Below are 44,546 nucleotides of genomic sequence, written 5' to 3'. Positions count from 1 at the left end.
CCACCGAGCCGACTGCCCCCACCGCTCCCACTACGCCCCCTACCTCTCCTGCCAATGGTATTTTGGATGGCACCAGCGGCGCCGATGTGTTCCACGGGGATGGTGGTCACACGATGACCGGCCATGACGGTAACGACGAATATTACGTCGAACACGTCGCCGACAAGGTGGTCGAGGCCGCTGGCGAGGGTCAAGACAGGGTGTGGACCTCTGTGAACTATGCGCTGGATGCTGGCTCGTCGACTGAAGTCCTTGGCACTACGAATGACGCCGGCACCACCGCAATCAACCTGACCGGGAACGAATTGGCTCAAACCATCCAGGGCAATGCCGGTAACAATATCATCAACGGCGGCGGCGGTGCCGACAAGATGAGCGGCCTCGGCGGCAATGACGATTACTATGTCGACCATGCCGGTGACAGGGTGATCGAGTCCGCTGGCCAGGGTCAAGACAGGATATGGACCTCTGTGAGCTATGCCCTCGATGCCGGCTTGTCGATCGAAGTCCTTGGCACCACGAAGGACGCCGGCACCACGGCAATCAACCTGACCGGCAACGAGTTGGCCCAGACCATCCAGGGCAATGCCGGCGCCAACGTCATCAACGGCGGCGGCGGTGCCGACAAGTTGAGCGGCTTTGGTGGCAACGACACCTTCGTTTTCAATAGTGCCCTTGGTAACGGCAATGTCGACAGGATCACCGACTTCAACGCGTCCCAGAACAAGATCCACCTCGACCACGCCATCTTTACCGGGCTGAATCTGGGCGCGCTCACATCCGCCAATTTCTTTGAGGGCGCTGCCGCACACGACAGCTCCGACCACATCATCTACAATAGTTCAACCGGGGCGCTCTCCTTCGACAGCGACGGCAGCGGCGATGCATCTCAAATACGGTTCGCTACCCTTTCTCCACATCTCTCGCTTACGGCAAGCTCATTCCTTGTGACTTGAAAAAGCGGAACGCCTGTCTCTTCCCTGTTGGCACCCGCGGGTGCCAACAGAAAATTGGCTCAGTTTGAGTTTTGATTGAGATAGCTATAGACACCCGCACCGATGGCGACGGCTCCTATCGTGATCAAAATGGATGGAGCTCCCATCAAGGTGGCGCCAATTCCCCAAACGAGGGCGACGGCTATGGCACCGGCCGTCCCCAAAACCATTCTTGGCCATTTCGACATTATCTGGCGTCTATCGCCTCAGCGCGTATAAGCGATCGGTGGTTCCGCCTTCAATCGGCACCGCCACGTCATCTTCCAGCAGACGGGTGATCCGGGCAAAGCCGGTAAAAGCCTTCCTTGCTTCCTCAGCCGACATTTTGCCCGCCAGAGCTGCCGCGCAGCAGTTCAACGCGCATTGATAGACAGGGCCGCGTCGCCCCGTTGGCCATTTCCGCAAGAAGGCCATCGCCTCGCTAACGCTGTCGATTTCTTCCACAGGCTGCCCCTGCCCGCGCGAAATTCGCACTGGCGAGAAGAATTGCAAGCGATCCATCGTTCCTCCCCGTCGATCGCGATGCGTTCGATCGAACCCTACTAAATTCACGGCCAGTCATTTGGTTCCAAACAAAAATGTCCAGCTGATAAAAGAATTCGTGATGGAGGCATGCAGCGAGGCAGTGCTCCGAGCCACACCGCCGCAGCTTTTTGCCGTAGTGGGGAACGTTCGGGCGGTTGATGCATTTCGACCTCAGCGATGATCTTGAGGGAAATGCCAAGAATGAGAATAGCCCATGTGGCGCCGTTGCATGAATCCGTGCCGCCCCGGCTCTATGGAGGGACCGAGCGCATCGTCTCCTATCTGACAGACGGATTGGTCGAGCTTGGCCACGACGTCACCTTATTCGCCAGCGGCGATACAAACACGTCGGCTAGACTGGTGCCGTGCCGCGAACGTGCGCTTCGCCTCGATCCCCGTCCGCTGAAATCCGAAACGGCCGCGCATCTCTCAATGCTTGCAGAAGTGAGAAAGCGCGCTCGGGAATTCGATGTCATTCATTTCCATCTCAGCCATTTCCTGCATTTTCCCTTCTTCGAGCACATGCCCGAGCGGACGGTGACGACACCGCATGGCAGGCTCGACTATGTCGATCTGGCGCCGGCCTATGAGCGCTTCCCACGCTTTCCAATGATCTCGATTTCCCGCAACCAAAGGGCGGGGCTTGCCAACGCCAACTGGTTGGCGACCATCCATCACGGGCTGCCGACCGGCATTTACGAACCGGCTTTCGAGGCAAACCGAACCGAACCCTATCTTGCCTTCCTTGGCCGCATGTCGCGCGACAAGCGCCCGGACCGCGCCATCGAGATCGCGCTGCGCTCGGGACTGAAACTGAAGCTTGCCGCCAAGATCGGCGATGACGACCGCGCCTATTTCCACGAGGTGGTCGAGCCGTTGATAGACGGCAACCGCATCGACTATGTCGGCGAGATCATGGAAGACGATAAGGCGGAGTTCCTCGGCAAGGCGGCCGGCCTCGTATTTCCAATCGATTGGCCCGAGCCCTTCGGCCTTGCCGTGATCGAGGCGATGGCCTGCGGCACGCCGGTGATCGTCTGGAATTGCGGCGCCATGCCGGAGATCGTCGATCAGGGCGTGACCGGCTTCATCGTGGATTCGATAGAGGACGCAGTCGCATCGGTGCCGGCCTTGCTGCGGCTCGACAGGCGAAAGGTGAGAGCCGTCTTCGAAAAACGGTTTTCCGCCAGTAGAATGGCCCGCGACTATGTAGCTGCCTATGCGCGTCTGATCGGATCTCCGACGGAAGCAAGAGCTTCGTGATCGACGTCTCGCGGACCAGGAACGAAACAAAGAGTTTTGCAACAAATGACCCAACTCGACGAGCGTAAGCTCGATCCAGCCGTGGCGCTTGCCTCTCTGGACGCTACTGCGCCGCGGGAGCCGCACCGGTTGTTTGCACTCAAACAAGGCGACTGTTTCGCCGTCGCCGATGCCTATGGCGATATACGCGGCGCTGGCGACGGTTTCTTCCGTGACGACACACGCGTACTTTCTGAATTCCGGCTGACTGTCGGCGGCCGGCAGACCTCTTTGCTTGGCACGTCGCTCAGCCAGGACAATGTGCTGTTTACCGCCAACCTCACCAATTTGCCGATCCAGACCGCGGGTGGCCGGGATATTCCGCAGGGCGCGATCCACATCGAGCGTGCCAGGCTGCTTTGGCAGGATCGATTGTTCGAACGCATCACTCTTTCCAACTACAGCCGGGAACATTCAACCATCGGCGTTTCGTTGCATTTCGCTGCTGATTTTCGCGACATGTTTGAAGTGCGCGGCTCGACTAGGCCGAAGCGCGGCATGGCCCATGCGGCCGAGATGGATGCGGCTTCCGTACTGTTGCGATACGACGGATTGGATGGGCTGGCGCGCATGTCGGCGATATCGTTCTCGCAAGCGCCCGACCATCTGACGGCCGACCGTGCGGATTTTCTGGTTGCCGTGACCAAGCGCAGTAGCAAGGTGCTGTATGTCGAGGTCGGTCCCGAGGTGGTCAGGGCGCCAGACCGCGACCGTTTCCGCACCGCCGCGGCCCGCGCCCGCTTCGGCATGCGGGCCAAACGCCGCCATGGCGCAACGGTGCACAGTTCAGGTCGCGTCTTCAACGACTGGGTCGAGCGCGCGCGCGCCGACGTGGCGCTTTTGACCACCGAGCTTGCCACCGGGCCCTATCCCTATGCGGGCATCCCCTGGTTCTCGACGGCGTTCGGCCGCGATGGCGTGATCTCCGCACTGCAGATGCTTTGGCTCAACCCTGGCCTTGCGCGAGGTGTGCTGGCCTTCCTTGCCCAGCACCAGGCGACCGAGACGTTGCCATTCAGCGATTCGCAGCCGGGCAAGATCATGCACGAGACCCGTAAGGGTGAAATGGCAGCGCTGAGCGAGCTTCCTTTCGGCCGCTATTATGGCGGCGTCGATACGACGCCGCTCTATATTCACCTTGCCTGCACCTATGCGGACCGAACCGGCGACATGGCGTTCATCGACAGCCTTTGGCCGTCGCTCTGCGCCGCAGCCGAGTGGACGGAAGAGGCAAGCCGGGCGACCGGGTTCGTCACCTACCAGCGTGCTGCCGAGTCCGGCCTCGCCAACCAGGGATGGAAGGACAGTTTCGATTCCGTCTTCCATGCCGACGGCCGCATCCCCAAGGGTCCTATCGCCTTGGTGGAGGTGCAAGGCTATGTCTTCGCAGCATTCCGGGGGCTGGCGGCACTCGCCCGTCGCCGTGGCGAGGATGACAAGGCAGACCATTGGGATAGCCGTGCCGAGGCCATGCGCATTGCCGTGGAACGCCGCTTCTGGCAGGACGATCTCGATTTCTATGCCTTGGCGATAGACGGCAATGGCGAGCCCTGCAAGGTGCGGACGTCTAATGTAGGGCATCTTCTCTATGTCGGGCTTCCCGAGCCCGCACGGGCGCAGCTGGTCGCCGATCAGCTCTTGTCGGCGTCCTTCCATTCGGGCTGGGGGGTAAGGACGCTTGCCGACGATGCCGTGCTGTTCAATCCGATGTCCTACCACAACGGTTCGATCTGGCCGCATGACACCGCCATGTGCGGCGCCGGCCTGGCGCGCTATGGCGAGCGCGAAAGCGTGGTCCGGCTGATGAGCGGCACGTTCGAATCCGCGGTGCATTTCAACATGCGACTGCCGGAACTGTTCTGCGGTTTCACCCGCGCACCGGGCGAAGCACCGATCGCTTATCCCGTCGCTTGCCTGCCGCAGGCGTGGTCGGCCGGATCCGCCTTCATGCTGATGCAGGCCTGCCTTGGCCTCGAAATCGACGGTTGGGACGGTGAGATCCGTGTCACCCGTCCCAGGCTGCCGATTGGTATCGACATGCTCACGCTTAGGCATCTGGGCGTTGGTGCGACAGCGGTCGACCTGACATTCCAGCGCGTCGGCGACCGGGTGGTTGCCTTCCTCGCCGATCGGCACGAAGGCCTGGTTCCGCTCATTGTCCGAACCTAGCTCAAGTCTTTTTCCAAATTGCACAGGCAGTGTTCAAATCGTCGGAACCGATGGCCCGTTTGTGCGTTGCAAAATCATGCCGGCATGGCGGCCTGCCGCCACCAGCCGGATGTGAATTCGAAAAACCAAGAAGAAAAAGCGGTCATCAAACGACCGGAGGACAGCGACTTTCCAATGACAGACTACGGCATAGAGGTACTCTGGGTTCTCATCCTTGCAAGCTTAGGCCTTTCCGCGATTGCGGTTTTATTCTCGATATCCCGTCGCCGCCACCAGCCACCGGCCATTGCATATAGTCCCGGAGAGGACGTGGCGTCGGAAGCGGCGCGCAAGGTTCTGCGCGAGTTCGAGAAAAATGGCCAATCCGTCGATGCGGCATTGGTCACCTGGTCGCCCGATACATTGCGCAAGATCCTGGCTGACGATTTGCCGGACGCACAGGTCATCGTCGTGTCCAACCGCGAACCCTACATCCATAACATCAAGGGAAATGGCGTCGAACTGCTGGTGCCTGCCAGCGGGCTGGTTTCAGCGCTCGAGCCGATCACGCGCGCGTGCTCCGGCACCTGGATCGCCTATGGCGGCGGCACGGCCGACCGTCTCATGGTCGACGAGAACGACCGTGTGCAGGTGCCGCCGGGCAATCCCTCCTACACACTGCGCAGGGTCTGGCTGACGGAGGAGGAGCATCAGGGCTATTATCTGGGTTTCGCCAATGAGGGTCTGTGGCCGCTTTGCCATATCGCCTTCACCCGGCCGGTTTTTCGCGCCTCTGACTGGGAGGCCTATGAGACCGTCAACAGGAAATTCGCCGACACCGTGGTCGCCGAGGCGCGCAATGAGCGACCGATCGTGCTGGTCCAGGATTACCATTTCGCGCTCTTGCCGCGCATGATCCGTGAGCGCTTGCCCGAGGCGATCGTCATCACCTTCTGGCATATTCCATGGCCCAACTCCGAGGTTTACAGCATCTGTCCGTGGCGGGAGCGGATCCTGGAGGGGCTGCTTGGCAGCTCGATCATTGGCTTCCATACCCAGTTCCATGCCAACAATTTCACCGAAAGCGTTGATCGGTTCCTGGAAAGCCGCATAGAGCGGGCCGATGCGGCGATCTCCTACGGCGGGCAGACAACGCTGGTCCATGCCTACCCCATCTCCATCGAATGGCCGGCCGAGCTTCTGTCGAGACTTCCCGATGTCGACCAATGCCGTGCCCGGATCCGCGACAAATTCGGGCTGCCGGCGGATGTCAAACTCTGCGTCGGTGTCGAGCGTCTCGACTACACCAAGGGCATTCTTGACCGCTTCCATGCCCTGGACGAATTGTTCACGAGGCATCCCGAATGGATCGGAAAACTGGTCTTCCTGCAGGTGGCAGCACCCAGTCGCGGCACGCTCCCGGCGTACAAGCAACTGCACGATGAATGCCATCGCTATGCGGAAGACCTCAACCGGCGCTTCGGCAACGACGGCTACAAGCCGGTCATCATGGTTGCCGAGCATCATTCGCAGGAGCAGATCTACGAGATCTATCGCGCTGCCGATATCGGCATGGTCACCAGCCTGCATGACGGCATGAATCTGGTTGCCAAGGAATTCGTTGCCGCGCGCGATGACGAACAGGGCGTGCTTCTGCTCAGCACCTTCGCCGGCGCTTCGCGCGAACTGCTGGAGGCGCTGATCGTCAATCCCTACGATGCGGCCATGATGAGCGAAGCGCTGCAGCAGGCGCTGACCATGACACCGGAAGAGCAGCGCGAGCGTATGCGGCCCATGCGCGAGATGGTCCGCAACAACAATGTCTATCGCTGGGCCGGCAGCATGCTTCTGGACGCGGCGCGTCTGCGCAAGCGCGGCGACCTCGACCGGGTGACGGGTACCGGCGACCGGTCGCCGTCAGATGCCAACAATGTCATCTCGATGTTCGAGCGGATGCGGAAGGCTGCATCATGAGGGGCGTTCAAAAGCCGCCAGTGCTCGATCTGCCGGCAGAGCAATGGGCGCTCTTCCTCGATATCGACGGCACCTTGCTCGAACACGCGTCTCATCCCGACGCAGTTTTCGTCAGTGCAGAGCTGCGCGGGCTTCTCGGCAATATCGAGCAGAGGCTGGGCGGCGCCCTCGCCTTCATCACAGGACGGTCGGTCGCCGCCGTGGACAGGCTGTTTCACCCCCTGAAACTGCGCGCCGCCGGACTTTATGGATTGGAGCACCGGCTGACGCCCGACGGGCCGGTCGGCGTTGCGGACACGCCGGCCGACATCGCCGCCCTCGCCGACGCGATCGAAGCCGAACTGGATGACCGCCAGGTCTATATCGAGCGCAAGGGTCCGATCCTTGCCATCCATACCCGGGCGGCACCGCATCTGCTTGCCCGGGCAACCGAACTTGTCGAACGGGCATTGGCCCAGCTTCCGCAGGGCTACCGGGTGATCCCGGGAAATGCCGGCGTTGAGCTCATGCCGCTGGAGGCGGTCAAAGGTGGCGCCATCCGGCGTTTCATGGAAATTCCACCCTTTGCCGGTCGGCGGCCGGTATTTCTCGGAGATGACACGTCTGACGAAAACGGCTTCGAGGCGATAAACGAAGCCAGGGGCATCTCCATCCGCGTCAAGCCGAACGGACCGACGGCCGCAACCTATGCGCTTGAGAATGTGATTGAGACAATAGCCTGGCTTGATGTCAATTTCGAAGTGTCGCGCGTGTCTTGATCGCAATCTTCGGATTGTCGGTGCATCCAGGAATGTCGATTGGATTCAACCGATCTTACCATCGACGATGTGAAGACGGCGGTCCATTCGCGCCGCCATGTCGAGGTCATGCGTAACCGCCACGACCGTCTTGCCATGTTCGCGCACCAGGTTCTGCAGGATCGTGAAGACCTGCTCGGAGCTCGTGCTGTCGAGGCTTCCGGTCGGCTCGTCAGCCAGGATGAGCGGCGGGTCGTTTGCGAGCGAGCGCGCCACCGCAACACGCTGGCGCTGGCCGCCAGAGAGTTGGTCGGGCCGCTTGTCGAGATGGTCGCCTAGCCCCAGGGATGAAAGCAGCTCACCGGCGCGCTCACGCATCTCGGAGCGCGCCAGTCGGCCTAGCTTGCGCATTGGTATTTCGACATTTTCGCGCGCCGTGAATTCCGGCAGCAGGAAATGAAACTGGAACACGAAGCCGAGCATCGAAAGCCTTGTTCGAGCCCGTTCCCTTTCATCCATTGGCTCGGTGTCGCGGCCGCCTATTCTCAACGTTCCGCCGGTTGGCCGGTCGAGCAGCCCGAGCAAATAGAGCAGCGAGGACTTGCCGGAACCGGACGGACCGGTGACGGCGACGAATTCGTTCGCGTCGATCGTCAGCGTGATGTCCCTGATCAGCGTGACTGGAACTGTCTCCGGCAATATGCGCGTCAGCCCCTCGGTCTCGATGAGTGCGCTCATGTCGCGCCTCTGATGATGTCGACGGGATTGAGGCGCGCTGCACGACGCGCCGGCAGGTAGCCCGCGACTGCCGCCGAGCCCAACGCAAAGGCCGAGGCTATGATATAATGGTTCAGGCTCCATGCAATCGGCAGCCGGGTCATCTCCTGACCGGTCGCGGCGATCTCGAAACGCACCAGCGACAGCGCATAAATCATGGAGAAGCCGAGCAGCCAGCCGAGCGCCGAACCGGCCGCGCCGATCGCCACACCTTCCAGCAGGAATAGTCGGCGCATATCGGACTCGGGGAAGCCAAGCGACTTCATGATGGCGATGTCGCGCGCCTTCTCGTGCGTGATGGTCGAGATGATGTTGTAGATGCCGAAGCCGGCAACAAGCATGATCGCGCCGACGACTGTGTACATGATGACATTGCGCACGACGAGCGCCTGGAGAATCGATTCGTTTGCCTCCTGCCAGGCCACGGCCTTGTAGCCGAGCTCGGCCTCAGCGCGTTGCGCCACCGCCGGAGCGCGGTTCGGGTCGTCAAGCTTGATGCGAATCTCGTTGATAGCGTTTGGCCGCGCCGAGAGTATCTGCGCGTTCTTCAGCAGCACATAGGCCTCGCCCTCGTCGCGCGCGGTGGTGCCGGTGTGGAAAAGGCCGACGATCTTGAAATTGCGCGTCAGCCCTTCGGAGGAGACTGCCGTTATCGTGTCGCCGAAGCCGGCGCCAAGCCGGCTTGCCATGGTGTCTCCGACAACCACGTTGTTGCCGCCGGCGGCGAGCGCCGAAAAACTGCCTTCGACGAAGTCTCCGACGATCGGCGAAACGCCTGGCTCACGCTGGGGATCGATGCCGATGATCGAAGCGCCGACCTCGCGGCTGGAGTAGCGGATCACCCCTTGCGTCTTGAGGCTTGCCGCGAACCTGCCGGGAATCCAGTTCTCCAGCCACGATGTCGCGGCCGTCGGATTGATGATGCCGCGGCGGTCATCGCGCGGTCGCAGCCCCGAGATGGCCACAGTCGTGAAGACATTTTCGGCCGGCTGACGGCGGGCGGTGCGCTGTTCATCCGTGATGTCGACATGTGGCATCGTATCGACGAGCTGCTTGACGAAATCGTCCTGTCCGCCCTGCATCAGCGCCGCCATGGCGATGGAGAAGCCGACACCGACGGCTACACCTATCACGGCAACGAGCGTCTGCCTGCCGCGGCCGGCGATATGTGTGACGGCGATGTCGAGGATAAGCGGCATCGTCATTGCTCCTGCGCGACGGCGACACTCTTCCCGTCGGCAAGATCGGCCGGATAAGGCGATATTACGAGCGCCTTCGCGTCGACGCCCGACAGAACCTCGAAGCCGTTGGTGCCGCGGATACCCGTGCGGATCTCGCGTCGCACGGCCTTGCCATCTTCGACTACGAACACATTGTTTCTTTCGACGGCGGCGGACGGGATAAGTAGCGCATTTTTCGCGACGCGGATGACAATGTTCACATCGGTCGACATGCCGATCCTAAGCGGGGTATCGTCAGGCAGGCGAAAGCGAACGCGATAGGTCTTTGTTACCGGATCGCCTTTGGGCGTGATGCTGTCGACCACCGCCTCCAGATTCTGACGGGGGAATGCATCGGATTTGAGCAGCGCGCGCTGGCCGACCTCGACCCTTGGAATATCCTCCTCGTTAACCTCGGCGACGACGAGCAGCGGCTTTGGCTCACCGACCCAGAACAGTACCGTGCCGAGTTCGGCGACCTCGCCCACCTCGCCATCCTGCCTCAGCACGACACCGGCGCTCGGCGCACGCATGATGTAGGTCTCGAGCCGCGCTTTCTGTCCGGCAACCAGCGCTTCGATCTGGCCAAGCGCGCTCTGCGCCTGATCGAGCGCCTGCTGGCTCGCCGCGCGCTTCTCGGCAAGCACGGTCAACCGCCGGAACTCTTCCTGGGCCAGCGCCTGACGCGCTTCCAGCTCACCAAGTGCGGCGCGGCCCTCGCTGTCGTCGAGCTTGGCGAGCACGTCGCCTTGGGTGACCCTCGCGCCCTCGCAATTGCATTGCTCGACGATCCTTTCGCGTACCACGGGAGCCACCTTGGCCCAGGTTCGCGGCTCGACCGAGCCACTGGCGTAGACGATCTCAGCAGCGTCACCACGTGTCGGCGTCGCGACCATGACGCTGGCCGGCCGCCAAAAATACCAGGCGACGAGCGCGGCCATAGCCGCGACAACGACGATGGCCGCAGTCCAGCGTATCAGGCGCATTCGTATCGGCCGCATTGTCCCTCCATATCGAATCCGAATTGTCGGGCTGGCAGACATAACACCGGACCGACCGTCGGTCTATAAAAGTTGCATAAAGAAATGGTTCGTGCTCCTCTTGCCAGTCTGTAGCAGCGAGGACCGACTTTTGCCCCGAGTGATCAAGCTTCCGAAGATACGATCAGCCGAGCTCCTGGACTGCGCCCAGCGGCTGTTCTTCGAACATGGCTACGATAAAACGACGGTGAACGACATCATTCGCGAAGCAGGTCTGTCAAAGGGTGCATTCTACCACTACTTCGCCTCGAAGGAGGCCCTGCTGGAGGCGCTCGCCATACGTCTGGCGCGTGATAGCCTCACCGAGTTGGAGCCCACGCTCAACGATCCGTCACTCGATGGAATTGGCCGGCTCAATGCGCTCTTCGCAGGCTCGCGTCGGCTGAATGTCGAGCTTGCCCCGCAACTGCGCAGGACGTTCTTCGTCGTTTTCCGACCGGAGAATCTTGCACTCTTCCATCGGGTTGACCAGGCGGCCAAGGAACTGGCCAAGCCGATGATCGCCGATCTCCTCAGGAAGGGAAGCGAGGAAGGTAAGTTCGATGTGCCCGACCCTGAAGCTTTTGCCGAAATGCTTCTGCAACTTCGATTGATCTTTCGGAACGTGATGCACCAAGCGCTGCTCCAGGCCGAACGAGGCGATGTCGACGAAGCAGCACGGCTGCTCGACGACCGGCTGCGGCTCTACGGCGTCGCAATCGACCGGCTCTTGAAGTTACCCGATGGAACGATAGAAGCGGCACAGCCCGGGTTTGCCCGGGCGTTCCTCGAAGAAGACCCTTCGTACCGCTGACAGGCGATGAATATCACCGTTCGAATCGTCAACACGGCAAGATTCAGCGAGGAACCGCTTCGCCTCGCTGATAAGCGCGATTCTCATTGAATATCTTTAAGGCCAAAGCCGGCAAATCAATCGGTTGCCGGTTCCCTTGCGGCAGGCTTAACCTGCGCAGCCAACGCGTGAGGGCGCGTGCGGCAAACAAGGGGACATCGCAATGACAATACAAGGCGCATCACCTGATCTATACAATGAGGATCTTGCTCCGGCGAAGGTCCGAAACTGGGGGCCATTCTCGATCTTCAACGTCTGGACGTCGGACGTTCACAGCCTCTGGGGCTACTATCTGGCGGCCAGCCTGTTCCTGTTTTGCGGTGGCTTCGTCAATTTCATCATCGCCATCGGCATCGGCTCGCTGATCATCTACGCATTGATGAACATGGTCGGCTATGCCGGCGTGAAAACCGGCGTGCCCTACCCCGTGCTTGCCCGCGCTTCCTTCGGCATCTGGGGCGCCAACATACCGGCGCTGGTACGCGCCATCGTCGCCTGCTTCTGGTACGGCGCGCAAACGGCGGCTGCCTCCGGCGCGATCGTGGCGCTGCTGATCCGCTCGCAATGGTTCGCCGACTTCAACGCCAACACGCATTTCCTCGGTCATACCGGGCTGGAGGTGATCTGCTTCGTGGTCATCTGGGCGCTGCAACTGCTGATCATCCAGAATGGCATGGACACCGTGCGTCGCTTCCAGGATTGGGCCGGACCGGCGGTATGGGTGATGATGCTGATCCTGGCCATCTATCTCTGCGTCAAATCGGGAAGATTTGCCTTCACCAGCGACATCCCGATGGATGTGCTGCTCGACAAGACCAAGGATGCGGGCGTGCCCGGCACGCCGGGTTCGTGGACCTCGCTGTTTGCGGTGGCGGCGATCTGGGTGACCTATTTCTCGGCGCTCTATCTCAATTTCTGCGATTTCGCCCGCTATGCACCGGACAAGGCATCGCTGCGCAAGGGCAACATCTGGGGCCTGCCGGTCAACCTCATCCTGTTCTCGCTGGTCGCCGGCGTCACCACCATTGCCGCTTTCGACGTCTATGGCGAGGTGCTGCTGCATCCCGACCAGATCTCGGCCAAGTTCGACAGCTGGTTCCTGGCCGCACTTGCAGCCCTGACCTTTGCCGTGGCGACGCTCGGCATCAACGTCGTGGCGAACTTCGTCTCGCCGGCCTTCGACTTCTCCAACGTCTTTCCCCGGCAGATCGACTTCAAGAAGGGCGGCTATATCGCGGCCGTGATCGCCCTGGTGCTCTATCCGTTCGCGCCATGGGAAGGCAGTGCCGCCTCATTCGTCAATATCATTGGCGCGACGATGGGGCCGATCTTCGGCGTGATGATGGTCGACTATTACCTGATCCGGAAGGGCGAGGTCGACGTCGAGGCGCTCTATAGGGAAGACGGCGAGTTCCGCTTCCAGAACGGCTGGCATGTCAACGCCTTCATCGCCGCCGGCATCGGCGCGATCTTCTCCTCGATCCTGCCGAACTTTACCAACTGGCTGCCGTCCTGGTGGGGCGTCTATGGCTGGTTCTTCGGCGTCGCCATCGCCGGCGCCATCTACTACGTGCTGCGCACGATGGCGCTGGGCGCCGGAGCACGGATGGCGAAGGCTTGACGGAAACAAATGGGGCGGAGCAAATGCCGCCCCAACCTATTTGGCGACCATCTCGGCCAATCTGCGCACCGTGTTCCAGTTGCGCGAGGTGCCGATGCCGAGTCGTTTGTGGCTCACCGCCGCGAGCAGCCGCGAACTCGGCGCTTCGCGCGAAAAGACGATCCAGAGATCGCCGCCAACCGCCTGCAGCTTTTCGTCCTTGCCAACATGGGCTCTCAGCGCAGGGACCGCGTCAGGGAAAACAGGCGCCCGCATCACGCGCACCGCCACCTGGTCGGCAGCCGCGGCCGATTCGACTGGAAACGGATTGCCGGCAGCAAGCCTCAGCCAGTCGTCCGCGCTCCTTACGATGATATCGACATGGCGGCCGAAGGTTTTTGCGAACGCCGTCTCCAGCCGGCTTTCCAGCGCGGCAATTTCCGTCTCCTTCGTTTCGAAGACCAGATTGCCGGTCGCCACCAGCGTGCGCGGGTTCTTCAGCCCAAGGCCTTCCGCCATCACCTTGAGGTCGGCCATGACGACCCGTCGCCCCTCGCCCAGGATGATGCTGTAGAGCAGCGCGACATAGGTCCGCATGAGTGATCTCCCGGACGCTAGAGCATGATCCCGAAAAGTGGGAACCGGTTTTCGGGAAAGATCATGCTCAAACAAAAGGATAGAACCCCTCCCGGTTCCATCGGGATGAAACAGGCTCTAGACGAGCCGGCTCTGCTCCACCGCCGCGCCGATAAAGCTGGCGAACAGTGGATGCGGATCGAGCGGCCGGCTTTTCAGCTCCGGGTGATACTGCACGCCGATGAACCAGGGATGGTCGGGATACTCGACCGTTTCCGGCAGCACGCCGTCCGGCGACATGCCTGCAAACACCAGGCCGCAATCCTCGAGCCGCTCCTTGTAGTCGACATTGACCTCGTAGCGATGGCGGTGGCGCTCGGAAATCTGCGTGTCGCCATAGATGTCGGCGATTTTCGAACCCTTGGAGAGTTCGGCCTGATAGGCGCCGAGCCGCATGGTGCCGCCGAGATCGCCGGTCTCCTTGCGCTTCTCCAGCATGTTGCCTTTCAGCCATTCGGTCATCAGGCCGACGACCGGCTCGTCGGTGGGGCCGAATTCCGTCGACGAAGCGTTCTCGACGCCGGCCAGGGAACGTGCCGCCTCGATGCAGGCCATCTGCATGCCGAAGCAGATGCCGAAATACGGCACCTTTCGCTCGCGGGCGAATTTTGCCGCCAGGATCTTGCCTTCAGAGCCGCGTTCGCCGAAGCCGCCGGGGACCAGGATGCCATGCACCTTTTCCAGCCATGGCGTTGGATCTTCCTTCTCGAAGATTTCGCTTTCGATCCAGTCGAGCCTGACCTTGACGCGGTTGGCGAGGCCGCCATGCGACAGCGCCTCGATCAGCGATTTATAGGCGTCCTTCAGGCCGGTATATTTGCCGACGACGGCGATCGTCACTTCGCCTTCCGGGTTGTGGATGCGGCTGGACACCGCCTGCCAGGGCTCCATGCGCGGCTTCGGCGCCGGATCGATGCCGAAGGCAGCCAGCACTTCCGAATCCAGACCCTCATTGTGATAGGCGATCGGCACGTCGTAGATATGCGGCACGTCGAGCGCCTGGATGACGGCGCTCTCGCGCACATTGCAGAACAGCGACAGTTTGCGGCGCTCTTCTTTCGGGATGGGACGGTCGGCGCGGACCAAAAGGATGTCGGGCGCGATGCCAATGCCGCGCAATTCCTTGACCGAATGCTGGGTCGGCTTGGTCTTCAATTCGCCCGCCGTCGGAATATAGGGCATCAGCGTCAGATGGACGTAGACGGCGTTGTTGCGCGGCAGATCGTTGCCGAGCTGGCGGATTGCCTCGAGGAACGGCATCGCCTCGATGTCGCCGACGGTGCCGCCGATCTCGCAGAGCACGAAATCATAGTCGTCATTGCCGTCGAGGACGAAATGCTTGATCTCGTCGGTGACGTGCGGAATGACCTGCACGGTGGCGCCAAGATAGTCGCCGCGTCGCTCGCGCTCGATGATGTTCTTGTAGATGCGGCCGGTGGTGATGTTGTCCTGCTGGTTGGCCGAACGCCCGGTGAAGCGCTCATAGTGACCAAGGTCGAGGTCGGTTTCGGCGCCGTCGTCGGTCACGAAGACCTCGCCATGCTGGTACGGCGACATCGTGCCGGGGTCGACATTGAGATAGGGGTCGAGCTTCTTGATGCGCGCGCGATAGCCTCGCGCCTGCAAGAGAGCCCCAAGGGCCGCCGCAGCGATGCCTTTTCCGAGTGAGGAAACCACGCCGCCTGTGATGAATACATATCGCGCCATGGGAGTCATCGCTTAACGCGGCCGAATTGATTCCGCCAGAGAAAAAACCGCCGCGAAGGCTTTTTCCCAAGAAGGCGCTTGGATAGTGGACGGGCAAAACAAAAGGGCCGGCGAGGCCGGCCCTTTCGGCAGTATCGTTCAAAACGTCAGATGATGACGACCTTGGTACCGACTTTCACCCGGCGGTAAAGGTCCATGACGTGCTCGTTGATCATGCGGAAGCAGCCATTGGAGGCGCTGGTTCCGATCGACTGCGGCGCGATGGTGCCGTGAATGCGCAGATGGGTGTCCTTCTTGCCCTCGTAGAGATAGATGGCGCGCGCACCGAGCGGATTTTCGCCGCCGCCGGGCATGCCGTCCTTGTACTGACCATAGTGCTTGGGCTCGCGCTTCTGCATGTCGAGCGTCGGGATCCAGCGGGGCCATTCCTGCTTGTCGCCGACGGCAACCGTGCCCTTGAACTGCAGGCCTTCACGGCCGACCGCGATCGCGTAGCGGCGGGCAGTCGACGAGGATTCAACGAGATAGAGGCGGCGCGCGCTGGTGTCGATTACGATGGTGCCCGGATTGTAGCCGGAGAATTCGACCTCCTGAGGCACGAATTCCGGCTTCACCTTGAACTGCCGCTTGGCTTCCTTCCTTTCGAGTGCGGCGTCGAGGGCGCGCGTCTCGGGGAGCAGCGACATGGAGGAAGACGAGGACGTGCCGCCGAACAGGCCGGCGAAAAGCCCGACGCTCCTCGGTTTCTGCCCGACCGCCTCGCTGCGCAATTCGCCGTTGTTGCCGGTCAGCGCGATGTTCATCGCCTCGGCCGGAAGTGGTTCCGCCGATTGGATCGGCTCGATCGGCTGAACCGGTTCAATGAGCTTCCTCTTCTTGGCCGGTTTGGCGTCCGCCACCTTGGTATCGGCGGCTGGCTGCCCCTTCTTGCCAAGCGCTTTCTTGGCAAGGAACGCCTGCCGGTCCGCATCCGCCTTGGCTTTTGCCGCCGCGCGCATCGCCAGCTTTCTGGCCTCAAGCGCCTTGGCCTTGGCGGCTTCCTTGTCGGCCGCGATCTTGGTTTCGATCTTGCTGATCTGGGCAAGATCTTCCGAAGTCGGATTTTTCTTCTTCTTGAGAAGCCTCAGTTGCGCCGCGTCGCTTTTTGCCGCGACGTTGATGACATCGGTTGTTACTGCGGCTTTGGGAGCCGAACTGCCCGCCGGCATGGCCGCGTAAGCGGGCGCACTCAGGCCGAGCACGGCACAAAGGCCGGCTAAAATGAAGCTGCGAAGCTGCATGGCGAAGATCCGATCGTTCAATGCTTGTTGCCCACGGCGTCGCCCGGCGCCCCCCAAGGACGCCGAAAGTGCCGCGCGCAATCTATAATCGATTAGCCGGAGTCGCCTCAAGCGGGCCGTGGTGCCGCGCCCGGTCGATTCTTCGTGATCTTGCGGCATTTGCCGCGACTGTGTTCAAACAACAACAGATCGCGGAAACCAAACATTAACGATTACTGGTTTGGAACCTGCGGCGTGACCGGCAAGGTGACGCCGTTCGTGGCCGGCTGCGTGGTCGAACCCCCCGCAGGGGGCGGAGCCGGAGCGTTTGCCGGCGGCGTCGCCGCGGCATCATTGCCGGAAGGCGGTGCCACGTTGTTGGAGGACGGCGCCGTGGTGCCGGAGGGCGGCGCTGGAGCCGTGGTGCCGGGCAACTGGTCGAGCACGCCCTTGCCTGCGCCATCCGTTGCCGGCACGCGGTCGAGAATGTCGATCGGCTTCTCGCCGTAACGGGCGACGATCGACAATGTCAGCGAGGTGACGAAGAAGGCCGCTGCCAGGATCGCCGTGGCCCGCGTCAGCGCGTTGGCGGCGCCGCGCGCGGTCATGAAGCCGGATCCGCCGCCGATGCCGAGGCCGCCGCCTTCGGAGCGCTGCAAGAGCACCACGCCGACAAGAGCGAGCACGACCATGAGGTGGACGACGATCAGTACGGTTTCCATAGTTTATCCTGGCAAAGCCTTGCGCGGCCGCGGATACGACCGGTGATTTGGAGGCGGCTCAATACAATGCTTTGACGGCATTTCCAAGCCCGTGGCCGGAATATGGGAAGCAACGCGCCCTTTGCAACGATTTCGCGCAGTTGCGCCGCCCGCTCGAGGTCAGCAAGAGCTCCAGATATTACGAGATATTCCGGTAGGCTTCGGCGATGCCGAGAAAGTCCGCCGCCTTGAGGCTGGCGCCGCCGACCAGCGCGCCATCGACATTCCTGACACCGAGCAGTTCGACCGCGTTGGAAGGCTTGACCGAGCCGCCATAGAGTATGCGCATCTTGGCCGCGGCAGCGCCAAGTTTTTCCGACAGTTTTTCACGGATATGCGAATGCGCGTCGGCGACATCGGCGGCGGTCGGCGTCAGTCCCGTGCCGATTGCCCATACCGGCTCGTAGGCGATGATTGTGTTCGATGCCGTGGCGTCCGGCGGCACCGAGCCGGCGACCTGGCGCGACAGCACGTCGAGCGTGGCACCGGCTTCGCGTTCGGCCTTGGTCTCGCCGACACAGACGATAGCCACGAGCCCGGCGCGCCATGCGGCCGACGCCTTGGCCTGAACCGTTGCGTCGTCCTCGCCGCTTTGCTCACGGCGTTCGGAATGGCCGACGATGACGTGGCTGGCGCCGGCATCCTTCAGCATCTCGGCCGAGATGCAGCCGGTATAGGCGCCGCTTTCCTTGGTGTGGCAATCCTCGCCCCCTGCCCGCACCGGCGTGCGCGACAGAATCTCCGCGGCATGCGCAAGCAGCGTCGCCGGAACGCAGACCAGCGCCTCGGTCTCCGCATCGAGCCCGCCCATGAAGCCGTTGCCGATCATCCTGAGTTCGTTGAGCGAGGCGCTGGTGCCGTTCATTTTCCAGTTGCCTGCGACCAGCGGGCGGATTCCTGGCGTCATTGGTTTGCTTCTCCGGGCGATATTTGGCTCATGCCCTCACTACCAAAATCAGGCCACAAAGCAATCGACAGTGGGCCGGAAGGGCGCTATTGCGCTTGTTTCAAGAACGGCGCATGCGAAAATGCGCAAAAATCGGAAGTAAACATGCTTGGTACGTTGAGAAGCGCGGCGGGAACCTGGGTCGCGAAACTGTTGCTGTCTCTGCTGGTGTTGAGTTTCCTCGTCTGGGGCGTCTCCGGAGAACTGGCGGGCGGTATCGCTGGCCACGACTCCGTCGTCACGGTTGGAGGCACCAAAGTGTCGATCAACGAATATCGCCTCGCCTATGATCGTCAGGTCAGCCTGATGTCGCAGCAGTTCGGCCAGCGCATCACCCACGAACAGGCGAAGGCGCTCGGCATCGACAACCAGGTGCTGGCGCAGCTCGTTTCGGGCGCCGTGCTCGACGAGCAGGCCCGCAAGCTCGGCCTCGGCCTCTCCAAGGACCGGCTGGCAGAACTCACGCGCGATGACCCGGCGTTCAAGGGGCCTGGCGGCCAGTTCGACAGGCGGACCTTCGACTACATGCTGCAGCAGGCCGGCATGCGGCCTGAGGACTATCTCAGGAATCGCGCCCAGGTGGCGGTGCGCCAGCAGATCGTCGAGGCGGTGTCCGATGGTCTCAAGGCCCCGGATGCCTTCTTCAAGGCGGTCGCGCTCTATCGCGGCGAAGACCGCACCATCGACTATGTGACCTTGCCGAAATCGCTGGTCGAGCCGATCGAAGCGCCGTCCGACACAGCACTCTCGGCCTATTTCGAGGAAAACAAGAAGACCTACGCGGCGCCGGAATACCGCAAATTCTCCTATGTCCGGCTCGAACCGCAAGACATCATGGATTTGAGCGCCGTGAGCGACAGCCAAGTCAGCGACGACTACAACAAGAACAAGGCGCGTTACACCACGCCGGAATTGCGCACCATCGAACAGCTCGTCTTCAAGACGCCCGAAGCCGCCAAGGCCGCGCTCGATTCGCTGCAGACGGGTGCTACATTCGACAAGATCGTCGCCGCCGAGGGCAAGACGCCTGCCGATACGCTGCTGGGCACGCTGGCCCGGGACAAGATCGCCGACAAGGCGGTGGCGGATGCGGCGTTCGCACTCAACGTCAATGAAGTCAGCCCGGTCGTGCAAGGCGCCTTCGGCCCGGTGCTGCTGCGCGTCACTGACATCAAGCCCGAAGTGGTGAAGCCGCTGGCCGAAGTGTCCGCCGAGATCCGCAAGGACCTGGCGCTTGGCGAGGCAAATCGCATCCTTTTGGACGTGCACGACAATTATGAGGATATCCGCGCGTCGGGAAGTTCGCTAGCGCAAGCCGCCGACAAGCTGAAGTTGAAGCTCGTCACCATCGACGCGATCGATCGTACCGGACAGAGGCCGGACGGAAGCATCGTCAAGGATCTGCCGGAATCACCGGCGCTCATCAAGGCGGTGTTCGACGCCGAAGCCGGCACGGAGAATGCCGATCTCACCACGGCCGACAACGGCTTCGTCTTTTACGAGGTGAATGCGATCACGCCCGCCCGTGACCGCACGCTGGATGAAGTCCGCCAGAAGGTGGTGGCCGACTGGACGGCAACCGAAACGACCAAGCGGCTCACCGCAAAGGCGGACGAGCTTGAAAAGCGTCTCAAGGCCGGCACCACGCTCGATGCGATCGCCGGCGAGCTCAAGCTCGAGAAACAGACTAAGCGCGGCGTCAAGCGCGAGGCTGACGACGTCGATTTCGGCAAGGAAGGAGCGGCTGCCATGTTCGGCGTCGGCGAAGGCGGGACCGGCCTGATCCCCTCGCCCACCGGTGACGGACAGATCCTGTACAAGGTCGCCGAGGTCTTCGAGCCTGCCGGAGCCGACGCCAGTTCCTTGCCGGACGATGTGCGGAAATCCTTCACGTCAGGCATGTCCGACGATTTGCTCGACCAGCTGGTGGCGCAGTTGCAGACGCAATACGATGTTCGCATCGACCAGACCGCCGTTGCCCAAGCCCTGACCAGATGAGCGCGCTGAAGACCCACATCGCCAAGATCGCCACGGGAACCGCGCTTTCGTTCGAGGAAGCGCGCGAGGCTTTCGACATCATCATGTCGGGCGACGCCACGCCCGGCCAGATCGGCGGCTTCCTGATGGCGCTGCGCGTGCGCGGCGAGACGGTGAGCGAGATTTCCGGCGCCGTCGCCACGATGCGCGCCAAGATGCTGCGCGTCGACGCGCCCGAAGGCGCCATCGACATCGTCGGCACCGGCGGTGACAATTCGCACTCGGTCAACATCTCGACCGCATCCGCCTTTGTCATCGCCGCCTGCGGCGTGCCGGTGGCCAAGCACGGCAATCGCGGACTGTCCTCGCAGACCGGGGCCGCCGACGTGCTGATCGCGCTGGGCGTCAAGATCGACATTCCGCCGGAAACGATCGGCCGCTGCATCCATGAGGCCGGCGTCGGCTTCATGTTCGCGCCGGCGCATCATCCGGCGATGAAGCATGTCGGCCCGACCCGTGTCGAGCTCGGCACGCGCACCATCTTCAACCTGCTTGGCCCGCTGTCCAACCCGGCCGGCGTCAGCAGGCAGATGGTCGGCGTGTTCCTGCCGGAATGGATCATGCCGGTGGCCGAGACATTGAAAGCCCTGGGCGCCGACCATGCCTGGGTCGCCCATGGCGACGGCTATGACGAGATCACCACCACCGGCGAGACCCAAGTGGCCGAACTGGTCGGCGGCGAGATTCGCAGCTTTACGCTGACCCCGGAAGCCGTCGGGCTGAAGCGCCACACCAAGGACGAACTGCGCGGCGGCGACGCCTCCTACAACGCCAAGGCCATGCGCGACATGCTGGGCGGCGCTGCCGGCGCCTATCGCGACACGGTGCTGATGAATGCCGGCGCCGGGCTGGTGGTGGCGGGCAAGGCAACCACGCTTGCCGACGGCATGGCGAGTGCCGCGCAAGCCATCGACAGCGGCCGGGCGCTAAAGGTGCTCGACAGGCTGGTCGCGATTTCGAACGGATAGGGAATGGCTGATATCCTGCGCAAGATCGAGGCCTACAAGCGCGAGGAGATCGTCGCGGCAAAGGCGCTTGTGCCGCTGGCCGAGATCAAGGCGCGGGCGAAGGACGCCGATGCGCCGCGCGGCTTTCTCGCGGCGCTTGATGCCAGGCGCAAAGCCGGGGCTTTCGCGCTGATCGCCGAGATCAAGAAGGCGAGCCCCTCAAAGGGCCTGATCCGCGCCGATTTCGACCCGCCTGCATTGGCCAAGGCATATGCGGCGGGTGGCGCTGCCTGTCTTTCGGTGCTGACCGACGCGCCGTCGTTCCAGGGTGCGCCCGAATTTCTCACCAAGGCGCGCGCAGCCGTTGATTTGCCGGCACTCCGCAAGGATTTTCTCTTCGATCCCTATCAGGTTTACGAGGCGCGTGCCTGGGGCGCTGACGCCATCTTGATCATCATGGCCAGCGTCGATGACGGCGTGGCGAGCGAACTCGAATCCACGGCTTTCGAACTCGGCATGGATGCGCTGGTCGAAGTGCATGACGAAGCTGAGATGGAACGCGCCTTGAAACTGTCGTCGCGGCTGATCGGCATCAACAACCGCAATCTCAGGACGTTCGAAACCAGCATCGAGACGTCAGAGCGGCTGGCCGCGATGGTGCCGGCCGATCGGCTGCTGGTCAGCGAGAGCGGTATCTTTTCACATGACGACTGCCGCAGGCTGGAGAGGAGCGGCATCGGCACGTTCCTCGTCGGCGAGAGCCTGATGCGGCAACAGGACGTGGCTGCAGCAACGCGCTCGCTGTTGACCGGCAAGGCCCCAGCAGAGGTTATCTGACGATGTCAGCCGCCCTCACCCATCTTGGCGCGCAAGGCGAAGCCAATATGGTCGATGTCGGTGACAAGGCGGAGACGACGCGCACGGCGATCGCCGAAGGTTTTGTCTCGATGCGGCCGCAAACACTGGAAATGATCCTGGCGGGCGATGCCAAGAAGGGCGACGTGCTCGGCACCGCACGCATCGCCGGCATCATGGCGGCAAAGAAGGCGCATGAACTGATCCCGCTCTGCCACCCGCTGCTGCTGACAAAAGTCTCCATCGATATCGAACCGGACCAGTCGCTGCCCGGCCTCAAGGTCACGGCGCTGGTCCGCGTCACCGGCAAGACCGGCGTCGAGATGGAAGCCCTGACCGCGGCCTCGGTCGCTTGCCTGACGATCTACGACATGGCCAAGGCGGTCGACCGCGCCATGGTGATCTCCGGCGTCCGGCTGGTGGAAAAGACCGGCGGCAAGTCCGGCGACTACAAGGCAGGTTCTTAAATGGCGCTGGTCCCGGTGGCGGAGGCGCTCGAACGCCTCCTTGACGGTGCGACGGCGCTACCAGCCGAAAGCGTTGCGCTGATGGACGCGGCTGACCGGGTATTGGCCGAGCCCGTGATGGCGCTGCGCACCCAGCCGCCCTTCAATGCCTCGGCCATGGACGGCTATGCGGCGCGGGCCGCCGATGTCACATCCGCACCCGCCAGGCTTTCGGTGATCGGCATGGCGCCGGCCGGTCGTGGCTTCGAAGGCACTGTCGGTCCGGCGCAAGCCGTGCGCATTTTTACCGGAGCGCCGCTTCCCGCCGGCGCCGACACCATCGTTATCCAGGAGAACGCCAGGGATCTCGGCGGCGGCAGCATCGAAGTGACCGAGCCGACGCCGGAATGGCGAAACATACGCCGTCTGGGGCTCGACTTCTCGAAAGGCGATGTCCTGCTGGAGAAGGGCCGCCTGCTCGATCCGGCCGCATTGTCGCTGGCAGCCTCGGCCAATCATCCGCGTGTCAGCGTGGTGAAACGGCCCCTGGTCGCCATCATCGCCACCGGCGACGAATTGCTGCCGCCGGGCAGCGACCTCGGGCCCGACCAGATCATCTCGTCCAATGCCTATGGCGTTGCCGCCGCAGCCCGGTCGGTCGGTGCAAATGCCCTCGATCTCGGCATCGCCGCGGATCGCAAGGAAGCGATCGCCACTCTGGTGAAAAAGGCGGTCGCCGCCGGCGCCGATGTCCTCGTCACCCTCGGCGGCGCTTCGGTCGGCGACCACGACCTCGTCCATGACGTGCTGACCGGCGAAGGCATGACGCTCGATTTCTGGAAGATCGCCATGCGCCCCGGCAAGCCGCTGATGTCCGGGCGGCTGGGCACTGTCAGATGCATCGGCCTGCCCGGCAACCCGGTGGCGAGCCTGGTCTGCACGCAGCTTTTTCTGAAGCCGCTGCTGGCGCGGCTCGGCGGCCGGGCGTATCGGCAGGACATGCGCGAGGCGCGGCTCGGCGCCGCAATGCCGGCGAACGATCTCAGGCAGGATTATGTGCGCGCCGTGGTGACCGAAGAGGCCGGATCGTTCAAGGCGACGCCGTTCGGCATCCAGGATTCCTCGATGCTAAGAATGCTGGCCGACGCCAATGGGCTGATCGTGCGTGAGCCTTTCGCTCCCGTCGCCGCGGCCGGCGCTGCCTGCAGCGTGCTGATGCTACGCTGAACAAAACGTCAACACATTCATTAAACTTTAAATGGTTGCGGAACACAACTGGAACAGATAGTGTTTGTTCTGGGTTTGTTTTTCTGATTCTGTTTTGGGGGCCGCGATGCTGACACGCAAGCAACATGAACTGCTTATGTTCATCCACGAACGGATGAAGGAAAGCGGCATTCCGCCCTCGTTCGACGAGATGAAGGAAGCGCTCGATCTCGCCTCCAAATCCGGGATCCATCGGCTGATCACGGCGCTGGAGGAACGCGGCTTCATTCGCCGGCTACCGAATCGCGCTCGTGCGCTGGAGGTGCTGCGTCTTCCCGACTCGATTGCCCCTGGCCTCAATGCGGCGCGCAAATTCTCGCCGAGCGTCATTCAGGGCAGCCTTGGCCAAAACAATTCCGGGCAGGGTAACCTCGGACGGCAGATCAAGCCGGCGCTATCGCGAATGCCTTCCGCCGGCAACAATGACGACGCCGTTGCCGCGGTGTCCATTCCGGTGATGGGCCGCATCGCCGCGGGTGTGCCGATCGACGCCATCCAGCACCAGACGCACTCCATCTCGGTACCGCCGGACATGATTACAGGCGGCGCGCACTACGCGCTCGAGGTCAAGGGCGACTCGATGATCGAAGCCGGCATCTTCGACGGCGACACGGTCATCATCCGCAATGCCGACACCGCCCAGCCTGGCGAGATCGTCGTGGCGCTGGTCGACGAGGAGGAAGCGACGCTGAAACGGTTCCGCCGCAAGGGCGCTTCGATCGCACTCGAAGCCGCCAACCCGGCCTACGAGACGCGCATCTTCGGGCCGGACCGCGTCAAGGTGCAAGGCAAGCTCGTCGGTTTGATCCGGCGTTACTGAACCACAGACGGCTTGGATTTCTCGGGCTTGCGGTATGGCGGCAGCCCCCTCGCCTCGCGCGAAAACTTTCGCTGGGTATGCCATGGCCGATATGGCGCTTCGACGGCGAAGCGGATTTCTGCACGCATGGTCGCCGATTGCGGGTTGAAGAAGACGGCGGCACTGCCGGCGCGGGCAAGCTGCCGTTTGGTGACGACAAGGATCAGCGGATTGCGGCAGGGATCGTAGGCGGTGGCATCGTCGATGACGATCAGGTCGGCAAAGGCGCAGGCTGGCCGGGCGGTCTTGCGGTCGTCGGCGAGCGCGACGATAGCGCCCGACGGATGCCTGGCTATGCACAGGCCTTCTGTGCAGTAGAACGGCGCGCCCGGCGGCAATTCGGCCGGATCGGTTATGTCAAACTGAGCGTCGCCCTTGGCGAACGTCTCCGGTTCGACGATGGTTTCGGATACCAGCGCATGCTTCCAGTTGTCGGTGGTAAACACGTTCGAACGTACCCGGTTGATGGCAAGTTCGCCGTTCCCGATCGACAGCGCCACCAGATGCCCGTCCTCCGAGATCAGGACGTCGGGCGTGCGGGTGTGGGAAATCGTCAGCAGTCCGGCGAGCGCGAAAGGAAGGGCCGCGAGCCGTAGCCGGGTCGTCGCCATGGTCGCGATGACAAGGGCGATCGTCACCAGCAGGACGGACTGACGCGAAATCAGCCCGACCGCATCGATCGGCGAGCGCTGCGATATCCAGCCGGACAGGGCAATCATCGCCGTGAGCCCTTTGCCCATCACATAGAGGAAAGGGCCGTCGGCGCCGAACGGCATCGCCAACGCGCTGAGAACCGCGAAAGGCATGACCACCAGCGAAACAACAGGCATGACGGCCAGGTTGGCGAACAGGCTGAGCGGCGAGACGCGCTGGAAGTGCCAGATGGCGAAAAGCGCCGTTGCGCCGCCGGCGATGATGGAGGTCATGGCGAGGCCGCCCATCGCAGCCAGGAATTTTCGCGTGACGAAACCAGGCAGCGATCGTCGTGGCGGTGGCGTGGTGACCTTGCCTGCACGGTAATCGGACCAGCCGGCATAGGCGCCGACAAGTGCGGCGGTCGCGGCAAACGACATCTGGAAGCTCGGGCCGACCACCTCGTGCGGCGACACCAGGATGACGGCAATCGCCGAAATCGCCAGATTGCGCATGGTCAGTGCTGCCCGGTCGAAGAGCACCGCGATCAGCATCACCGCCAGCATGATGAAGCTGCGCTCGGCCGCGACCACCACGCCAGAAATGACGAGATAGGCCGCGATCGAAAAGAGTGCGGCCGCGGCCGCGTATTTCTTGATCGGCCGGCGCGAGGAAAAATCGGGAAACAGCGCGAAGGCGCCGCGCAGCAGCGCCATGACCGTACCGGCGACCAGCGCCATATGCAGGCCGGAGATGGAAATGATGTGGTAGATGCCGGTGCGCCGCATCGCCTCGTTGATCTTTTCCGGGATACCGGCGCGCACGCCGACGATCAGGGCCGCGGCGATTTCGCCCTCGGCGCCGCCAACTTGACCGCGAATACGGTTCGCGATGCTCTCGCGGGCGTTCTCGACCGCCGAAGAAAGGCGCGCGGCAAGCAGTGTGCCATCTGGCGGCGTGGCATCCGCGCCGACAAGTTTCGGCGTGCCGAGGAAAAAGCCGCTGGCGCCGATGCCGGTGAAATAGCTGTCGAAGGAGAAATCATAGCTGTCCGGCCGCACCGGGCCGGTCGGCGGCAGCAGCCTGGCGTAGCCGGTCACCACGGATCCGGCGGTCATGCCAGGCGGTATTTTTGACGCGGAAACGCGAACCCGTTCCGGGGGATAGCGCAGCGTCGGCCGGGCGGTTGAGATCACATCGATGGCCAGCCGGACGCGGCCATTCGCCATCTGGTCGAGGCTGACGACACGGCCGGTCAGCCGCGTCGGGATTTCCGAACCGAGCATCGGCGTTGCGACGCGCCAGGTCTCGACCTTGGCGGCGAGCACGCCGAGCGCGCACAACAGCGCCGCCATGAAGCACAGATGCGTCTTGCGCCATGACCGCGAGCCGGCCGCGCACAACGCCATCAGGACCACGACGGCGATGGGTTGCGCAAAACCCGGTTCCACGGCAAGCGAGAAATAGAAGATCGCCCCGGATGCGAGGAAAACCGGCACCAGCAGGAAGGCGATGCCCCGGTCGATTTCCAGGCTGGCCGCCGAGACCACGGCGGCGCGGATGCTGGATGACGAAAGGCGGCGAAACTGCCCGCCAAGGCGGGTCGTGGTGCCGACAGTCGGGACCGGCACCGTCGGCGTGCGATCCGGCGGCAAGGGCGGCGGGATATCGAGGCGCGGCAGCGAAGCTGGCGCCGGCGGGACGGGAACGGAGGCGGCGAACAGCAACCGTTCGCTGACGCCGCTGATCGCGTCCTCGCCCTCGTCCGTATCCCGGCCTCGTCCAGCCATCGGGTCTGCCCCTTGCGCCCTTGACCTCCTATGCTACATGAACGCGCGACGCGCGAAAGTCCGCGCAACCACATCCGCTTCCAGTGCCTGCCCTGGGTCCTTCCTTCAGCGATGGCTTTCGGCGACAAGACAACCCGCCGTATAACCCGCCGTAATTTCGGCGTCGATTTGCGATCCTCGGCCGGCTTCAATCCAACGACACCAGAGCCGTGCCGCATAAGATCCGGCGCGGACAAAGCGAAACTCTCGCTGTTACATCGCGGTGACAAAAGCACCACCACGGAGGCGTCACCCGGTTACCAAGGGCAGCAAATATCTCCGACCTTCTGGGAGTGGTGTGTCAGCGTCCCCAGAGGCTGCGTGGGCGTGTCGCCGGTTGGCTGTTAGCGCGGCGACCGGATCGCTTCACGCCTAGCAAGCGGGATAGCGAAATCTCGTGAAGGCAAGGTCAAGCTGCGTTCTCCGTGTGAATCGGCGACTGGCGGTGGCTGGGAGAAATGGATGCCATGCACGTTGGGCGTCTGGAAGTCGGCGGTACATGGGCGAGAGGGCCGCGCGGTGCAATGACCGCGCAGCGCCGCCTCGCAGCGATTCTGGCTTGCGACGTGGTCGGTTATTCGCGCCTGATGGAGCGCGACGAGCGCGGCACGATCGAGCGGCTCAAGACATACCGCAAGGACCTCCTCGAACCGCTGGTCTCCGAGCATCAGGGCCGGATCGTCAAGCTCACCGGCGACGGCATGCTGTGCGAGTTCGCGAGCGTCGTCAACGCGGTGACCTCGGCGATGTCGATCCAGCAGGCTTTGGCAGAACACGAGGCGGAGACGCCCGAGGAAGAGCGGATTCGCTTCCGCATCGGCGTCAATCTCGGCGACGTGGTCTACGAGGAGGACGGCGACCTCTACGGCGACGGTGTCAACATCGCCGTCCGCCTCGAAAGCATAGCCGATCCCGGCGCCGTGGTTGTCTCGGGCACCGCCTACGACCACCTTCAGGGCAAGCTCGACGGCGGCTTCACGTCCCTCGGCGACCTGCGCCTCAAGAACATCGAGCGGCCTGTGCGCGCCTATCGCGTCGAGACCGACGCCAGCGCCTCGGTGGCTGCACCGCCTCCCCTGCCCGCGAAACCCTCGATCGCGGTTCTGCCTTTCACCAACATGAGCGGCGACCCCGACCAGGAGTACTTCGCCGACGGACTGGTGGAGGACATCATCACGGGATTGAGCCGGGTGAACTCCTTCTTCGTGATCGCCCGCAACTCGTCCTTCACCTACAAGGGCCGAGCGGTGGACCTGCGCCAGGTCGGGCGCGAGTTGGGCGTCCGCTACGTGCTCGAAGGCAGCATCCGCAGAGCAGGATCGCGGGTTCGTATCAGCGGGCAGCTGGTGGACGCGATCAGTGGGCACCATGTCTGGACCGACCGCTTCGAGGGCGACGTGAGCGACATCTTCGACCTGCAGGACAAGGTGACCGAGAGCGTCGTCGGTGCGGTCGAGCCGAGCATCAGGCTCGAGGAGATCAAGCAAGCGCGCATGAAGCCGACCGACTACATCGGTGCCTACGACCTCTACCTTCGTGCGCTACCGGGCTTCTACAGTATAACGCGCGACGGCTTCGCCGACGTGCGCCGGCTGACCAACGAGGCGCTCAGCATCGACCCGGGCTTCACCCTGGCGAAGGCACTCGGCGCCTATATTCGCAGCCTGTCCGTGAGTCAGTGCTGGCACGAGCCCGACGATACCCGCGTCGCCGTGCGCATGGCCCGCGAGGTCCTGGCGGACGCGCGAGACGACCCGACAAGCTTGCGTTTCGCCGCGCAGGTGATCGCCTACAGCGCCAAGGATTACGAGACGGCGCTGGACACGATCGAACGGTCCCTGCTCATCAATCCCAATTCGGCGCAGGGCTATACGGGCAGCGGCTGGGTGAACGCCCATTCCGGCCGCCCCCTCGTCGCGATCGAGCACTTCCACAGGGCAATGCGGCTGAGCCCGGTCGATCCCGAGAAGGGCATTGCGCTCTCCGGCATCGGGATGAGCTACCTGATGCTCGAACGCTACGAGGAAGCGCTGGCTTGGGGAGAACGAGCGCTGCGCGAGATGCCGAATTACGGCTCCTCGCACAGGGTGGTGATCATGGCACTCGCCAAACTCAATCGGCTGGATGAGGCGCAGGCGGCGGCGCTGCGGCTGATGGAGGCGTTCCCGACCTACACCCTCGGCCTGCAGAGGCAGATCAACCCGTGGCGGGACAAGGTGTTCGCCGAGCGCTACGTCGAGGCGCTGGGTATTGCCGGCGTGCCGGAGTGATTGTCGCGTTTGCAAAGACGCCTCTCCTGCGCGTCACGTCCGGTCAGGCGACGTCCCCTTGACCTTGCGTCACTTCTGGAAGGATAGTTCGCTGGCCGGCTTGTCCGAGGACTGAGCGCGTAGCGAGCTCCATTGTATTGGCTGATGCCGCTGACTGCGTCTTCGCCCTCGCCGTACCCCGACCTCGTCCAGCCGTCGGGTCTGCCCCTTGCGCCCTTGACCTCCTATGCTACATGAACGCGCAACGCGCGAAAGTCCGCGTAACCACATCCGCTCCTGCGCCTTCGCCCCGAGAGTTTCATGCCCGACAAAGTCGTCACCCGTTTTGCGCCCTCGCCCACCGGCTACCTGCACATTGGCGGGGCGCGGACGGCGCTGTTCAACTGGCTGTATTCGAAGCATACCGGCGGTGTGATGCTGCTGCGCATCGAGGACACCGACCGCGAGCGGTCGACGGATGCGGCGACGGCGGCCATTCTCGACGGCCTTTCATGGCTCGGCCTCACCTGGGACGGCGAGCCGGTCTCGCAGTTCGAGCGCGCGCCGCGCCATCGCGAGGTGGCCGAGGAGCTGGTGCGCATGGGCAAGGCCTACTATTGCTACGCGACGCCGGCGGAGCTCGAGGCGATGCGCGAGGCAGCACGGGCCAAGGGGCTCCCTCCCCGCTATGACGGCCGCTGGCGCGACCGCGACCCGTCGGAGGCGCCGGCCGGCGCCAAGGGCGCCATCCGCATCAAGGCGCCGACCGAGGGCGAGACGGTGGTGCACGACCGCGTGCAGGGCGAGGTGCGCTTTCCCAACAAGGATCTCGACGATTTCATCATCCTGCGCTCGGACGGCAATCCGACCTATATGCATGCCGTCGTCGTCGACGACCATGACATGGGCGTCACCCACATCATCCGCGGCGACGATCATCTGACCAACGCCGCCCGCCAGACGGTGATCTACCGCGCCATGGGCTGGGACGTGCCGTCGATGTCGCATATCCCGCTGATCCACGGCGCTGACGGCGCCAAGCTGTCGAAGCGGCACGGTGCGCTTGGCGTCGAGGCCTATCGCGCCATGGGCTATCTGCCCGAGGCGCTGCTCAACTATCTGGCGCGGCTGGGCTGGAGCCATGGCGACGACGAGGTGATGTCGATCAAGGACATGATCGCCTGGTTCGATATCGGTGACGTCAACAAAGGGGCGGCGCGTTTCGACTTCGCCAAGCTCGAGGCTCTGAACGGCGTGCACATGCGCCGCATGAGCGACGCCGATCTGTTCGACATCTTCATCGCCACGCTGCCCTATCTCGAAGCTGGTCCGGCGATCGCCGAGCGTCTCGACGACCGGCGCAAGGCGCAGTTGCTTGCCGCCTTGCCGGGCCTGAAGGAGCGTGCCAAGACCCTGGTGGAACTTGTCGACGGTGCCGGCTTCCTGTTCACCGAGCGGCCGCTGCCGATCGACGAGAAGGCCGCGGCATTGCTCGCTGGCAAGGCGCGCGAGGTCTTGCGCGGCGCCCGCGACGCGCTGAAGGCGGTTTCAGTCGACTGGACCGCCGCAGCGGCCGAAGCGGCGATCCGCGACTATGCGCAGGCCGGCGGCTATAAGCTGGGCACTGTGGCTCAGCCCTTGCGAGCAGCGCTTACCGGCAAAAGCACCTCGCCCGGCGTGTTCGACGTACTTGCCGTTCTCGGCCGCGAGGAGAGCCTGGCGCGTATAGCGGATCAAATCGATTAGGAGCAAACTGGCCCAAGAAGATTGGCATTGAAAGGCGCGTTTCGCAGTGCAACATTGGACTTGGCCCAATCTGGCACGCACCCCTCCACAATGCGGTGGCGAATACGCGCATTTCCGGTGATTTCGACGTGTCGCTTTGCAGAATTTTGCCTTTGCCGGCATGAGGAAACAAAAAGGAGTTTGCAATGACCGAAGCTGCGACAAAACTGGAATTTGGTGGCAGAGACCACCCGTCGACGGCGAAGCTGGAGCTCGGCGGCAAGACTCATGAGTTCAAGGTGCGAAGCGGTTCGGTCGGACCTGATGTCATCGACATCGGCGCGCTTTACAGCACCACCGGCGCCTTCACTTACGATCCCGGCTTCACCTCGACGGCAAGCTGCGAGTCGGAAATCACCTTCATCGACGGCGATGCCGGCATCCTGTTGCATCGCGGTTACCCGATCGACCAGCTGGCCGAACATGGCGACTTCCTCGAAGTCTGCTACCTCCTGCTCTACGGCGAATTGCCGACCAAGGCGCAGAAGGACGATTTCGACTACCGGGTGACGCGTCACACCATGGTGCATGAGCAGATGTCGCGCTTCTTCACCGGCTTTCGCCGCGACGCGCACCCGATGGCGGTGATGTGCGGCGTGGTCGGTGCCCTGTCGGCCTTCTATCACGACTCCACCGACATCTCGGACCCGTACCAGCGCATGGTTGCTTCGATGCGGCTGATCGCCAAGATGCCGACGATCGCGGCGATGGCCTACAAGTACCACATCGGCCAGCCCTTCATTTACCCGAAGAACGAGCTGAATTTCGCGGCCAACTTCCTGCATATGTGCTTTGCGGTGCCCTGCGAGGAATACAAGATCAATCCGGTGCTGGCGCGCGCCATGGAGCGCATCTTCATCCTGCATGCCGATCACGAGCAGAATGCCTCGACCTCGACCGTGCGCCTTGCCGGCTCGTCGGGCGCCAACCCGTTTGCCTGTATCGCTGCCGGCATCGCTTGCCTGTGGGGCCCGGCGCATGGCGGCGCCAACGAGGCCGCCCTGAACATGCTGGGCGAAATCGGCCATGTCGACCACATCCCGGAATTCATCGCCCGCGCCAAGGACAAGAACGATCCCTTCCGGCTGATGGGCTTCGGTCACCGCGTCTACAAGAACTACGATCCGCGCGCCAAGATCATGCAGAAGACGGCGCATGAGGTGCTGGGCGAACTCGGCATCAAGGACGATCCGCTGCTCGACATCGCCATGGAACTGGAAAAGATCGCGCTGACCGATGCCTATTTCATCGAGAAGAAGCTTTATCCGAACGTCGACTTCTATTCCGGCATCACGCTGAAGGCGCTGGGCTTCCCCACCACCATGTTCACCGTGCTATTCGCGGTCGCCCGCACCGTGGGCTGGATCGCACAGTGGAAGGAAATGATCGAGGACCCGCACCAGAAGATCGGCCGTCCGCGCCAGCTCTATACCGGTGCGCCGGAACGCGACTACGTGCCGATTGCGAAGAGATGAGTGAGTAGTGAGTAGAAGGCAGTTAACGCCGATCAGCGCTCCCTTGCTACTCACTAATCCCTACTCCCTACTCGTTTCTTGATGTATCCCATCACCACCTCAGCCGCGATATCGCCGGACGGCCTGTCAGAGGCCATGCGTCTGGTCACCTCGGCAAAGCCGTCCTTCTGCCAGGCGCGATAGGCCGTGTCGGAAAACAGCGCTTCCAGCTGCCGCGCCAGATAGGCCGGCCGCACATATTCGTTGTAGTGCTCGGTCACCACCGGCTGGTCCACGATGAGATTGGGCAAGGCAGCACTCCATACGGTGATCAGGCGCTGGGCCAGCCGCATGACCGGATCAAGCCGGTAGCAGGAGATCATCGGTACGCCTGACAACGCCAGTTCCAGCGACACCGTTCCCGAGGCGATCAGCGCCGCGTCGGCCTTGCCGAAGGCCTGCCATTTGCGTTCGGAATCAAGAATGATCTCCGGCTTTTCGTCCCAGCTTGCGACCGCAGCCCTGACCAGGTCGGCAACGTGCGGCACCGTCGGCAAAAGCACTCGCAAGCGGTGTCCGCGCGCGCGCAGGATCGAGATTGTCTTGCCGAACGGACCCGCCAGCCGCCGCACCTCGCCGCTGCGCGAACCTGGCAGCACAAGCAGCGTTTTCACCCGGTCTGCGGACAGGTCGCGCGGCAGGCCTTGCGCCCTGGCGGCGGCGAGCACGCCCGGATCATGCGTGAGACGATGACCGACATAGGTGCCCGGCGGACCGCCCAGGCGCGCGAGCTCCTTCGCCTCGAAAGGCAGGATGCAAAGAATGTGGTCGATATACGGCCTCATCGCCACCGCCCTGCCCGGCCGCCAAGCCCACACGCTCGGGCAGACATAGTGGACGATCGGGATCGTCGGATCGGCGGCACGCACCTTCCTTGCCACGCGCAGCGAGAAATCCGGGCTGTCGATGGTGATCAGGCAGTCGGGGTTGTCGCCCGCAATCGCATTGGCGGTCTGGCCGATCCGCCGCATCAGGCGCGGCAGGTCGCGCAGGACGGCGCTCAGGCCCGTCAGTGCGATCTCGCTGCCCTCGAACAGCGGCGTAAGACCGAGCGCCTGCAGATGGCGTCCACCAATGCCGACAAGCCTGATCTCGCGGCCGGTCGCGCGCTTGAGCGCCTGGACGAGATCGGCGCCGAGCAGGTCGCCGGATTCCTCGCCGGCGACGATGGCAATCTTCAGCGGCCCGTCATTGACCATGGGCCAGTTCCGCAGGAGGCAGGCCAATCACGAACAGGCCGAGCGCATCGGCGCGCGCGACAACGACCGGGCCTTCCAGGACCAGCGACCGGCCGGCCTCGACGGCAATGCCGGCAAGGCCGGCGGCATGCGCCGCCTCGATCGTCTGCGGGCCGATGGAGGGCAGATCGGCGCGCAACTCCTGGCCGGGCTTGGCGCATTTGACCAGCACACCGCGTGCCTTGCCGGCCAGCCTGCCATGGCCGCGCAACTCCCTTGTCCGTTCAAGCAGCCCGTTGGTGCCTTCGATGCCTTCAAGCGCAATGGCGCGGCCACCGACCGCGACGGCCGCCTGGCCGATATCAAGCGCGCCGATTGCCTTTGCCGCCGCGCGGGCCGCCTCGATGTCGCGCCAGTCGGATTTCCGCGGCACCGCCCTGGTCAGCGGGCCTTCGGCCGCAACCAGATCTGGCACGACCTCGTGAGCGCCAACAACCTTGACGCCGCGCGTTTCCAGAGCCCGCGTCAGGATCTTCAGCAGCCCGTCGTCGCCGCGGGCCAGCGCCATGACCACCGAAGGCACCACGGCCAGCAAACCGAGGCTCGGGCGCATGTCAGTCAGCCTCGGCCGTCGCCTGATCTCGCCGGCGAGGACAAGATGGCTGATCCGTCGCCGCTTCAGCAGCGAAGCCAGCGAACCGATATCTTCCAGTGCGAGGCTCTCATGCTCGTAGCCGTCGAGGTCGGGCTTGCGGTCGACTTCACCCTCGATCTGGATGATGACCGGCGGATAGCCCTGCCCGGTCAGGCCGAGAGCCACTTCGACCGGGAGACTGCCGCCACCGGCGATGATGCCGAACCTGGCGCCAGGCGCGAGATCAAGGCCCGACCGCGAGGCCTCAGTCTTCGTCATCGGCTCTTAGTCTTCGTCATCGCCGCCGTCGTCGTCGCCGGCCTTGAGCGAGGGGACGGCGTAATGCCGCTTGCCGCGGCTGGTGATGAAATCGACGATCTTCATGGCTGTGGGCGAGGAAGCGAATTCCGCCCTGGCGAACTCGATATTCTCGCCGACGGTTCGGGAGCGATCGAAGATCGTCCTGTAGACCTTGCGCAGAGTGTGGATTTCGGAGCGTGGCAGGCCGGCGCGTTTCAGGCCAATAATGTTGAGGCCGCGAAGGCTGGCCCGGTTGCCGGCGGCCATGGCGTAAGGAATGATGTCGCCGACGATTGCCGAGCAACCGCCGAGAAAGGCATTGTCGCCGATGCGCACGAATTGATGAACGGCGGTGAGGCCGCCGATATAGACGTTGTCGCCGACCTCGCAATGGCCGCCCAATGTCGCCTGATTGGCGAAGGTGGCATTCTTGCCGACGACGCAGTCGTGGGCGATGTGGGCGTAAGCCAGGAAATTGCCGTTGTCGCCGACGACGGTCTCGCCGCGGCTGGAATCGGTGCCGAGATGCATGGTCACGCCTTCGCGGATCGTACAGTTCTCGCCGATGACCAGCGTGGTGCGGCCGCCCTTGTGCTTGGTGTTCTGCGGCGGCCCGCCCAGTATCGCCATCGGATAGACCTTGGTCGAGGCGCCGATCGTGGTGGCGCCCAGCACCGAGACGTGGCTGACCAGTTCGACACGGTCGCCGATCACCGCGTCGGCGCTGACATGACAGAAGGGGCCGATGCGGACGCCTTCGCCGATGTTGGCGCCCGCCTCGATGACCGAAGATGGATGGATGACTGTCTGGATTTTCATAAGCATTCGATCGTCAATCGCTGGTGACCATCATCGCCGAGATCTCAGCCTCGGCGGCCTTGACGCCGTCGACCAGGGCCTCGCAGGCGAATTTGAGCAGGTTGCCGCGTTTCTTGATTTTCTTGACATGGATCTTGAGCTGGTCGCCGGGAACGACCGGCTTGCGGAATTTGGCATTGTCGATGGTCAGGAAATAGACCAGGGACGGTTTTTCGGCGGCAAGGCTGCGGATGCAGATGGCGCCGGCTGTCTGCGCCATTGCCTCGACTATCAGCACGCCGGGCATGACCGGCTGGTCCGGGAAATGACCCTGGAAATGCGGCTCGTTTATGGTCACGTTCTTGATGCCGATGGCGGACTCGTCGCCATCGATGTCGATGATGCGGTCGATCATCAGGAATGGATAGCGATGCGGCAGGAGCTTCATCAGCCCTAATATGTCGACAGCTTCGAGCGTCGTTGCCGCGTCCATCTCAGCTATTTCCCCCGTCGCCCGATTTGCGCGCCCTTGCCAGTCTTCGCAGGGCCGCGATCTCCCGCATGGCTTCCGCCATCGGTTGTGCCGGGTACCCTCCCCAGATCTCGCCCGCCGGGACGTTGCTCATGAACCCACTTCTTGCTGCAAGCTTGGCTCCTGTCCCGATGGTCAGGTGATCCGCAAGGCCGACGCCGCCACCCATGGTGACGTTGTCACCCACCGTTACGGAACCGGAAATACCGGAAAGTCCGGCTATTATGCAATTGCGGCCGATGCGGACGTTATGAGCGATCTGCACCAGATTGTCGATCTTCGTGCCTTGGCCGATGATCGTGTCGGACATCGCGCCACGGTCGACCGTAGTGTTCGAGCCGATCTCGACGTCGTCCTGGATGACGACGCGGCCGATTTGCGGAACGCGCTCCGGCCCCTTGGCGCCCGCCACAAAGCCGAAACCGTCCTGGCCGATACGGGCGCCGCCATGAATGATGACGCGGTTGCCGATCAACGCATACTGGACGCTGGCGCCGGGACCGACATAGCCGTCGCGGCCGATCTGGCAGGAGTAGCCGATGACGGCATGGGGAGCGATGACCGTTCCGCTGCCGATCGAGACCCGCGGCCCGATCACCGCGCCAGCCTCGATCACTGCGCCAGCCTCGATATGAGCGGTCGCATCGACATGGGCTTGCGGCGAGATGCCGGTTTCGCCCGTCATCGGCCCCGGTGTCGCGGCTGTCGGGAAAAGCAGGCGACCGACCATCGCGAAAGCCTGCTGCGGGCGCGGATGAACCAGAACCGCGACGCCCGCCGGCGCCTTGCTGGCGAATTCGGTGGGGCAGAGAACGGCGGCGGCCTTCAGCGACTGCATCAGCGCGAAGTTGCGCCTGCCGTCGACGAAAACGAGCGCGTGCTCGCCGCCCTCGTTTGCCGGCGCCAAGGCCGCGATCGGTATGTGGGACTGACTGGAATCGGCAAGCACCGCGCCGGTCAGATTCGCGACTTCGCCGGCCGTATACCGGCGTGAGGGCGCGAAGAACACCGGATCGGTCATTCCAGAAGCAATATCCAGCTAGTGCATGACCCCGAAAGTCGGAATCGATCTTCGGAAAGGATCATGCGCAAAATCAAAGTGCTACAGCGTCCCTTGCGCGCGCGGCGCTGTAGTGTCGGATCACTCTCTTCCGGGCCCCAACGGCCCGGAAGCACCGTCCCCGCGGATCAGAAGCGGGTCGATATGCCGAAATTGAATTCCTGCACGTCGTCGGTATCTTCTTTCTTGACCGGGATCGCATAGTCGATACGGATCGGGCCGAAGGGCGAAGCCCACATCAGGCCGACGCCGACCGAGGCGCGCCACTCCATGCCGGTTGTCGATTGGTCGACAAGGTCGGAAGCGAGCTTGCTGCCATAGAGCGTCGCCGCATCGGCGAAGACCGCGCCGCGCAGGCCGAAGCTTTCCGGAATGACCGGCAGCGGGAACTGGGCTTCCGCCGAAGCATTGAAATAGGTGGTGCCGCCGAGATGATCGCCAGCGTCTTCGCTGTCAACCGGGCCGATGCCACCATAAGCGAAGCCACGGATCATGCGGTCGCTGCTCTGGAAGTGATCAAAGACGCGCAGGTCGCCGCTGCCATAGCCCTGGACATGGCCGGCGCCACCCGAAATCAAGCCGACCAGATCGAGTTGCTCCGACAGTGTCTGATAATAGCTGCCGCGCGCCGTGACCTTGACGTATTTGGCGTCGCCGCCGAGACCCGCAAATTCCGTGCTGACATTGGCATAGATGCCGTCATGCGGGTTCTTCATGTCGTCGATGGTGTTGTAGAGCAGGCCGAGGCTGACCGACGACTTGAGCCAGGGGCTCTGATCGATGCCATCTAGGATTGCGGTGGAGACATCGCATCCGCTTGCAGGATCATATTCTCCGTCGGCGCCCTTACAACCATCGTCGAGTTCATACTTCTCCTGCGAGATATTATACGCAAGCTGGGTCGAAATGTTGTCGGTGATCGGCAGGCCGAAGCGAACCGTCGCGCCGAGCGTCTCGCTGTTATAATCGTCATATTCCCTGGTCCGCTGGTAGATGTCGAAACCGGCGGCAATGCGCCGTCCAAGGAAATATGGCTCGGTGAATGAGAGGCTGTAGTCGCGCGAATTCTTGCCGCCGCCGGCCGACAGCTTGATGAACTGGCCGCGGCCGAGGAAGTTGCGCTCGGTGATCGATCCCTCGACGGACGGGCCTGCCGTGTCGCCGCCTGTCGAATAGCCGGCGCCGACCGAGAACTCGCCGGTCGATTTCTCGACCACGTCGACCACGAGCACGACCTGGTCGGGCTGTGAGCCCGGCACGGTGGAAACTTCGACTTTCTGAAAATAATCGAGCGCTTCAAGCCGCTTCTTCGCGCGCTGGATCAGGACCTGGTTGAAGGCATCGCCCTCGCTTACGTCGAACTCGCGGCGAATGACATAGTCGCGTGTACGATCGTTGCCGCGGATCTCGATGCGCTCGACATAGGCCTTGGTGCCCTGATCGATCGTATAGACGACCGAAATCGTATGGTTCTCGAAATTGCGGTCGCCGCGCGGCGTTACCTGGGCGAAGGCATAGCCCGAGCCGGCGACCTTCTCGGTCAGCGCGATGATGGTGTCTTCGACATTCTTGGCGTTGTAGACGTCGCCCTTGTGGGTTTCGACCACCGACTCGAGAGACTTACCGTCAACCTCGGGAATAGTGCTCTCGACGCTGACGTCGCCGAATGTGTAGCGGTCGCCTTCCTGCACGGTGATGGTCACCGTGTATTTATTGGTGGCGTTGTCGAGTTCGCCAACCGCCGAGACGACCTGGAAATCGGCGTAACCGTGATTGTAATAGAAGCGGCGCAGCAGCTCCTGGTCGGCGTTCAGCTTGTCTTCGTCGTAAACGTCGTCGCGCAGCACGAAGGACAACCAGGTCGAGCGCTTGGTGTTGATCACGTCCGACAGGCGGCGGCTCGAATAGGCGCTGTTGCCGACGAAATTGATCGCCGCGATCTGGGTGCGGTCGCCTTCGTTGATGTTGAAGACAACGTTCACACGGTTGTCGCCGAGATCCATGATCTGGGTGGTCACGGCGGCGTCGTCGCGGCCAATGCGCCTATAGGCAGCCTTGACCGCCTCGACGTCGGCGTCGAGCGTCGCCTGCGAGAAGGTTCCGCGCGGCTTCAACTGGACCGCCATCGCCAGCGCGTTGTCCTTGAGCTTCTTGTTGCCCTGGAAAAGCACCTGGTTGACGACCTGATATTCGGAAACCTTGATGACCAGCGCCGAACCGACCTGGTTGATCTGGACGTCGGAAAACAGGCCGGTGCCGAACAGCGCCTTCACAGCATCGTCGATGTCGGAACTGGAAAACGCCTTGCCGGGCTTGATCGAGACGTAGTTGCGGATGGTGTCGGCATCGACACGCTGATTGCCGCTGACTTCAACTCTCGAGACGACAGCGGCCTCGGCGGCCGATGTGGCAACGAACTGCACTGCGAGCGCACCTGGCACGACCAGGGCGGCGGACAAGGCCACCGCGGACGCGGCGCTCAGAAACTTGGATGCTGCCTTCATCGGGCTTTTGTACCTTTTCTCGTAGTCCCCACGGCGAGAAAACCGGACGTGCGGTAATTTCCCCTACCGTATTAACCGGATTTTCCCTACACGCAAGGCTTCTGGTTAATTTGTAATTACTTAACCTTGGGGCGTGGCTTTCGCGTCACGCCAACCCCCGCGCATGGTAAACGGCGTCTCAACATTGGTGGTGCCGAAGCCGGATTTCTTCATGATTTCAGCATCCAAACAGATCGTTCCAGAAAACGAAGCCCATGAAGCCCAAGACCAGAAGCAGGCCGCTCCTGTAGGCCATTTCCATCATCCGTTCCGACACCGGCCGCCGGATGACGGCCTCCACGCCGTAGAACAACAGATGGCCGCCGTCGAGGGGGGGAATCGGCAAAAGATTGAGGATCCCGATACCGACCGACAACAGCGCAGCGAGTTGCACGAGCCAATCGAAGCCCAGTTTCGCCGCCTGCCCCGACATCTTGGCGATCTTGATCGGGCCGCCCAGCTGGCACTTGTCCTCGCGACCGACGACGAAACGCTGCAGGAATTGGCCGGTGCGCTGAATGATGTGGCCGGTCTCCTCGACCGCCGCCCCTACCGCTCCGACCGGGCTGTAGGTGATCAGCCTGGGCTGGCCTGCTTCCTTGTTGTTGACGACGCCGATCACGGCCAACTTGACCTTGTTGCCGAGCGCATCCTGCTGCTCCATCAGCTCCGGCGTCGCGGTGACGGTCACGTCCTTGCCGTCACGCAGCATGACGAAGGTAATGGTATCGCCGGCGCGGCCGGAGACCAGGCGCTGGACATCGGAGAAGGTCTCGATCTTGCTGCCGTCAACGCTGACGAATCGGTCGCCGGGCAAGATGCCAGCCTTTTCAGCCGGACTGCCGGCGGTAACTTGAGCCACCGTCGGCTCCATCACCGGGCGGCCGTAGAGGGAAAACATCACGGTGAAGACGGCAATCGTCAGCAGGAAATTGAACAGCGGACCAGCCACCACCGTCGCCGCGCGCTTCCAGATCGGCTGCGTGTGGAACGCGACCTTGCGTTCGGCATCGGTCAGCGATTCGAGCTCTTCCGAGCTGGGCTGGCTTGAGGTGGCGTTCATGTCGCCGACGAATTTGACATAGCCGCCGAGCGGTATGGCGCAGAGTTTCCAGCGCGTGCCGTGGCTGTCCTTGAAGCCGAAGAGTTCCGGGCCGAAGCCGATCGAAAAGGCCTGCACGCCGATACCGCACCAGCGGCCGACGAGGTAGTGGCCCATTTCGTGGACGAACACCACCACGGTCAGCACAAACAGGAAAGGCACCAGCGTGCCGAGGACAAAGCCCTCCGTGCTGAAAACCGCGTGAAGAATCTCGTTCAATTCATGCCCTCAAATTCGTCCGCAGCAAGATTTTTCCGCGATCCAGGTTCTTCCGCCACACAGGGTGCGCCGGGACTGTGACATCAATCCAGGCGAATCCATGGCGCATTCCGCGCCACGCCAAGAAACAATATCGTTCAAGCGGGAAACAGCCCCTGTGCCGGATGGTCGGCGCTCGCCGAAATCCAGCCGATGACGTATAGGGCAAAAGCGGCCGCGACAAGCCCGTCGACCCGGTCCATGACGCCGCCATGGCCAGGTATCAGCGCGCCCGAATCCTTGCGGCCGTGACGGCGCTTCACCCAGGATTCGAAGAGATCGCCAGCCTGGGAGACGATCGAGAGCACCAGCGCAACGACGCCGAGCATGGCAAGATTGCCGGCCCCGGCCACGGCGGCCAGCAGCAGCCCGGCAATGACGCCGCCAACGGCGCCGCCGACTGCGCCGCTCTGGGTCTTGCCCGGCGAGATCGATGGCGCCAGTTTCGGGCCGCCGACGCTGCGGCCGACGAAATAGGCAAAGATATCGGTCGCCCAAACCACCGCGAACAGGAACAGAATGGCGATGAGGCCGGGATGGTCGCCGTCGCGCAAAAGAGCAAGCGACAGACCCGAAACGGCCGCATAGGCAAGGCCGGATGCATCCCATTGTCCTGTCCTGCGCGCCCAGGCCGCGGCCACGACGACCGCGACCAGCACGGCGACCAGAGGCAGCAGCCAGAAGGCCGGCAGGCCGGCGATCAAGGCGCCGACGAAGACCACAAGCAGCGCTTCCGGCAGAAAGCCAAGACCTGGGCCGGCGGCCGGGCGGCACATCCGCGTCCATTCGTGGAAGATCACGGCCGCCATGGCGGCGCACAGCAGGCGGAACGGCAGTCCGCCAAGCCAGGTCAGGCCAAGCGTGGCGGCGGCGAGCACGAGAGAGGAGATGATACGAAGCTGAAGGTTGCTCATCCCTTGGCCGTCACGGCGACGTCCTGGGCGCCAAGCCCGCCGAAACGGCGCTCGCGGCCGGCGAAATCACGCAACGCGTCGGCCAAATGCTCGCGGCTGAAATCGGGCCAATAGCAAGGCAGGAAGACGAGCTCGCTATAGGCCGCCTGCCACAGCAGGAAATTCGACAGCCTGAGTTCGCCGCTGGTGCGTATGACCAGTTCCGGGTCCGGAATGCCCTCAGTGTCGAGGGCGCCGGCAAAGGACTCGGCCGTGATCGCCTCGCTGTCGAGTTCGCCGCGCGCCACGGCGGAGGCCAGCTTGCGTGCCGTGCGCACGATCTCGTCGCGTCCGCCATAATTGAAGGCGATGATCAGGGTCAGCGCCTCGTTGCGCGCGGTCAGCGTTTCGGCCTCTTCAAGCAGGGTCCTGATATCGGACTGCAGCCCTGCCCTGTCGCCGATGATCCTGACCCGCACGCCGCTCTGATGCAGTTCGGCGAGATCGCGACGGATGAAGAGTTTCAAGAGGCCCATCAGGTCGCTGACTTCGGACTTCGGCCGCGACCAGTTTTCCGATGAGAAGGCGTAGACCGTCAGGAAGGAAATGCCGAGGCCGGGAGCAGCACGCACCGTTTTGCGCAGCGCCTCGACGCCGGCCCGATGCCCGGCAAGCCGCGGCATGCCACGCGCCTTGGCCCAGCGTCCATTTCCGTCCATGATTATCGCGACATGCGCGGGGCTTGTCATAGTTTCGCTTTCGGGTCGGGTACCTGCCCTTAAACCTGCATGATTTCAGCTTCCTTATCGGAAAGCAGGTGGTCGATCGTGCTGATCATCTCGTCGGTGAGCTTCTGGACCTGATCGGAGCGCTTGCGCTGATCGTCCTCGCTGATATCGCCGTCTTTTTCCGCCTTCTTGAGAAAGTCCATGCCGTCGCGGCGCACATGGCGCACGGCGACGCGGGCATTCTCGGCATAACCATGCGAGATCTTGACCAGTTCCTTGCGGCGCTGTTCGTTGAGCTCGGGCAGCGGAATTCTGAGATTGGTGCCATCGACGATCGGATTGAAGCCGAGATTGGATTCACGGATGGCGCGATCGACCGCGCCGACCATCGACTTGTCCCAGACCGAAACCGAAATCATGCGTGGCTCGGGCACCGACACATTCGCCACCTGGTTGATCGGCATGGTGGTGCCGTAGGCCTGCACCTGGATGGCGTCGAGCAAATTGCTCGACGCGCGGCCGGTCCGCAGCGAAGCCAGATCGTGTTTGAACGCCGCGATCGCCCCGTCCATGCGCCGCTTGAGATCATCGTATTCGCCACTCATCATCGTCTCCTCGACCCGTTGGTCCGGGTTCACTGTTCAGGGGAAACCCCGCATTTGAGTCTCAACTCGAAAATCCGCTTTGTTCACGCGGACCTTCGTTCGGGATCTTGCTCCCGATCAGCTGTCCGCGACGACCGTGCAGCGGCCGCCGCCCCTCAGAATATCCCCAAAGCCGCCCTTCTCGTGTATCGAATAGACGATTATCGGAATGTTGTTTTCGCGCGCAAGTGCAATCGCAGCCGTATCCATGATCGAAAGCCCGCGTTTGATCACTTCGGCATGGCTGATGCGCTCGAAGCGCGTCGCATTCGGGTCCTTCTTGGGATCGGCCGAGTAGACGCCGTCGACCTGGGTGCCCTTGAACAGCGCATCGGCGCCGATCTCGGCGGCGCGAAGCGCTGCGGCCGAATCGGTGGTGAAGAAGGGATTGCCGGTGCCGCCGGCGAAAATGACCACCTTGCCCTGGTTCATGTAAGCGGTCGCCTGGCGCTGGGAAAAGCTCTCGCAAAGCTCGGGCATGGCGATCGCCGAGAGCACCACGGCGTCGACGCCGATCTTGTTCAGCGAGGTGCGCAGCGCCAGCGAGTTGATGACCGTGGCAAGCATGCCCATGTGGTCGCCGGTGACGCGGTCGCCACCCTTGGAAGCAACCGCCACGCCACGAAAGATATTGCCGCCGCCGATGACGACGCCAACCTCGATGCCGAGCGCGCGAGCCTCGGCGATGTCGGCGGCGATGCGATCGACGACCGATACGTCGATGCCGAAATGCTGTTCGCCCATCAACGCTTCGCCTGATGCTTTCAGCAAGACACGTCGGTAGAGGGGCTTCACCGTCATTTGGTCCTCGTCATTGTGCATGTGACGCCTTCGGGCGCCGCGCCCGGAAACACTGGCTCCGATACACGAAGGGGGGCCCCCGCGGAACCGCGCCCCCCCCCCGCAAACACCAAAAAAAATTAATAAAAAACCCCCCAAAACAACAAAAAAAAAAAAAAAAAAAAAAAACAACAAAAAAAAAAAAAAAAAAAAAAAA

The 44,546-nt window shown here is 62.8% G+C and carries 35 protein-coding genes and 2 pseudogenes; 16 read left to right on the top strand and 21 right to left on the bottom strand.

All coding sequences use genetic code 11. The features are described 5' to 3' along the window. A pseudogene (locus tag AC0L2H_RS13770) lies at positions 1 to 956 on the top strand (calcium-binding protein); the annotation flags it as partial. A 237-nt stretch (positions 957 to 1,193) separates the two neighbouring features. Here the strand turns inward: AC0L2H_RS13770 and AC0L2H_RS13765 are convergent. Continuing rightward, positions 1,194 to 1,496: a DUF982 domain-containing protein gene (locus tag AC0L2H_RS13765; protein WP_473590717.1), complete on the bottom strand. Its 303-nt coding sequence runs from the start codon at positions 1,494 to 1,496 to the stop codon at positions 1,194 to 1,196. Positions 1,497 to 1,721: 225 nt separating this feature from the next. On the opposite strand from AC0L2H_RS13765, the gene AC0L2H_RS13760 reads away from it, so the two are divergent. The 4 genes from AC0L2H_RS13760 (at position 1,722) to otsB (ending at position 7,702) form a co-directional block, all read left to right on the top strand. Beyond that, the gene (locus AC0L2H_RS13760; RefSeq protein ID WP_473590716.1) at positions 1,722 to 2,783 is read left to right on the top strand and encodes a glycosyltransferase family 4 protein; all 1,062 of its coding nucleotides are present in this window, start codon (positions 1,722 to 1,724) and stop codon (positions 2,781 to 2,783) included. A gap of 45 nt (positions 2,784 to 2,828) precedes the next feature. After that, positions 2,829 to 4,991, top strand: coding sequence for an amylo-alpha-1,6-glucosidase (locus AC0L2H_RS13755; RefSeq protein WP_473590715.1), 2,163 nt, complete (start codon positions 2,829 to 2,831; stop codon positions 4,989 to 4,991). Between the two features lie 174 nt (positions 4,992 to 5,165). After that, positions 5,166 to 6,944, top strand: a complete 1,779-nt coding sequence (locus AC0L2H_RS13750) for an alpha,alpha-trehalose-phosphate synthase (UDP-forming) (RefSeq protein WP_473590714.1) — start codon at positions 5,166 to 5,168, stop codon at positions 6,942 to 6,944. Then, entirely contained in the window at positions 6,941 to 7,702 is a 762-nt protein-coding gene (gene otsB, locus AC0L2H_RS13745) for a trehalose-phosphatase (RefSeq protein WP_473590713.1), read from the top strand. Before AC0L2H_RS13750 ends, otsB begins: the two co-directional genes overlap by 4 nt. 45 nt (positions 7,703 to 7,747) lie before the next feature. Here the strand turns inward: otsB and AC0L2H_RS13740 are convergent, their stop codons facing one another. From AC0L2H_RS13740 to AC0L2H_RS13730, 3 genes are read right to left on the bottom strand one after another with little or no spacing between them, the layout of a single operon-like run. Continuing rightward, a complete protein-coding gene (locus AC0L2H_RS13740) occupies positions 7,748 to 8,419 on the bottom strand; it encodes an ABC transporter ATP-binding protein (protein WP_473590712.1) in 672 nt (223 codons plus the stop codon). Next, positions 8,416 to 9,657, bottom strand: coding sequence for an ABC transporter permease (locus AC0L2H_RS13735; RefSeq protein WP_473590728.1), 1,242 nt, complete (start codon positions 9,655 to 9,657; stop codon positions 8,416 to 8,418). The genes AC0L2H_RS13740 and AC0L2H_RS13735 overlap by 4 nt, the downstream gene beginning before the upstream one ends. A 2-nt stretch (positions 9,658 to 9,659) precedes the next feature. Then, positions 9,660 to 10,679 carry an efflux RND transporter periplasmic adaptor subunit gene (locus AC0L2H_RS13730; protein ID WP_473590711.1) on the bottom strand — a complete coding sequence of 340 codons (1,020 nt, stop codon included), beginning with the start codon at positions 10,677 to 10,679 and terminating at the stop codon, positions 9,660 to 9,662. A gap of 139 nt (positions 10,680 to 10,818) precedes the next feature. On the opposite strand from AC0L2H_RS13730, the gene AC0L2H_RS13725 reads away from it, so the two are divergent. Both AC0L2H_RS13725 and AC0L2H_RS13720 read left to right on the top strand, forming a co-directional pair. Continuing rightward, positions 10,819 to 11,511, top strand: coding sequence for a TetR/AcrR family transcriptional regulator (locus tag AC0L2H_RS13725; protein ID WP_473590710.1), 693 nt, complete (start codon positions 10,819 to 10,821; stop codon positions 11,509 to 11,511). Positions 11,512 to 11,713: 202 nt separating this feature from the next. Continuing rightward, a complete protein-coding gene (locus AC0L2H_RS13720; protein WP_473590709.1) occupies positions 11,714 to 13,171 on the top strand; it encodes an NCS1 family nucleobase:cation symporter-1 in 1,458 nt (485 codons plus the stop codon). Positions 13,172 to 13,207: 36 nt separating this feature from the next. Here AC0L2H_RS13720 and AC0L2H_RS13715 read toward each other — a convergent pair whose 3' ends face one another. The 5 genes from AC0L2H_RS13715 to tpiA all read right to left on the bottom strand — a co-directional run bounded on the left by AC0L2H_RS13715 (position 13,208) and on the right by tpiA (position 18,420). Further along, a complete protein-coding gene (locus AC0L2H_RS13715) occupies positions 13,208 to 13,747 on the bottom strand; it encodes a DUF1697 domain-containing protein (RefSeq protein WP_473590708.1) in 540 nt (179 codons plus the stop codon). A 117-nt stretch (positions 13,748 to 13,864) separates the two neighbouring features. Next, positions 13,865 to 15,493: a CTP synthase gene (locus AC0L2H_RS13710; protein ID WP_473590707.1), complete on the bottom strand. Its 1,629-nt coding sequence runs from the start codon at positions 15,491 to 15,493 to the stop codon at positions 13,865 to 13,867. 146 nt (positions 15,494 to 15,639) lie between these two features. Further along, complete coding sequence (locus AC0L2H_RS13705; RefSeq protein WP_473590727.1) at positions 15,640 to 16,773, bottom strand: L,D-transpeptidase; 1,134 nt, start codon at positions 16,771 to 16,773, stop codon at positions 15,640 to 15,642. 212 nt (positions 16,774 to 16,985) lie between these two features. Beyond that, on the bottom strand, positions 16,986 to 17,474 hold the full coding sequence (secG, locus tag AC0L2H_RS13700; RefSeq protein ID WP_473590706.1) for a preprotein translocase subunit SecG: 489 nt from the start codon (positions 17,472 to 17,474) through the stop codon (positions 16,986 to 16,988). Between the two features lie 178 nt (positions 17,475 to 17,652). Beyond that, the gene (gene tpiA, locus AC0L2H_RS13695; RefSeq protein WP_473590705.1) at positions 17,653 to 18,420 is read right to left on the bottom strand and encodes a triose-phosphate isomerase; all 768 of its coding nucleotides are present in this window, start codon (positions 18,418 to 18,420) and stop codon (positions 17,653 to 17,655) included. Positions 18,421 to 18,564: 144 nt separating this feature from the next. Here tpiA and AC0L2H_RS13690 point away from each other — a divergent pair, with 144 nt between their 5' ends. The 6 genes from AC0L2H_RS13690 to lexA all read left to right on the top strand — a co-directional run bounded on the left by AC0L2H_RS13690 (position 18,565) and on the right by lexA (position 24,830). Then, entirely contained in the window at positions 18,565 to 20,457 is a 1,893-nt protein-coding gene (locus AC0L2H_RS13690) for a SurA N-terminal domain-containing protein (RefSeq protein ID WP_473590704.1), read from the top strand. Beyond that, positions 20,454 to 21,464, top strand: a complete 1,011-nt coding sequence (trpD, locus tag AC0L2H_RS13685) for an anthranilate phosphoribosyltransferase (protein ID WP_473590703.1) — start codon at positions 20,454 to 20,456, stop codon at positions 21,462 to 21,464. The genes AC0L2H_RS13690 and trpD overlap by 4 nt, the downstream gene beginning before the upstream one ends. Before the next feature lie 3 nt (positions 21,465 to 21,467). Further along, entirely contained in the window at positions 21,468 to 22,280 is an 813-nt protein-coding gene (gene trpC, locus AC0L2H_RS13680; RefSeq protein WP_473590702.1) for an indole-3-glycerol phosphate synthase TrpC, read from the top strand. Between the two features lie 2 nt (positions 22,281 to 22,282). Then, positions 22,283 to 22,765 (top strand): cyclic pyranopterin monophosphate synthase MoaC, encoded by a 483-nt coding sequence (moaC, locus tag AC0L2H_RS13675; protein ID WP_473590701.1) that lies wholly within the window; start codon positions 22,283 to 22,285, stop codon positions 22,763 to 22,765. After that, positions 22,766 to 23,971, top strand: a complete 1,206-nt coding sequence (locus AC0L2H_RS13670) for a molybdopterin molybdotransferase MoeA (RefSeq protein ID WP_473590700.1) — start codon at positions 22,766 to 22,768, stop codon at positions 23,969 to 23,971. A gap of 106 nt (positions 23,972 to 24,077) precedes the next feature. Beyond that, the gene (gene lexA, locus AC0L2H_RS13665; protein WP_473590699.1) at positions 24,078 to 24,830 is read left to right on the top strand and encodes a transcriptional repressor LexA; all 753 of its coding nucleotides are present in this window, start codon (positions 24,078 to 24,080) and stop codon (positions 24,828 to 24,830) included. Here the strand turns inward: lexA and AC0L2H_RS13660 are convergent. Next, entirely contained in the window at positions 24,824 to 27,292 is a 2,469-nt protein-coding gene (locus AC0L2H_RS13660; RefSeq protein WP_473590698.1) for a ComEC/Rec2 family competence protein, read from the bottom strand. The two genes, lexA and AC0L2H_RS13660, sit on opposite strands and share 7 nt — an antisense overlap. Positions 27,293 to 27,855: 563 nt before the next feature. On the opposite strand from AC0L2H_RS13660, the gene AC0L2H_RS13655 reads away from it, so the two are divergent. The 3 genes from AC0L2H_RS13655 (at position 27,856) to gltA (ending at position 32,840) form a co-directional block, all read left to right on the top strand. Further along, complete coding sequence (locus tag AC0L2H_RS13655) at positions 27,856 to 29,601, top strand: adenylate/guanylate cyclase domain-containing protein (RefSeq protein WP_473590697.1); 1,746 nt, start codon at positions 27,856 to 27,858, stop codon at positions 29,599 to 29,601. Between the two features lie 300 nt (positions 29,602 to 29,901). After that, positions 29,902 to 31,326, top strand: a complete 1,425-nt coding sequence (gene gltX / locus AC0L2H_RS13650; RefSeq protein WP_473590696.1) for a glutamate--tRNA ligase — start codon at positions 29,902 to 29,904, stop codon at positions 31,324 to 31,326. A gap of 185 nt (positions 31,327 to 31,511) precedes the next feature. Further along, positions 31,512 to 32,840 carry a citrate synthase gene (gene gltA, locus AC0L2H_RS13645; RefSeq protein WP_107647691.1) on the top strand — a complete coding sequence of 443 codons (1,329 nt, stop codon included), beginning with the start codon at positions 31,512 to 31,514 and terminating at the stop codon, positions 32,838 to 32,840. Between the two features lie 53 nt (positions 32,841 to 32,893). Here the strand turns inward: gltA and lpxB are convergent, their stop codons facing one another. From lpxB to pyrH, 11 genes and pseudogenes are all read right to left on the bottom strand, one after another. Continuing rightward, a complete protein-coding gene (gene lpxB / locus AC0L2H_RS13640; RefSeq protein WP_473590695.1) occupies positions 32,894 to 34,078 on the bottom strand; it encodes a lipid-A-disaccharide synthase in 1,185 nt (394 codons plus the stop codon). Beyond that, complete coding sequence (locus AC0L2H_RS13635; protein ID WP_473590694.1) at positions 34,068 to 34,970, bottom strand: LpxI family protein; 903 nt, start codon at positions 34,968 to 34,970, stop codon at positions 34,068 to 34,070. Before AC0L2H_RS13635 ends, lpxB begins: the two co-directional genes overlap by 11 nt. A gap of 6 nt (positions 34,971 to 34,976) precedes the next feature. Further along, positions 34,977 to 35,810: an acyl-ACP--UDP-N-acetylglucosamine O-acyltransferase gene (lpxA, locus tag AC0L2H_RS13630; RefSeq protein WP_473590693.1), complete on the bottom strand. Its 834-nt coding sequence runs from the start codon at positions 35,808 to 35,810 to the stop codon at positions 34,977 to 34,979. A gap of 13 nt (positions 35,811 to 35,823) precedes the next feature. Beyond that, positions 35,824 to 36,282: a 3-hydroxyacyl-ACP dehydratase FabZ gene (fabZ, locus tag AC0L2H_RS13625; protein WP_208636332.1), complete on the bottom strand. Its 459-nt coding sequence runs from the start codon at positions 36,280 to 36,282 to the stop codon at positions 35,824 to 35,826. A gap of 1 nt (position 36,283) precedes the next feature. After that, a complete protein-coding gene (gene lpxD, locus AC0L2H_RS13620) occupies positions 36,284 to 37,342 on the bottom strand; it encodes a UDP-3-O-(3-hydroxymyristoyl)glucosamine N-acyltransferase (protein WP_473590692.1) in 1,059 nt (352 codons plus the stop codon). A gap of 167 nt (positions 37,343 to 37,509) precedes the next feature. After that, positions 37,510 to 39,885, bottom strand: coding sequence for an outer membrane protein assembly factor BamA (gene bamA, locus AC0L2H_RS13615; protein ID WP_473590691.1), 2,376 nt, complete (start codon positions 39,883 to 39,885; stop codon positions 37,510 to 37,512). Between the two features lie 217 nt (positions 39,886 to 40,102). Then, positions 40,103 to 41,245 carry an RIP metalloprotease RseP gene (gene rseP / locus AC0L2H_RS13610; protein ID WP_473590690.1) on the bottom strand — a complete coding sequence of 381 codons (1,143 nt, stop codon included), beginning with the start codon at positions 41,243 to 41,245 and terminating at the stop codon, positions 40,103 to 40,105. A gap of 137 nt (positions 41,246 to 41,382) precedes the next feature. Next, positions 41,383 to 42,198, bottom strand: coding sequence for a phosphatidate cytidylyltransferase (locus AC0L2H_RS13605; RefSeq protein WP_473590689.1), 816 nt, complete (start codon positions 42,196 to 42,198; stop codon positions 41,383 to 41,385). Beyond that, positions 42,195 to 42,941, bottom strand: a pseudogene (locus AC0L2H_RS13600) (isoprenyl transferase); the annotation flags it as partial. The gene AC0L2H_RS13605 and the pseudogene AC0L2H_RS13600, both read right to left, overlap by 4 nt. 14 nt (positions 42,942 to 42,955) lie before the next feature. After that, positions 42,956 to 43,510 (bottom strand): ribosome recycling factor, encoded by a 555-nt coding sequence (frr, locus tag AC0L2H_RS13595; protein WP_006334575.1) that lies wholly within the window; start codon positions 43,508 to 43,510, stop codon positions 42,956 to 42,958. A gap of 117 nt (positions 43,511 to 43,627) precedes the next feature. Beyond that, complete coding sequence (gene pyrH / locus AC0L2H_RS13590; RefSeq protein ID WP_081609795.1) at positions 43,628 to 44,350, bottom strand: UMP kinase; 723 nt, start codon at positions 44,348 to 44,350, stop codon at positions 43,628 to 43,630. Positions 44,351 to 44,546: the final 196 nt, after the last annotated feature.

The sequence above is a fragment of the Mesorhizobium sp. WSM4871 genome (genome assembly GCF_055811295.1).
This window is presented reverse-complemented; position numbering and strand designations above follow the sequence as displayed.

Bases quoted from the DNA above. Each gene is read 5' to 3' on its own strand.
- AC0L2H_RS13765 (WP_473590717.1), bottom strand. From the start codon at position 1,496: ATGGATCGCTTGCAATTCTTCTCGCCAGTGCGAATTTCGCGCGGGCAG.
- AC0L2H_RS13760 (WP_473590716.1), top strand. From the start codon at position 1,722: ATGAGAATAGCCCATGTGGCGCCGTTGCATGAATCCGTGCCGCCCCGG.
- AC0L2H_RS13755 (WP_473590715.1), top strand. From the start codon at position 2,829: ATGACCCAACTCGACGAGCGTAAGCTCGATCCAGCCGTGGCGCTTGCC.
- AC0L2H_RS13750 (WP_473590714.1), top strand. From the start codon at position 5,166: ATGACAGACTACGGCATAGAGGTACTCTGGGTTCTCATCCTTGCAAGC.
- otsB (WP_473590713.1), top strand. From the start codon at position 6,941: ATGAGGGGCGTTCAAAAGCCGCCAGTGCTCGATCTGCCGGCAGAGCAA.
- AC0L2H_RS13740 (WP_473590712.1), bottom strand. From the start codon at position 8,419: ATGAGCGCACTCATCGAGACCGAGGGGCTGACGCGCATATTGCCGGAG.
- AC0L2H_RS13735 (WP_473590728.1), bottom strand. From the start codon at position 9,657: ATGCCGCTTATCCTCGACATCGCCGTCACACATATCGCCGGCCGCGGC.
- AC0L2H_RS13730 (WP_473590711.1), bottom strand. From the start codon at position 10,679: ATGCGGCCGATACGAATGCGCCTGATACGCTGGACTGCGGCCATCGTC.
- AC0L2H_RS13720 (WP_473590709.1), top strand. From the start codon at position 11,714: ATGACAATACAAGGCGCATCACCTGATCTATACAATGAGGATCTTGCT.
- AC0L2H_RS13715 (WP_473590708.1), bottom strand. From the start codon at position 13,747: ATGCGGACCTATGTCGCGCTGCTCTACAGCATCATCCTGGGCGAGGGG.
- AC0L2H_RS13710 (WP_473590707.1), bottom strand. From the start codon at position 15,493: ATGGCGCGATATGTATTCATCACAGGCGGCGTGGTTTCCTCACTCGGA.
- AC0L2H_RS13705 (WP_473590727.1), bottom strand. From the start codon at position 16,773: ATGCAGCTTCGCAGCTTCATTTTAGCCGGCCTTTGTGCCGTGCTCGGC.
- secG (WP_473590706.1), bottom strand. From the start codon at position 17,474: ATGGAAACCGTACTGATCGTCGTCCACCTCATGGTCGTGCTCGCTCTT.
- tpiA (WP_473590705.1), bottom strand. From the start codon at position 18,420: ATGACGCCAGGAATCCGCCCGCTGGTCGCAGGCAACTGGAAAATGAAC.
- AC0L2H_RS13690 (WP_473590704.1), top strand. From the start codon at position 18,565: ATGCTTGGTACGTTGAGAAGCGCGGCGGGAACCTGGGTCGCGAAACTG.
- trpD (WP_473590703.1), top strand. From the start codon at position 20,454: ATGAGCGCGCTGAAGACCCACATCGCCAAGATCGCCACGGGAACCGCG.
- trpC (WP_473590702.1), top strand. From the start codon at position 21,468: ATGGCTGATATCCTGCGCAAGATCGAGGCCTACAAGCGCGAGGAGATC.
- moaC (WP_473590701.1), top strand. From the start codon at position 22,283: ATGTCAGCCGCCCTCACCCATCTTGGCGCGCAAGGCGAAGCCAATATG.
- AC0L2H_RS13670 (WP_473590700.1), top strand. From the start codon at position 22,766: ATGGCGCTGGTCCCGGTGGCGGAGGCGCTCGAACGCCTCCTTGACGGT.
- lexA (WP_473590699.1), top strand. From the start codon at position 24,078: ATGCTGACACGCAAGCAACATGAACTGCTTATGTTCATCCACGAACGG.
- AC0L2H_RS13660 (WP_473590698.1), bottom strand. From the start codon at position 27,292: ATGGCTGGACGAGGCCGGGATACGGACGAGGGCGAGGACGCGATCAGC.
- AC0L2H_RS13655 (WP_473590697.1), top strand. From the start codon at position 27,856: ATGACCGCGCAGCGCCGCCTCGCAGCGATTCTGGCTTGCGACGTGGTC.
- gltX (WP_473590696.1), top strand. From the start codon at position 29,902: ATGCCCGACAAAGTCGTCACCCGTTTTGCGCCCTCGCCCACCGGCTAC.
- gltA (WP_107647691.1), top strand. From the start codon at position 31,512: ATGACCGAAGCTGCGACAAAACTGGAATTTGGTGGCAGAGACCACCCG.
- lpxB (WP_473590695.1), bottom strand. From the start codon at position 34,078: ATGGTCAATGACGGGCCGCTGAAGATTGCCATCGTCGCCGGCGAGGAA.
- AC0L2H_RS13635 (WP_473590694.1), bottom strand. From the start codon at position 34,970: ATGACGAAGACTGAGGCCTCGCGGTCGGGCCTTGATCTCGCGCCTGGC.
- lpxA (WP_473590693.1), bottom strand. From the start codon at position 35,810: ATGAAAATCCAGACAGTCATCCATCCATCTTCGGTCATCGAGGCGGGC.
- fabZ (WP_208636332.1), bottom strand. From the start codon at position 36,282: ATGGACGCGGCAACGACGCTCGAAGCTGTCGACATATTAGGGCTGATG.
- lpxD (WP_473590692.1), bottom strand. From the start codon at position 37,342: ATGACCGATCCGGTGTTCTTCGCGCCCTCACGCCGGTATACGGCCGGC.
- bamA (WP_473590691.1), bottom strand. From the start codon at position 39,885: ATGAAGGCAGCATCCAAGTTTCTGAGCGCCGCGTCCGCGGTGGCCTTG.
- AC0L2H_RS13605 (WP_473590689.1), bottom strand. From the start codon at position 42,198: ATGAGCAACCTTCAGCTTCGTATCATCTCCTCTCTCGTGCTCGCCGCC.
- frr (WP_006334575.1), bottom strand. From the start codon at position 43,510: ATGAGTGGCGAATACGATGATCTCAAGCGGCGCATGGACGGGGCGATC.
- pyrH (WP_081609795.1), bottom strand. From the start codon at position 44,350: ATGACGGTGAAGCCCCTCTACCGACGTGTCTTGCTGAAAGCATCAGGC.